The organism is uncultured Thiodictyon sp. (assembly GCF_903946935.1).
Classification (GTDB): Bacteria; Pseudomonadota; Gammaproteobacteria; order Chromatiales; family Chromatiaceae; genus Thiodictyon.
The window spans coordinates 1-53,403 of record NZ_CAJAXH010000161.1 but is presented as its reverse complement, the minus strand read 5'-3'; the positions used below and the strand labels follow the sequence as shown (position 1 = coordinate 53,403).

The following is a 53,403-nucleotide window of genomic DNA, read 5'->3' as shown; positions in this document are numbered from 1 at the left end:
GTTGACGCTCGCGATCGGTTACGAGGACAGGCGCAGGACGAAGCAAGGGCATCGAAAAAACCAGAGTAGATCACGAAGTTTGCATCTTACAACGCGCTCTTCAGAAACGGTATTAGGATTTTCATCCTGCGGTACTAGACTCGTATCACAGATTCCAACGAGCCACAAGAGGAGCACACGACCATGGCACTGATGACCCGTCTGGCGCGACTGGTGCGCGCCGATCTCAACGCGGTACTCGACCGGCTGGAGGCGCCCGAGCTGGTACTCGCCCAGTCGGTACGGGAGATGGAACAGGCGCTGGACCAGGGCCGCCAGGCACTGACCCGGCTGGATCGCGAACTGGCGCGGCTGGCGCTGCGCGAGACCGCGCTGGCGCAGGAGGAGGCGCGCACCGCGGACGCCCTGGCTGAAGGGCTCACCGAGGGGCGCGAGGCCCTAGCCCGGCCGCTGATCCGCCGCCGCCTGGAGACCGCCGGGAACCGGGTCCGGCTCCAGACCCGGCGCGCCGAGTTGACGCAGGAGCGCGGGCGACTGGCAGCACGCGTTGAGTCCCAAGCGGCCCGGCTCGACGAACTGCGCTCACGCGCGGCGCTCTATACACCGGACGCGCCGCCGTCGGCCGACGACGACCGCGGTCCGCTGGACCCTGCCTGGTCCGCCCCGGACACGGGGATCTCGGACGCGGAGGTGGAACTGGAACTGCTGCGGCTGCGCCGCCAGGGGGCCTCAACATGAACCGCCCGACCTTTCTGGAGGGTGTCCTGGTCGCACTGGTCGCCGCCGTCGGGGCCGAGGTGCTCGACACCGGGTTGCGCCTGGCCCTGTGGCCAGGTCCGGCCCTAAGACTCACGACGGCCGCGCTGGGGCTGGGCTACATCCTTTATCTGGTGAGCCGCAGCGACGAACGCGCCGGACGGGTGCTGCTGGTGCTCGCCTGGATGCCGGTAACCGGCACCGCACTCGCCCTGGTCCCCGGGGTCTGGTCCCAGGTCTTGGTGCAACTCGCCCTGGTGTGGCTGGCACGGGTCTGGTGCTTCCACGCCACCCCGAGCGCCGCCCTGCTCGACCTGGGCCTGGTCCTCGCCGGGGCCGCCACCGCAGTGTGGGCCGGCGTGCATAGCGGCAGTCTGTTCCTGGCCCTCTGGTGCCTGTTCCTGGTCCAGGCGCTGTTCGGCGCCATCCCGGCCCGGCCCGGGCACCGCACCGACCGCACCATGGCATCGGACATCCCGGCCGATCCCTTCGACCTGGCCTGCCGGGCGGCCGAAGGGGCACTACACCGCATCGAAGGCCGCCGCATCGAAGATCATCGCTGAAATCAAACCAAAGAGAGAATTTCCATGAACACCAAGCTCATCGGTCTCGGCCTGTTCGGACTCACCGCCGCCGCGGTGGCCTATTACCCCATGATGACCGCATCCGCACCGGCGCCCCTGCCGACCCAGACCCCGGGACAGGGGGTCGCGATCGCCGTCCCGCAACCCCCGGCCGGTCAACGTCCGGTGGTCGAGGCAGTCTTCGTGCTGGATACCACCGGCAGCATGGGCGGTCTGATCCAGACGGCCAAGGATAAGATCTGGTCGATCGCCTCGACCCTCGCCGCCGCCCAGCCCGCGCCGATCATCCGCATGGGCCTGGTCGCCTACCGCGACCGCGGGGATGACTATATCACCCGGGTGGTCGACCTCTCGGGCGACCTGGACAAGCTCCAGGCGGAGCTCTTCCAGCTCCAGGCGCAGGGCGGCGGTGACGGGCCCGAGAGTGTCAATCAGGCGCTGCATGAGGCCATTACCCGCATCGGCTGGAGCCAGGACCCGACGGCCTACCGGGTGGTCTTTCTGGTGGGCGACGCCCCGCCCCACATGGACTATGCCAACGATGTCCCCTACCGCCAGTCACTGGCGGAGGCGGGCCGCCGGGGCATCCGGGTCAACGCCATCCAGTGCGGGGCGCAGGCGGACACCCGCGGCGAGTGGCAACGCATCGCTCAACTCGGCAACGGTGCCTATCTCCAGGTCGGGCAGGCGGGCAGCGCGGTCGCCATCAGCACCCCATACGATGCCAAGCTCGCCAAGCTCTCCGCCGAGTTGGACGACACCCGTCTCTTCTACGGCAGCGCCGATGAGCGCGGCAAGCGCGAGGGCGAGGTCGCGAAGGCCAAGGTCGCCAAGGCCGCGGCGGCCCCGGCCGCGCTCGCCCGCCGCGCGGAGTTCGTCGCCTCCCCCAGCGGCGCGGCGAGCCTCAGCGCGGACCAGGAACTGGTGGACGCGGTGCAAAACGGCCGGGTCGACCTGGGCACGCTCCCGGCCGAATCCTTGCCGGCACCGCTGGCCAAGCTCCCTGAGTCCGAGCGGGCAGGATTCGTCGCCGCCACCGCCGCCCGGCGCGAGAACCTGCGCCAGGAGGCCCAAGCGCTCTCCGCCCAGCGGGCAGACTATCTCAAGGAACGGGTCGAGGCCGCCGGCGGGGCCAAGGACTCGCTCGACCACCAGCTCTGGAGCACGGTGCGCAAACAGGGCGCGGACGCGGGTCTGAGCTATGGTAAGGCGGGTCCGCGGTATTGATCCGCAACGCTGGGCGAGGCGCCGCCCACCCGCCAGAAGCCCGAACCCTACCCCCAAAAAAAGGTCCTATACTCACCGTCCGTCGCTATCTATACTCGGCTTGACATTTGTCAATTGGCTGCCGCGGGGCGCCCCCGTGGCAGCCAGGCCAAGCACACTCGATCTGTTCATCCTACGCGTCCGAGGTGAGCATCGTGCCGGAAAAGTCAGTCGTTTCATCCAACCCGATTTCCCTTGCCGGCAGCGATGGGAAACACCTCATGATTCCTTTGGGCGCCCTGTATTTCGACGCGACCGGTCAACTCAAGGCCGACCGCTGGCCCCTTTATGGGGACTACAAGGCCTTGGTGGACCCCTTCCTGCAACGGTTGCTCGCCGCCCAGGCGCTACAGCCGGGTCCCGTACCGACGGCCAAGCCCGCGCTCAATGTGACCGCGGTGACGAAGGGGGCCATGGGCATCTCAATCGAGCTTGAATTCTCCAACGTGGTGGCCATCCCCGCCGCGCCCCAGACAAGCACCCTGGATGCCAAGGTCACCGAAACGCAGACCTACACCGGCCTCACCCCAGACACACTGGCCACCACCCTCGGGGTCGTCGCCAACGGCGGTACCAGACCGGGCTTGGCGTTCCTCGTCCCCGGCGACGCACCCGCGCTCCCCAAGGCGGGCCAATATCCGCTTGCGGTCGGCGACGTGGGAACCGCGGCAACGGTGGATGTCACCAAAGACGGCGCCGTCGCCGCTACCGCCTTCACCCTTCAGGCGCGCAGCGCCGACCCCGCCGGGGCCGCCATCGAGGTCGAGGTCAAGAACGTCGACGCACTCACCCAGACGTTCGACTTGATCGTCTCTTGGACCGACAGCGTGGTCGCCAAGGCCGTCAACTCCATCGCGGCCGATTTCGCCTTGGTCGTCACCATCACGCCGCCCGACGACGGTTACCGTGCGCCGGCCCCGGGCAAGATCGCCCTCACCGGCGGCGCCGACGCACTGGCGTTCCCCGCACGGCCAGGCTCGACCACGGTCCTATCCAGCCACTAAACCCACCCGCTCCCCGTTGAGGAGAAATCGCCATGCCGGTCTCCGTCAGTTACCCGGGACTCTACATCGAAGAGCTTCCCTCCAGTGCCCGCAGCATCGCTGCCGCCCCCACCTCAATTGCGGTCTTCGTGGGCTATACCCACCCCTTCAAGACCAGCACCCCCGGACAGCCGGTCCGAATCTTCAGCTTTTCGGACTTCGAGCGGGAATTCGGCGGACTCTTCGTGAGCGCCAGCATCGACGCCTCGCTGCCACACGCCGTGAACCAATTTTTCCTGAACGGCGGCTCCGATGCCTATGTGGTCGGCCTGGTGCCCCGTTATCAGATCAACGACGGGACCAGCCAGGCCATCGCCGCGGCTACCGCGACCCTGGTGACGACAGGCGGCTCAGCGATGTTCACGGCCTTGGAGCCGACCGACCATCCGCAGTTCCAACCGGTCGTGACCCTGGGCAATGTGCGCGCAAGCAGCGCCGGGGGCGTCCTGGACACGGCCGACTTCACCATCGCCTATGGCACCCGGGTGGAGACCTATCGCGGGGTGCTGTTGAGCCAGGCCGCCTTGGACGCCGGCATCAACAGGAGCTCTTCACTGGTGCGGATCGCGCCCCCACCCGGCGGCGGTACGCTCGGCACGGCCTTCGCGTCGACCAGCATCCCCCCCTTGACCCTCACCTCGACGCTGCCGGCCAACCTCGTCGGCACCTTCAGCAGCCTGGATTTCACCGGGGTGTTTCAGGCCAACCAGCCGCTCGACAAGGTTGATATTTTCAATCTGCTGGTGACGCCTGGGATCAGCGACAACGGCGTACTGAGCGCGGCCCTGGCCTTCGCCGAACGCAAGCAGGCCTTCGCGATCATGGACCCGCCGCGCAACGCCGGCGCCGATTCCGCCGCGCCGCCGGTCATGGTCGAGCTGTTCAAGAGCGGCACGATTCCGCTCAGTACCAATGGGGCCATCTATTTCCCCTACCTGAAATCGACCAATCCGCTCACCGGGGACGCCATCGAATTGCCGCCCAGCGGCTTCGTGGCCGGCATCTATGCCCGCACCGACGCCCGCCGCGGGGTCTGGAAGGCACCGGCCGGGCTGGAGGCCGTAGTCAACAACACGACTGGCGTAGTGGCTTCAGGACGCATGAACGACCAGGCCCAGGGGGTCTACAACCTCGCGGGGGTGAACTGTCTGCGAACCTTTCCCGGGAGCGGCACCGTCGTCTTCGGCGCCCGCACCCTGGTGTCGGCCAATCCGTCCTTCCAGCAGAATCAGTACGTCCCGGTGCGGCGGATGACCCTGTTCATCGAGCAGACCCTGCTGCAGAATCTCCGTTGGGTGATCTTCGAGCCCAACGACGAGCCGCTGTGGCTGGCCATCCGCACCACGGTCGAAAACTTCATGCTGTCGCTGTTCAATCAGCACGCACTGCAAGGCACCAAACCAAGCGATGCCTTTCAGGTCAAGTGCGACCGCACGACGACCACCCAGGACGACATCAACCTCGGCCGGGTCAATATCGTCGTCGCCTTTGCCCCACTCAAACCGGCTGAGTTCGTCATCATCAAGATCGCCCATCTGGCCGGGCAGAGCCAGTAATCCCAACGCGCGCCGTTCAACGCCCCTGGAGACCGGATTATGGGTAAGCCGTTTACCGTCAACATCAACCGTTTCGACCCCTACAAGGCCTTCCGTTTCCACGTCTATTTCGGCACCTCGACCACCCCGGTGGCCGGTGTCAGCAAGGTCACCGGACTCAAGCGTTCATCCGACGTGATCGAATACAAACAGGGCGGCGACGCCATCACCCGCAAGGGCCTGGGCCGCACCAAGTACGAACCGGTCACCCTGGATCGCGGCCTGACCCACGACCCGGATTTCGAGGAATGGGCGAACGCCGCCCAGGTCCTCGACAAGGGTTCGCCCGCCACGTCGCTCAAGAACCTGCGGCGCCAGGTGCGCATCGAATTGCTCAATGAGGCCGGTCAGCCGGCCCACCGCTATATCTTGCACCGGTGCTGGGTCTCGGAATTCCAGGCCCTCCCCGACTTGGATGCTGGCGGGAACGCCATTGCCATCGAGCATATCAAGCTGGAAAACGAGGGCTGGGAGCACGACCTCTCCTTGGGCGAGCCGCAGGAGGCTTGAGCGCCATGACCGTGCGACTGCCGGTGAGCGCCGAGCAGGTGACGCTGCGCGAGCCTGGCGGGCGGGACGAACTCCTGCTGGCCGCCGGGTCCGGCGGCTTTGCCTTACGGCTCGAGGCCGTCCGTCGTCTGGCGCCGCCCCTCGACCCGGCAATTGACTGGGACCAATTGCCGCTGGCGGACCTGGACGCGGCGCTGCTCGCCGTGCGCCGTCGCCTCATCGGCGAGCGACTGATGGCCGAGGTCCGGTGCGCGGGGTGCGGCACCCTGGGCGATGTCGGCTTCACCGTCAGCGACTACCTCGCGGCCCATGCGCCCAACCCGCCACGGGGCCTGGAGCGGGATGACCAGGGCTGGTATGTGCTGGGACAAACGCGGTTGCGGATTCCGACCGTGGCCGCCTACCGCGCGGCAGCGCAGACGGCGCGCTCGATGGCTGACCTGGCGGCGCGCCTGGAAGATCACTGCATCGGTGGACTCACCGGCGCCGACCGGCGCCGCGCCCTGCGGACACTGGAGCGGGTGGCGCCGCTCTTGGGCGGGGAGATCGCCGGCCAGTGTCCCGCGTGCGAAGCCCCCGTGTACGCATGGTTCGAGCCGGGCGATTTCGTCTTGAGCGAACTACGCCAGCGCGCCGCGGGGCTCTACGAGGAGGTCCACCTCCTGGCCAGCGTCTATCACTGGTCCGAGCAGGCCATTCTCGCGCTACCCGCGAGCCGCCGCTCCCGGTATGCGCAATTGTCTGCGGCCCGTGGCGCCGCGCCCGGGATCGCGGCCTGAGCGGAGCCGATACCCATGCGCCCATCCTATTTTCAGCGACTCGCGGCGGGGCAATCCGGGGCGGGCGGCACCGGCGGCCGACCCTTGGTCCAGCCGCCGCGCGCGCTCTTCGGCCCCACCGCCTGGCCGGCGCGGGACGCGGGGCCTCAACCGGTGCCCGCAACGGCGGCCGCGCGGCGTCGCGCCACCGCGCCCGAGCGTGCGCCGTCGCACCCGAGCGGGCCGGTCACGCCGGACGCCCTCAATCTGCCGACCCGGTTCGCCACACCCGATCCCCTTGCGGTGTCGGCGCAGACGCCCGCCACCCCGGATCGGCCCCCTGGCCTGAGCGCAGCCGACCCGCCGACCGTGCCGACCCAGCCGTTGCCGCGACCGGTACCGTCGGCGCAGACCGGCAACGCCGCGGGTAACCGCCCCGCGGAGGCCGCCGACGCGGCCGCGATTGCAGCGCCGCCACCCTCCGCCCAGCCCGCACCGCCGGACCGCCAATCCGTCGTCGACGCCGCGGTCGTCGGGCCGGCTGTGCGCGCCACCCCCGGCCCGACACCCGGCCCCGCCCCCTGGCTATCCCCGGCGGTTGAGGCACTGCGACACGCCGCGGGCATCTCGCGGACATCGACGACCACGCAAGTGCAGCCCCAACTGGCGCCCCGACCGGACTCGGCCCCCCCGCCCCAGGAGCGGACGCGCGTCGCCGCGCCCGCCGACTCCGTCGCATCGCCATCCCCGCCCCGCGACCAGGGCGCCGAGCCACCGCGCCAGGGCGCACCGGCACCGGCTACCCAGACCCTGCCGGCCAAACCGCGATCCCACACACCGCTCTTGCAGCCGCCGCGAGCCCCCGCCATCAGCGCCCCCGCGGAGCACCCCGCACCGGCCCAGCCCCGCATCGAGATCGGCACGGTCGAGGTCCGTTTGCCGGCGCCGGCACCACGACCGGTTCGGGCCCCGGCCCCGCCGGCGGCGGGACCCCTGCCGCGCCGCGGCACCTATCCCTTCGGGCTGTCACAGGGATAAGGCATCATGATCGGCACCCTGGACCTGTCCGCCATCACCGACCGCCTGATCGACCTGCTCCAGGCCGCCATCGACAGTTCGCCGTTGTGGACGGGCAACGGCGGCAGTATCGACAAATTCGCCATCGCGCTGTCCGGCACCATGCCCGAAGGCGTCAGGAATCAGGGCAACTGTCAGTTGACGGTCTACCTGTTCCACCTCAACCCCGAGCCGCAGACCCGCAACCTCCCCGGCAATGGGGCGGCGGCGTCCAATACCTATCAGCCGCTCGGCCTCGCGCTCTATTTTCTGGTGTCGGCCTACGCCAAGGATCACCCGGAGCAGGAGCAGCAGGCGATGAGCATCGCCATCAAGGCCCTGCACGAACGTGCGACCTATGTCGATCCGGTCACCGGCTTGCGCTTTACCATCAGCCTGGAAGCGGAGAAGTCCGACGACGCCATCCGGCGCTGGCAATCGTTCTCGACCCCCTACCGCCTCTCCGCCGTGTACCGGGTCGGCGTGGTCTTCATGACCCCCAAGTCCAGCCCACCCGCGCCGGCCAGCCCGCCCCACCAGCTGGGACTGAACGTCGCGCCGACGGCCCTGCCCTTCGCGGCCGCCGGCGCCCTCAGCGGCACGGCGGCACGGGCCGATTTCAAGCCGCTGTCGGCCCAACCCGGCGACCCCATCGCCGTCGACCTGGCCCCGGCCATCGCCGCGCCCGGCGGCTCATTCGCACTCTTCGGCAGCCAGCTCGGACAGCCGGCGACCCAGCGCCTTTACCTGGTCGAGCCGGATGGGACCGAGCGCGAGGTCACGGCCTGGATGGCGCCGGACGCACTGAACACCGCGGCGCGGCTGACCGTCCAACTGCCCGTCGCCGTCGGTGTCCCACCCGCGGCCAGCCCCCCGCCGGGCGTCTACCTGCTGCGGGTGGGCAGCGCACTGGCCGCCGGCGATAGCGCCGATTACCGCTCCAATGCCGTGCCGATCACAATCTGTTCGGCGGTGGCCCCGGTCCCCCTGCCCTGGCAGCCCACCGCTGGCCTCTTTTCATTCAGCGGGGCCGGCTTCGTCGTCGGCACGACTGAACTGCTGCTGGACACCGTCGCACTGCACGCCGCCGCCCCCGGCAACCCGCCCGACCCAGGTGAATTCGCCGTCACCGGCGGTGGGACCGGGATCGATTGGCGCCCGCCCGCCGCCCTGCCTGCCGGTATCTATACCGTGCGCCTGCGCGTCAAGGGCATTGAGGGGCCGCCCGTCGGGACCGTCACCCTGCTATGAACGCACCAGCGACCCAGTTCCCGATGGTCGCCGAGCACCCGCTGGTGTCCTCGCTGCGCCTGCGTGCGATGCGTAGGGTCCTGTGGATGCGCCGACTCTGGGCGGCCGAACCCCCAGACGCCCATCCGGCTGCCATCCAGCACGAGGAGGTCGATCGCATCCTGACCGACCCGGCGGCCCTGGCGGCGGCCGAGGCCGCCTTCTACGAGGATGATCCGCAAGCCTGTCGCCTGGGCGAGGCACTCGCCACCGCAGCGAGGGCACTGGCGGCCGCCGGCGACTGGCAACGGCTCGGCCAGCGCCTGGAGTTGAGCGAGGCCGAGCGGCAGCTATTGGCCACCGCGCTCGCCCTGGCCCTGGAACCCCAACTCGGGCGGGTCTATGCCTATCTGCACGACCAACCGGAAATGGATTACGCCACGCCCTGGCTCGCGGCGGCCTTGCACGGACCCGGCGCCGCACCGGCGTCCCTGGGCTGGGGCAACCGGCTCGCCCGCTGGGGGCTGCTGGTCGCGCTGCCCAGCGCCCACGCCGGCTCCGAACTGCTCAACGGCTGGGGCGCGGACCCCGGCATCGCGAACTGGCTCGCCCATGGCGGCACCGCCGACCTGCCGCCGGGCGCTGAACTGATCGAGCCGGATGGCCCCCAATGGCCGGTGCTCTATCCGCAAACGCTCCAGTCGATGCGCGAATTCGCCACCACGCTCCAGGCGGCCGGCGCGGCGACGATCGAGATCGAACTCGCCGCCCCCCCGGGCAGCGGCCGCCGCACCCTGGCAGCCCAATTTGCCGCCGCGCGGCGGCAACCCCTGCTGATCGTGGGCGCGGCCGAACTGTTGGCCGAGGTCCCGGAGGCGGCGGTCGCCGCGCGCGTCCTGGCGGCGGCGCGGGCCGCCCGGCTGCGCGACGCTGCGATCTATTGGCACGACGAGGGCGATACGCATCCGGGCGCATTGGATCGCCTGCGGCCCCTGAACCAGCACTTGGTGGTCGGCCGCTCGGGACCGTCGCAGGAGGCCGTGCGCGACCAGGTGGCGTGGCGCAGCTACGAACTGCCGTCGCTGGACCTGGCCGCACGGCTCGCGCTGTGGGAGGCGCTCGGCGCCGGCGCGCCGCCGCCGCAGGTCCGCGAATGGCTGCTCACCCCGGCGGAGTTGGTCGCCATCCGCCGGGTCGCCGGGGCGGGCGCGACGGCCATCGCCCAGGCCTGTCGACGGCCCACCCAGAGCGCCGGCCTGCTGGCCCGCCTGCCCCTGCCCTTCAGCAAGGCGGACTTGATCTTGCCCGAGGGTGTGCAACGCCAGCTCGAGGACCTGGAACAACAGATCCGGCACCGCTGGGAAGTGTACGAGGAATGGGGTTTCGACCGGCTCTGTCCCAACGGGCGCGGCATCGTCGCGCTGTTCGCTGGCCCCAGCGGGACCGGCAAGACCATGGCGGCACAGGTCCTGGCGCGCGCGCTCGGACTCGAACTCTACCGACTCGATCCCGCCAATGTGGTGAACAAATACATCGGCGAGACCGAAAAGCGCCTCAAGCTCATCTTCGACGAATGCGACCGGGCCAATTTCCTGCTGCTGATCGACGAGTGCGAGGGCCTGTTCGGCCAGCGCTTCAGCTCCAAGGACGCCCATGACCGCTATGCCAATCTCGAGATCGACTACCTGCTGCAACGCCTCGAACGCTTCCAGGGCGTCGCCATTCTGGCCAGCAACCGCAAGAATGACCTGGACCCGGCCTTCCTGCGCCGTATCCGGGCGATCGTCGATTTCCTGCCGCCGGGACCGCCGGAGCGGGCCACCCTGTGGCGGGCCGCCTTCGACGCCGACCGCGCCTCCGGCCAACGCTGGCTGGACGGCATCGAGTGGGAGGCACTGACCGAGCGCCTCAACCTCACCGGGGCCGAGATCAATCTGGCGGCCCTGAACGCTGCCTTCCTGGCCCGCGCCCAGGGTGAGAAGATCGGCATGAAACAGATACTCACGGCGGTGCGCCGGGAGCTCGCCAAGAAGGGCCAAACCTTGCGGGGGTTCGAATGACACAGGCAACCGGCATCCATATCGGGCGTCTGGTGATCGACGGCCGCGAACTCACCGCCGAACAGGCGCGGGAGTTGGCGCAGCGCATCGCCATCGAGCTGGGACGGGATTGGCCGGTGGGCGCCCCGGGGGTGTCGCGCGTCAACCTCCAGGTGACCGCCGCGGCGACCGGCGACCTGGCGCTACCCGCGCTGGCCCGGACGGTGGCCCGGGCACTGCAACGCGAACTGCTCTAGGAGTCCAGCATGGCCGGAAAATTCCTGCGCGGCGCCTTCGTTCAGTTCATGGAGACCTTCCTGATCCCCCTGCCGAACGCGATCCTCTTTCAGTTCAATCCGGAGAGCATCGTGCATGCCTGGTCGCCCGCGGCGGCGCCGTCCCAAGGCGGCAACGACAACCCGCTGGCGGTCAGCGGCCTGCCCGGCGAGAAATTCGATTTTACGCTGCACGTGGACGCCGCAGACATGATCGCCGACGGCAGTCCAGTGGCCGAGGGTCTCGCCACCGTCTCCGGGGTCTACACCAGGCTGGCCGCGCTGGAGATGCTGATGCATCCCACCGGCAGCAGCGCCGATACGCTGCTGGGTGCAGTCTCGGTCTCGGTCGGTGCCGGGGGCGTCTCCGCCGGTGCCGACGGCACGGCGGGGAGCGCGCGCCCGGTGCCGGCCGCCCAATTGCCGACGGTCCTGTTCGTCTGGGGACCGGGACGCGTCCTGCCGGTCAAGGTGACCAGCCTCTCGATTACCGAGACCCGCTACGACGCCACCCTGCTGAACCCGACCCACGCCGAGGCACGCGTCGGCCTCGCAGTCCTGACGCCCAAGGAGCTGCAATACGTCGCGGGCCCCCTGGCCGACATCGCCCGCGGGGCCTACGTCTATTCGCAGGGGCTGCGCGAGGCCCTGGCCATCGCCAACCTGGCCAACTCGGCCGAGTCGATCATCGGTATGTTACCGCTCTAGCAGGCTGTCGGACTTAGTGATGCAACCGATTGAATGCAAAGAGTTTCCTCTTTTGCGCCAAAAAGTCGTTTTCCTGTTTAATCAATCGGTTACGCCATCAAGTCCGACAGGCTGCTAGGAGGACACCATGTTTACGCCCCGCAGCCGTTATTGGCAGGTCCCCATCGACGCGGTCACGACCCCCGATGGCCGCACCGTGCGGGTGGTACGTTTTGCGGTGCGGGCAGAACCGCCGCTCGCGGGCTACCACCGCCGCCTGGACGGCCAGCGGTTGGACCACATCGCGGCCCATTATCTGAAGGACCCGACCGGGTTCTGGCGGCTATGCGATGCCAACGCGACCGTCTGCCCGGGCGCGCTCGCCGCCCGCGACCTGATCGCGGTCCCGGCAACCGGGGGTTGAGCCTTGACGAGCAGCTTCGAACTCTGGCTCCAGGGTACCCCGGTGGACGCGGCCTTTTATGACCTGATCACCAACCTGGAGATCGAGGAACACGCCGATCTGCCCGGGGTGCTGCACCTGCGCCTGGGGCTGGCCCGGAGCGCCGACGGCGAGTTGACCGCCATCAACGACCCAGGGCTGCAACCCATGGCGACCATCGCGGTGGTTGCGACGGTCGCGGACACGGCACCGCAATGCATCTTCGACGGCTACATCCTCTCGCACAAACTACACCTGGAGACCGGCGTCACCGCCTCGCACCTCGAAGTCCAGGCCCAGGACGCCAGTTGGCCGATGAGCCTGGAGGAAAAGACCCGCGAATGGGCCGAGGTCACCGACGGGGCCGTCGCCAATACCGTCTTCGGGGAGTACGGCATGACGCCGGGGCCCGACAATCTCACCGACGACTCGCCGGCCCACACCGAGGATGGCCACACCCTGATGCAGCGCGACAGCGATTGGCAATTCTTACGCCGTCTGGCGCGCCGCACCGGCCGGCTGTGCCGGGTGGCCGGCGGTGCCGCGCCGCAGCAGCGGCTCGGTATCTTCGCCGCGCCGCTGCTCGCCGCCGAACCCGCGTTCGTTTTGAAACCCAACGATCTCGCGGCACCCAACATCGGCGCGCTGGATATCGAATGGGACATCGCCCGACCGGCCAAGGCGATTGCACGCCAGGCCCGGTTGACCGAGGACTCGACCGCCAGCGGCGACACGCAGGAGAGCGGTCTGGCGCCCATGGATGCGCGCGCCCTGGCAACCTTCGCGGGCCAGACCATGACGACCATCCTGACCAGCCCGGCCGACGATGACGAGGCACTGCGGGCGCGGGCCGCGGCGCTCCTGCGCGAAGCGGGCTGGTTCGTGCGGCTTACCGGCGAGGTCGATGCGGCGGCCCTGCACGGGGTCCTGCGGGTCGGCGGTACGGTCGGCCTGGCCGGGGTGGGCAGCGTACACTCGGGCAACTACCTGGTCTGGAGCGTCCACCATCGGCTCGATGACCAATCGCACAAGATGAAGTTCGTCCTGGTCCGCAACGCGGTCGGCCCGGCCCCCGCCGCGGTGACCGGCGGGCCGCCGGGGGGCGGTTTGTCATGAACGAAGAACAGTTGCTGTTCGACCTGGCCGACCGGGTACGTAGCCGCTTCTATGGCAAGTACCGCGGGACCGTCACCCAGGTGCAGGCCGACACCTGGCGTCTGAAGGCCATGGTTCCGGCGGTCCTGGGCGATCAGGAATGCGGCTGGGCCATGGCCTGCGTCCCCTATGCCGGCCCCCAGGTTGGAATGGCCTTCCTGCCCGAGGCTGGCGCCGGGGTCTGGATCGAATTCGAGGGTGGGGACCCGTCCTATCCCATCTGGAGCGGTTGCTACTGGCGTGCCGGGGAGCTTCCACCCGCGGCCAAGGCGACCGTGAAATGCCTGGTCACCCCGGGCGGTTTCCAATGGACGATCGACGACGACCAGGCCCAGGTGGTGCTGCGTGACGGCCATGAAAACACCGTGACGTTGCGCGCGGACGGCATCGTCCTGGAGCGCGGCGGCCAGAAGATCACGATCGCCGCGGGGACGGTTTCGATCAACGACGGCGCGCTGGAAGTCCAATAGGGGCCGGGGATGGGCAGGTTACTGACCACCGCCGACGCGCTCATGTGCCCCCACGGGGGCAGCGTGAGCAGCGTCTGCGGCAACGCCCGGGTGCGCGCCGGCGGGGGCTTCGTCCTGCGCCCCACGGATCGGTTCATGATCGCCGGCTGTCCCTTCAATCTCTCAGGCAGCCCGCATCCCTGTGTCAGCGTGGCCTGGCAAGCCCCGGCCGGACGCACCTGCGCGGCCGGCGACCGGTGCCTTACGACCGACAGCATCGGCCTGTGCCAGGCGGCCGACCAGGCCCCACAAGGCCAAGTCATGATCCTGTGTACTCAAACCAAGGCCAGCGCGCAATGAACCAGGAACTCGGCCCGCTCCGCTTCGATTACGGCTTCCCCCTGCGCCTGGGTGCGCTGCATCGACAGGCAGAGCGGGTGTCCTATCCCACCCATGTCGCCCAAATGATCCGGCAGGTGCTGCTCACCTCGCCCGGGGAGCGGGTCGCTCTGCCGGAATTCGGCTGCGGCCTGCGGCAACTGCTGTTTGCGGCCAAGACCGCAGGACTGGCGACGACCACCGAACTCATGGTGCGTCGGTCGCTGGAAAAATTCCTCGCCGGCCATATCCGTGTGACCGCCGTGCGGGTTGCCGACGCGCCGCTCTATGGCGACGGCGCACTGGCGATCACGGTGGAATACACCCTGATCGAGACCCAGACCGCGGCGAGCCTCAGCCTGGAGGTACGTTGAGTGGAACCGCCCCGCAACCGCCTGCTGGACCTGCTCAATTGCGCCACGCGCAACGGCATCGACTATGTCGAGGTGCGCGAGGCCGAGCCGGAGCGTCTCTATGTCCATTTCATCAATACGGTACCGGTCGCCGAGGCCGGGCTCAAGGCCAGCATCGTCGGCGGCGACCGCCTGCCGAGCGTAGCGGTCGCGCCGCTGACGGCCGGGGACTGGTCCAGCGACGCCGAGGGGCGTCCCATCCTCGCCCTGCGGGTCGCCGGCCGCGGCGATTTTTCAACCTATACACTCAACCTCGACGGCGGCAACCGCCTGGATGACTATTTCCGGCAGGTCCGGTTCTCCTTCTATGCCTTCTGCCCGTCGCAGGTCGATTGCCAACAGCCGCCCGACGACTGCCCCGCCCCCACCGGCAGCTATCCGCCGATCGACTATCTCGCCAAGGACTACGACTCGTTCCGATTGGCGCTGTCGGAGTTTTCCGCCCAACGCTTCCCCGAGTGGCGGGAGCGCGCCGAGGCCGATCTCGGGATGGTGTTGCTGGAGGCCCTGAGCGCGATCGGCGACGACCTGAGCTATCTGCAGGACCGCGTCCACCGGGAGGCTACCCTGGAGACAGCGACCGAGCTGCGCTCGCTGGTGCGTCTCGCGCGACTGGTCGAATACGAGCCGCGCCCACAGACCAGTGCCGGCGCCCTGCTGCGCTGCGAGGTTGCGGCCGGCACCACCGAACTGCCGGCCGGCATCCTGGTCACCGCGCTGGCCCCCGACGGCTCCGTGGTACCCTTTGAAACCGGCACCGGCCTGCGCGACACGACGAAGTATCCGGTCGCTGACGCCTGGAACGCCATGAAACCCTATTGGTGGGATGACGGCGAGCGCTGCCTGAACCCAGGTGCGACCTCACTCGACCTGCGCCGGCAGGGTCTGGATTTGCTCCCTGGCCTGCCGCTCTTGATCGAAACGGCCGCGGCCAGCCCCGCCGAGCCGCCGCTGTGCGTAAAGATCACCCTGGTCATGGTCGCGGAGCTGACCGATCCGCTCTATGGCGAGCCGCTCACCCGGATTACCTGGCGCCCGCAGGAGGCGCTCACCCAATTCCACGACCTGACCCGGACCCTGGTACGGGGCAATCTGGTGCCGGCCACCCAGGGCCGCCGCCAGATAGAGCGGTTCGCCATCCACCGCGCGCCGCCGGATCAGCCGGACCTGACGCTGGCGATCGAGCGCCAAGGCCCCAACAGCACCGCCGCGGTGCCGCGCTGGCAGGCGCTCTATCCGTTGCGTGGCCACCCCCTGGCCTATCTCGGGCAGGCCAGGAGCGCCGACCCTGAGCCTGAGCTCGTACTGCGCCAGACCAACGACCCGCCGCTGGAATGGCACTGGGTGAAGCGCCTGCTCGAGGCCGATGCCTTCGAGCAAAAGTTCACCCTGGAGCCCGCGGCCTGGCGGCCGGTGCTGCGCACCGCGGCCGGCACCTCCTACGAGTACGATGGCGCAGAGGGCACCACGATCCGCTTCGGCAACGGCGATTTCGGCGCCCTGCCCGACGACGGGGACTGCTTCGAGGTCCACTACCGGGTCGGGCGCGGGGCGGTGGGCAACGTCGCCGCGGACACCATCACCGGCGTGGACCCGAGCTGGGGCTCCGCGGTACTGCGTGTGACCAATCCCTTCCCGGCCACCGGCGGTGCCGCCGCCGAGTCAGTGGAGCAGGTCCGTCGGCGCGCCCCGTTCGCCTTCCGCAACATGACCTACCGGGCGGTGCGACCGGAGGACTATAGCGCCGCCGCGACCCGTTTGGACTGGGTGCAGGGCCTCGGCGCCCGCTTCCGCTGGACCGGCAGTTGGCCGACCCTGTTCGCGACCGCCGATCCCAAGAACAGCGCCGACCTGGACCGCGACCGGCAGGTCGAACTGCTGCAACTGCTCAACCGCCACCGCCTGGCCGGCTACGAATGCTATGTGCCGGCCGCGCGTTATGTCTCATTCGACCTGAGCATCACGGTGTGCGCCTTGCCCACCGCCTACCGGGGCGATGTCCAGGCCGGGCTGCGCCGCGCCCTGGACCCGGTCCGCTATCCCGATGGCAGTCTGGGGTTCTTCCATGTCGACAACTTCACCCTGGGGACAGCCTTCGAGCGCAGTCGGCTGGAGGCCGCCATCCAGGGCGTATCGGGGGTGGCCGGCGTGCATTCGATCCTGTACCGGCGGCGCGGATACCTCAACACCTTCGCCGACCTGCCCCCGCGCAGTCTGCTCGCGCCCGGGGAGATCTTCCGGTTGGACAATAATTTGAGCCGCCCGGAGCGGGGCTCCTACCGACTGCAAGTGGAAGGTGGAAAATGAGCGAAACCGCCCCGCCCTGTCCGTGTCAGACGGCCCTCGGCCCGCAGACCCCCGTCAATCCGGCGGGGCTCGCCCACCTGAGCTACCGTGTCGGCGATTTCCTGTCGTTCCGCCGCGCCCTGCTCACCCCCCTGGACGGGGAACGGGCGCTGGCATCCTGGCGCCCCAACAGCCAGGGCGATCTGCTGTTACAGACCCTGGAATGGTGGGCCTATATCGCCGACGTGCTCACCTTCTACACCGAGCACAGCCGCAACGAGACCCTGCTCGGCACCGCACAACTGGAGGAGAGCGTGCAGCGGCTGGTGCGCATCCTCGGCTACCGACCGCGCCCGGGCCTGGGCGCGACCGCCGCGGTCGCCGCCCTCCTGAAGGGCGCCCAAACGGTGTTGCCGGCCGGCTTCGCGCTCGACAGCAAACCGCCCCCGGGACAGGCATCGCAGACCTTCGAGACGGACACCACGCTCACCCTGATGCAGCCCGACGCGGTCGACGCCGCGCCGCCCCGGCGTCTGATCGGATCCTACGACCAGCTCTACCTGCAAGGGTCCATCACCGACCTGGCCATCGACGAGCACTTGATCCTCCTGCCCGCCGGGGCGACCCCGACGGCCGGCACCCTGCTCACGGTCGACGCCACCCGCCTCGGCCGCGATCCGACTGGCCGCGCCTATACGGCCATCACCGTCGTGAGCCCGAGCGGGGCGGATTTGTCTGCACTGACGATGCAGGACCCGCGGGACTACCGGCTACTGCGCAGCCGCCGCTCGCTCGGCCTCTGGAAATACCCGACCACCGTCAATCTGGTCAGCGATGCCTTGGCGCTCGAGGGGCTGGAGCGTGCGACCCAGGCCGGCGACCCCATGGTGCTCAAGGCGCCACTCGACACCGGCCTGGCGCCGCGACTGCTGGTCGCCACCGGCAACAGCGAGGTGTTCTGGTACACCATCGTGACCGCTTCACCGCTGTTGGACAAGCCGGCCCTGCCCATCCCGATACCGCACTCACAACTCAGTTATCTACCCGCCATCGCCGCCGCGGACGCCTGGGATGCCATCCGGGAGCGGGTCAGGGTGCTCCTCGACTGGCGGCCCGCCGGGGTCCTGCGCGATGCACCGAGCGAGTGCTGGGACGGCACGCCGACGACCCTGGTCGCCGCCGACGGCCAGGCGTTCCGGGTCGGCAACGAACAGACCGTCCTCATCGAGGACGCGACCGGCCAGGGCGTGAAGGCGCGGGTCTACGTGTCTGCGGACCAGCCGACACGCCTGGAGGTCCTGTCCTTCGCCAGCCCGCCGCCACCGCTCACCCTGCCGCTGCGGGTGCTGCACAACGTCGTGCCACTCACCCGCGGCAAGGGCGTCCACGCCGAGGCCCTGGGCAGCGGCAACGCGCTGGCCATCTTCCAGGAGTTTGTGCTCGCCAAGTCACCCTTGACCTACCTGCCGGTCGGCGACGGCTACCGCAGTACTCTAAAGATTTATGTGGACGGCCTCGCCTGGACCGAGGTGCCGAGCTTCTACGCGCAACCCCCGGACGCGCGGGTCTTCGTCACCCGCGAGGACGCGCAGGCGCGCACCCATGTCCTGTTCGGGGACGGCGTAAACGGTGCCCGTCTGCCCACCGGCCACGACAACCTGAGCGCCGATTACCGCTACGGCAGCGGCGCCGCGGCCCCCGCCGCCGGGACCCTGACCGTGGTCGCCCGACCGCCGCCGGGCCTCGCCCGGCTGCGCCAACCCACCGCCGCGGGCGGCGGCGCCGATCCCGACACACCGGATCGGATCCGCCGCTACGCGCCCCGGTCGGTCCTCACCTTTGGACGCGCCATAGCCGGCGACGACTATGAGGCCATCGCCGCCCAGGCACCCGGGGTCGCCAGGGTGAAGGCGGTCTACGACTGGAATGCGGCGGAGAACCGCGCCACGGTCTCGCTCTATGTCGGCGACACGGCCGCCGCGGTGCAATCGGCACGCCGGGCCCTGGGGGCAGCCGGCGATCCCAACCGGCCGGTCAGCGTGGTGGCGGCTACACCCGTCGCCGCGACGCTCAGTCTCATGCTGTGGGTCGCGGCGGGGCGTCGGCCTGAGCAGGTCGCGGCCCTGGTGTCCACGGCACTCACCGACCCCGATCAGGGACCGTTTGGCGCGCGGCGAGTACGCATCGGCGAGGGTCTCTACTTCAGCCGGATCGCCCAGTGCTGCCTGGGGGTGGCGGGGGTCGTCGCCGTGACAGACCTATGCACCACCTTGAACCGCCCCGACCCGGCGACCGGGCTGTCGCTACTGACACCGCAGGACGCGCCGCGCATCGGCGTCGCCGCGGGCGAATTCCTGCTGGTACCGGAGGGCGGCATCGCCATCGCGGCGGAGGTTCAAGACCATGCTTGAAGACCGTGATCGCTATGCCGCCTATTACACTGAGCGCTTATGGGGCCTCCTGCCGGCCGTCTACCGTGCCGCCGACCCGGACGATGACGGGACCCCCGGGCCCTTGCGCGAACTGGTGGGGCGTCTGGGTGCGCAGATTGCCGTGGTGCGTCGCGGCATCGACCGCAGCCTCGAGGATCAATCCATCGAGACCTGCGACGACTGGCTGATCCCCTATCTGGGTGAACTGCTCGCCACCAATCTGGTCGACGGCCTGGGTGCCCGGGGACAGCGGCTGGATGTCGCCAATACGATCTATTACCGACGGCGCAAAGGGACCGTCGCCCTCCTGGAGGAGCTGGCCGCCGACATCGCGGGCTGGAACGCCCGGGTGGTCGAATGCTTCCGACGGCTCGCGCGCACCCGCCACCAGTTCGACCCACCCCTGGGGGAGGACCGCGAGCAGGCCCTGATCGCCGGCCTCATCGGCGCCAGGAGTCTCACCCCGGCGGGGGGCTTCGCCGATCTGCGCGACGCCGCGGCGGCGGCCGCTACGCACGGCGCCTTCGATGAGTTTCTCCATACCGCCGATTGCCGCCGCGGCCGCGCCCACCAGGGCTGGTACAACATTCCGAAGCTCGCGGTGTTCCTCTGGCGCCTGAAGAGCTACGGCTGCCGGGCCTCGACCCCGGTACCATACGCACTGTGTCCGCAGCGCTACACCTTCGATCCGACCGGCCGCGAGACGCCCTTGTTCGCCCGCAACGTGCGCGATCAGGCCCAGTACGGCGACACCTGGGTCACCCCCGACGCCTGGATGCTGCCCGGCCCGCTCGACGCCACCCTCTGGCGGCGCGAGGCGGCCCACCTCTACCCCGACTCGCTCGCGGTCCTGCGCCTTGCCGGGTCCGACAGCGAGGTGCTGGACGCCGCCGCGGTGCAGATCGAGCCGGCGCAGGGCCGGTTCCGCCTGGCCGCCCCGCCGCCGGCCGGGGTCGCGGTCCAGACCGCATACCACTACGGATTTTCGTCTGAGCTCGGTGCCGGCCCCTATGATCGCCGAGTGCTCGGCGACCCGCTGCCGGCCCAACCGCAGCCCCTCGCACTGGCGATCGCGGGCGGGGGGGATGCCCTGGTCGGCGCACTCGCCGCGTTGGGCGCGACCGGCACCCTCGCCATCGCCGATTCACTCACCTATGACGCGGTCGCCGACCGCGACGGCATTGCGGACCTGCTGATCCGCGGCGCGGACAACGAACGCCCAGTGGTGCGGCTGGCCGGCACGGCGTGGCGGCTCACCGGCGTCGGCCCCAAGTCCCGGCTGACCTTGGAGGGACTCCTGGTGAGCGGGGCCGATCTGGTGCTGTGCGGCGAGTTCGAGCAGGTCACCCTGTTTTGCAGCACGCTGGACCCGGGCGAGGAGGCCGATGCCGTCGGGGCCTTGCCGCTCACCGTCGACGGGCGCACGCTGCGCCCCACCACGCTGTGGATCGAGGGCACGGTCGCCAAGCTGACCGTCGAGCGCTCCATCGTCGGCCCCATCCGCACCCGCGGCACCGGGACACTCGCCCGGCTGGACCTGGTGGATTCGATTGCGCAGGGGGTACGGACCAGCGGAACCGGACCCTTCGCGGCCGCGGACCTCCTCGACCCCTGGCGACTGGCGGCCCGGTGGCAGAGTGCGCAGGACCCGTTGACGGCCTTCATTCGCCAAGGCGCCCTGGCCGCCGCGCTCGCCGCTTATGACCCGGCCGCGCCGCCCACGGCGGCCCTGTCGGCATTGATACTCGCGACCCTTAACGCACTGGTCGGCGGCGGACCGCTCTATGAGCCCGCTCGGTTCGCCGCGGTCGCCCTGCCGCCCGGCCTGCTCCACGACGCCTTGGCGGTCACGGCGGGTGCGGACCTGGTGCGGATCAACCGGCTGCTGCTGGAGACCGCCTATCTCCCGGAGCTCGCCCCGGCGAGCGTGGCCAGCCGGGAGGTTGAGGTCAGTCTCCAGCGCAGCACCTGCCTGGGCGCGCTCTATGCCCACCGCATCGACGCCAGCGAATCGGTGCTGGCCGGCTTCGCCCGCGCCGCCGATACGCAATCCGGCTGTGTCCGCTGCTGCGCCTACAGCGAGGGTAGCCCGCTGCACCAGCCCTACGAGAGCGTCGCCATCCGTGAACCCTGCGCCATCTTCGCGAGTCGGCGCTTCGGCGATCCCGACTATGCCCAACTCGGCCCCTGGGCCGACCGCGAAATCCTCGCCGGGGCGCCGGGCGCGACCCTGCTGGCCGGGGCCCGCAACGGCGCCGAGATGGGCGCCTTCGCCCGCGAGGGCAATCCCATCAAAGAACGCGCACTGCGGATCAAGCTTGGCGAATTCATGCCGATCGGCCTGACGCCGGTCCTGATCTATATGACCTAAGAGGATTTCAGCATGGGCTCCGATCGCGCAAGAATCTCTTACAATCCCGCACGGCAGTATCGCGAGGTGGTCAGTCAGCAGGGCCGCGTCACGCTCGAGGCGGATGTCAACGAGGCCCAGCGCCTGGGCAGCGAAGCGCTACGTCGACAGACGCTCGATGTGGTCGGCACCTGCGGCACGCCGGACGACGGCTACGCGGTGGTGCTCGCCGGCGGCGCCGATTTCGGCATCGGCCCCGGCACCCTGTACCTGGGCGGCTGGCGGCTGTGCCTCGGGCAGCCCATCGCCTACCTGAGCCAGCCCGACTGGTTGGATTGGTCCACCGACCCGCACTGGGCCGACCCCGCCGCCTGGACCGGCAACGCCGCCGTCCTGCTGCTGTGTCGCGAGCAGGAGGTCACGGCGGTCGAGGACCCGGCGCTGCGCGAGGTGGCACTGGGCGGCCCCGACACGGCCGCCCGTACCCGGCTCCTGCAGCGCGTGATCCTGGCACCGACCAAGAGCGCACACTGTGCCAATGCCGTCGCCGACATAGACAGCTTCTGGAAGGGCCAGGGGCTCAGTTGCGATCCGGCCACCGGCGAGCTGTGCTCCGCGTCGCGGCTCAAAGTCACGGTGTTGAGCACCGCGCCCGCCGACTCGCCCTGCGACCCGCCCGCGCAGTCCGGTTATCTGGGCGCGGACAACCAGTTGATCCGGGTGCAGATCACGGCATTCGATTCGGCCACCGGGCAGGGTCGGCTGCTGTGGGGCTTCAATAACGCCGCCACCATCTTTCCGTGTACCACACCGGACCCGAGCACCCTGCGGCTGACTGCGCGGCCGCTCGGTACCGATCAGACCCCGCGGACGGGGCAGGCGGTACAAGTGCTGCGCGCCGCGGCCGACCTGGGCGAAGGCGCCGTGGCGGCGGGGCTGTGCGGCGTGGTGGCCACCCTGGAGGCCCCCTACCAACCCGAGAGCCAACGGGTCGCCCTGCCCAGTGGCCTGCCGGACGACTATGCCGCGACCCCCGGCAGCGCCCCACTGTTCCTGCGCCTGTGGGAGGCCGAGTTAGCGTTCAAACTCGACGATCCCGTCGAATTGGCCGGTACCGGGCTGGCCGTCACCCTCAGCGCGGCCGGCGGCACCGCCCTGCACATCGGCGATTTCTGGTGTGTTGCGGCCCGTCCGCTGACCCCAAATGCCGTGTATCCGCAGCGCCTGCTGAGTGAGCCTCAGCCGCCCGACGGTCCCCGTCAGTGGGCCTGCCCGCTGGCGATCCTCGGCAAGGCGGGCACGGACTGGACCAAACTCGCGGACTGCCGACTGCCGTTTGAGAACCTGGTCGCCCTCACGGCCCACACGCGGCACGACCCGTCCGTCTACTACAAAGACGATGCGGGGACCGAGCAGCCGTTGCACGCCGGCGACAGTCTGTCCATCACGACCCTGGCGCGGGGACTGCGCCTCGCGCTGCCGCAACCGGTCGTGGCGGCCAGCGTCAACGACGCCGCATTGTTCGTCACCGCCGAGGTGCCGGTACTGGCGCGGGCCCTGTTCGAGGAGCGCGAGATCTCCGATCTCCTATACTCCGGCAACCTGAGCTACGAGGTCCCGCGCACCGACCTGCGCGCGACGATGCTGGTGGGGTATCAGCCGGTGGTGATGGCGGCCACCGTCGGCACCAATGCGCAAGGCGATCCCACCTGGCAACCGGTCACCGAGACCCTGATCGCCTTCAAGCACCTGGTGACCCGCAGCTTCCGCAACGTCGACACCGAGACCTTCAATAGCTCCTTCGATACCTTCCCCGATCAATCCGGCAACGGCGACTGGCGCGTCAACGGCGATGGCGTGGTCATCCAGCTCGACCAGTACCAGGGCGTGGGCCGCACGAGCGCGTTGCACCGAAAACCCATCGCCGCGGGTCTGATGACGCTCCGGGCCTCGATGCGTCCGCACCTGCGCGGCGATTTCAGCGATATCGGCGTCGTCTTCAACTACAACTCCGACGCCGATTACTATTTCATCGCGCCGACCTACGACCTCCTGCACGGGCAAATCACCGTCTATTATGGCACCCCGCAAAGCTATATGTCCGGCAGCGTATTAAATCCGAATCCCGCGCGCACGCTTTCTCACATGGCACTCGCGGTCAAGCAGGTGATGGTAGGGACCCGCCAACAGCTCGTCGTCAGCTATCTCTTCGGGTTCAGCGACGGCACTGACATCCGCCAGACCGTGCCCTCCACCGCCCTTGCGAACCTGCCGGCCCGCTTCGCGGAGGGCACCCGGATCGGCATCGCCTCGCGCTACTCGGCGCAGTATGAGCATCTGGAACTGGTCTATCCGCAGGGGTCAACGCCCCTGATCCCGCTGGCGCCGCCCCGTATCCTCACCCGCCTGGCGCTCAAGCGCGCCTTACTCAAGCCCCAGGCACCGAACCCTGCCGGCCATGGGTTCGATGACACGGCGTTCGACACCTGGTTCTGGTTGCTGCCGGGACACGACCGGTTCGGCTATGAACCGGCCTATTATTATGAATACGATCCCTGGTTCTCAGGCATCGGCAGCAACCTGCTTTAGGCGCCGCCATGAAAGCCGTCTGGTCATTATGGACCCAACCGCTGCGCGCGAGCAGCCATCCCGGCTGGCTCTGCGAACGCCATCACGCCCTGTCCTGGATCCTGTCGTGGGAGACCGCGCGCCGCCATTATCCCGACACCTGCCTAATCACCGACACCCCTGGCGCCGCCTGGTTGGTCGACCAATTGGGCCTGCGGTTTGCCGAGGTCCGGGTGGACCTGGACGACCTGACGGAGCAGCAATCGGACTGGTGGGCGATGGGTAAGCTCTGCGCCTATGCGCAGCAGACCACGCCCTTCGTGCATATCGACAGCGATGTCTACCTCTGGAAGCCGCTGCCCGAGCGCTTGGAGCAGGCCGCGCTCTTTGCCCAAAACCCGGAATGGCACACCTCTGGGCGGTCCTTCTATCGCCCCGAATGGTTTGAGCACTGGGTGGGGAGCCGCGGTGGCTGGCTCCCGGAGGAGCTGACCCACTACGTCCACCCCCAGGGCGTCCTGCGGGCGGAGAACTGCGGCATCTTGGGCGGTACCCGGGTGGATTTCATCACCCATTATGCCCGGCAGGCCCTGGACATCATCCGCCATCCCAGCAACCGACCGCTGTGGCCGGCACTGGAGCATAAGGATGCCCATTTCGTCCTGATCGAGCAGTATTTTCTGGCGGCCTGCGTCGAGTTCTATCGCGACCGCCCGGGCTCGGAACTCGCCGGGGTCGCGATCGACTATCTATTTCCGTCCCAACAGGCCGCCCTGCGGGATGCCGAACAGGCGGGCTTCACCCACCTGATCGCCGGTGCCAAGCGTCATGCGGACACCCTCCAGCGGCTGGAGCGCCATGTGTGCAAGCATTATCCGCAGGCGTATCGGCGCTGCCTGGAGGTGACGGATGGCCCGGTCCCGCCAGCCGCTTAACACCGGTACAACAGGAGTCGTTCGATGGGCTCGACTACCACCAAATCCGCGCCGGTTCCGGGCCTCGCCCTGAAGGCCCCGGTGCCGTCGACACCGGCCAAGACCCGGCTCCACCCGAAGGGAAACCGGGCACTCTTGCGCGCGCAGCGTCAGCCCGCCGATGGTGAGCGCGGCGCCGCGACCCTGCGGCTCGGCCAGCCCGGCGACCGCTTTGAACAGCAGGCCGAGCGGATCGCCGAACGGGTCCTGGGCGCCCCCGTCGGCATGGCGCCGGGGCCGGTCATCCCCCATGGCGGCACCCGCCGAGTCGAGCCGCTGCCGCGCTCCCAGGGACCGGGCTGGGCGACCGGGCAAGCGGTGCCCGCCCAGGTCCACGAGGTTCTGCGCTCCCCCGGTCAACCCTTAGAAGCGGCGACGCGCCAGCGGATGGAGGCTGGCTTTCGGCAGGTCACCCAGACCGATCCGACCGGCCACGATTGCGATTTCCACCAGGTCCGCATCCATACCGGAGCACGGGCGGCGGAGTCGGCACAGGCGGTCGCGGCCCGGGCCTATACCGTCGGGCGGGACATCGTCTTCAGTGCCGGACAATACGACCCTGGTACCCGCGACGGGCAGCGGTTGCTGGCGCATGAGTTGACCCACGTCACCCAGGGCCGGCCCCAGGCCGCGGCACCGACGACGCTGTTTCGCCAACCGGCGGCGCCCGCCGCCGGTCCGACCGCCACACCCGCCCCCCAGCCCACGGACAAACCGACCAAGACAGACAGCGTGCCCGCCCAATGGACCTGGAAGGATCTCGCGATGTATCCGCTGCTCGTGGACGTGTTCAAGGACCTGGTCCTGAAACAATTGACCCCAGGCGACCGCAAGCTGCTGGCCCTCAACGGGAGCGAGGGCGCCGTGCTCTATGCCTGGACCATGGCGGTCGGCCTGGCCCCCGCGGCGCTGGCGGGGGGCGACAAACCAAAGGATTTCAGCGATTTCCTCAAGGCCACGGGCAGCTATGCGGATGCGCTGACCGGGCTGACGCCGGCCAAGGACTCGGTAATGGACCTGATCAGCCGGATCGTCGGACTGCGTTTCGATGACTATCTCGCCTCCGACCTCTTCCTGTCGCGCCTGAAGACGCACACGGCAAGCGTCGTGGCACTGGCCACGCTGGTGCAGGGCGTCTTTTCCATCGTTCAGGCGGCCAAGAACAAGAACGATGACCCGTCCAAGCTGGAGGGCGACCCGTGGACGCAGCAGACCCTGATGGTCAAGTCGCTGCTGGGTGCGATCTTCAAAGAACAACTGAAGGCCCCGACCTTCTTCGACGTGGGTCCGCTGCAACTGGCCACCCATCCGGCCTTCTCCGCCGCCCCCTTTGCGGGCGGCGGGGCCCCGTCCGGGGTCACGTTCGAGCGCAACCAGGACGTCGACGGCAAGGTCCGCGAGCAGAAATACGGGCTGACAGTCAATCTGCCCAAGCTGATCAAGCCCGGGGATGCGTCGGTGTCCGATATTGGGGACCCGGCCAAGTATCGCGGCTGGCAGGGGAGCGCCTGGTTTAGCTACGACTCGACCGATCCGCTCAAGCCTAGCGCAACCGTCCAACCCGGCTACAAGTTTAAGGCCGGGACCATCTTCGGGGGCGGCGGGCACCTCGCCGAACTGGAGGCCGGCGCCCAGTATGGGGGTGACACGGGCAAGGAACTCACGGCCTGGTTCGCCCGCGGCGGTTATGGCTATACCGCCGATCAGAAGGACAGCTCCCCGGTGAAAAAGATCGGTTTCACCGCCACCTTCATCGACTGGAAGGATGCCTTCATCCTGGCGCCCAAAGACGACACCGGGGCCGCGGCCGGCGGCTGGGGCCTGAAGACGACACCGTTTGTCAGCACCCAATTCAAGGCCGGCGATAAGAGGACCATCGACGCCAGCGCCGCCGTCTCCTTCGTCGTCGGCAAGACGGGTGATGCCAAGACCAGTTTCAGCGTGTCCGATGTCTCGGTCGGTGTGGCCTACACCTATATGGGGGGCGCGGCACCGGGCCAGCTCCCGGCCTTCAAGTTCGATCTCGCCGGCTCCATGAGCCGACTGGATTGGTGGAATCCCAATTCACCCCTGCTGTGGGGCCTGCAGGCCAGAGGCAACGTCGGTCCCGCCTTCGCCGGTGTCAAGGTTATGACGGGCGCGGGACCCCAGCCGGCGAACGGCGGGGGCGGCATTCCCGAGCCGCGCCTGGATGCGATGGGCCCGACGGTCAAGACCATGGTCCCGACCGCCGTCCTCTTTACCGGCGGCTATTCGTTCTAGCACGCGGTCATGGCGCGGGCCGCGCCCGGGTCATGAATCTGCCAGGCAGAGGAGATATCCCCATGGGCTCGACGACCAGCAAATCGGCACCGCTCACCGGCATCGCCCTGAAGGCCCCCGAGCAGACGACGCCGACGCAGACCCGGCCACGCCCGACCGGGAACCAGGCACTCCTGCGCACACAGCGGCGACACGCCGACGGCGAGCGGACCGGCAACGCTCCCGAGCCCGGCGCGACGCTGCGGATCGGCCAGCCCGCGGACCCTCTTGAACGGGCGGCCGACCGAATCGCCGACTTGGTGGGGCGCGTCGGCGCAGGCGGCGCGCCAGCGCGCCAGCCGGCCATCCCGTTGGGTGACGGGACCCGGCGGCAACCCCAACCGCTGCCGATCGCCCCGGCAACGGGGGACAGGGGCGGGCAACCGGTACCATCACTGGTTCAGGACGTCCTGCGCATGCCGGGGCAGCCCTTGGAACCGGCCCCGCAGCGCCTGATGGAGACGCGCTTACAGCAGGTCACGCAACCCACTGGGGCAAACCCGGCTGGCGATTTCAGCCAGGTCCGCATCCATACCGGGACGCCGGCGGCGCAGTCGGCACAGGCGGTCGCGGCCCGGGCCTACACGGTTGGCCGTGACATCGTGTTCGGCGCCGGTCAATACGACCCGGGAAGCCGCGACGGGCAGCGACTCCTGGCGCATGAACTCACCCATGTCATCCAGGGTCGGTCCCAGGCGGCGGTGCCAACAACCCTGTGGCGTGCGCCGGCCGGTCCGGCCCCAGCCCCTGCACCTGAACCGGTCACCAAGGACCCGGTTGCCAAACCCGAGGCCGATCCCAAACCGGCGGACCCGCCGCCCAGCGCCGAGACGGTCCCCATGCAATGGACGGCGCAGGAACTCCCCATCGATCTGTGGGAGGCCAAGCTCATCGCCGAGACCGCCGAGCCCACCACGCCCATGAGCGCGGCCGAGATCGAGCAGGTCCAGCAAGCCGTCCTGAAGCAGCTGCAGACGCTGAAGGATCGGGATCAGCGGATCCGGAACCTGGCCGTCGCCAAGGCCCAATCCCTGCTCGGTGCGGACTGGCACGCGCGTGCGGGCTCTGAGGCCAAGAAGCAGGCCGACTCACTGTATTCCGGAGACCCCGCGCAACAACGGGTGGAGGCACTCAATACCGCGATGAAGGCAACCCGGTCCATGCGCGCTGCCATTCAAATGAAGATGGACGCGGCCACCGCCACCCTGAGGTCGAAGAAGCCGGGCAAGGCCGACGCCGCCAAGGTGCTGGCGGCGGGCACCGAACTGCTCGCCGGGCTCGACGCCACCCCGACCCCAGGCGCGGAAGAACAGAACGTCTCCGGCGGGGCGTCCGAGATGGCGTGGCGTTACCTGGGCTCCGAAAAGACCAAGAAGAGCCTTGAAACCCTGGGGATCAGTATTCCCTGGTTCACGACCTGTGTGACGGTCCCGCCGGCGGTAGCCAAGGCGGCCGGCGTCGACCTGAAAAAATGGGGACCGCTCGACGTGCTCGACAAGACCAAGGCGGCGCGCTTCAAGCAACTCGACGGTCAGAACGCGTGGATCCCCGCGGAGCACAAACAACGCCCCGAGCCGGGCGACATCCTGGTGATGGTGAGCTACCCGATGGTTAAAGGTGAACCACAGAAGGACATCAGTAAGGCGACCTTCCAACACATCGCCGTACTGCTCGAACCGGTCACGGAGAACGCCGACGGCACTGAGAACTGGATAACGGCGGATGGCGGGAAAGGCGCCTCGCACAAAGGCGAGGACAAGACCGGAATGACCAACCGACGCTACGATCCGGCCACGCAACAGTTCGTCCGCCAGGCCTCGACCAAGACCTATGAGGCGTCCGAAGGCGGCCGTTTCCTGCTCGGTTTCTGGAGCCTGCCGCGCCTGCCGCAGGTACCGGAGAAGCCGCCGACACCGGACAAGTCGCCGGGGAAGACCGGCACGCCCTGAGCGAACCAGCGGAAGATCCATTAGGACACCGCCGCGCACGACCCGTCGCCGCAGGCGGGGCCGATGGTGTAGATTAGGCAGCCTTTGCGCCACCGCATCCTGCTGCTGTCGGCAGGGCGCGATCCGACCGGGGTCCACCTGCCGGCTGCTCACCCTTTGGAGCCACCCGCGTGCCGTCCATCACCCGCCATCTTGGTCGCTATCTGGTGCTCCTCTCGGCCCTGCTGGTCGGCGTCGCCGGGCTCTCCTACTGGCACAGCCTGGAGACCCTCGCCGTCCACCATCAGCAACTCGCCCGCGAGATGGGCCGGTCCTTTTTCAAGGAATTGCTGATTACCCGCCGCTGGAACGCCCAACAGGGCGGGGTCTATGTGCCGATCACCGACGAATTGCAGCCCAATCCCTATCTGAAAGACCCCGAGCGCGATGTGACGACCACCGCCGGGGTGCGTCTGACCAAGGTCAATCCGGCGTTCATGACCCGCCTGCTGTCGGCGATGACCGAGCAAAGCGACGGGGTCCGCATCCACATGACCAGTCTGAAACCGATCAATCCGATCAACGCCCCCGCCGACGACTGGGAACGCCAGGCACTCGTGCGGTTCGAGGCCGGTGCCACCGAGCAGGCCGGTTTGGTCACGGAGCCGACCGGCCCGGCCTTTCGTTTCATGGGCCGCCTGAGCGTCGAGCGGGCCTGTCTTAAATGCCATGAACAACAAAACTATAAGGAGGGCGAGGTGCGGGGCGGCATCCGCGTGTCGCTGCCCTGGGCACCCTTCCAAGAAACCCAGGATGCCGCCTGGCGTCAGTTGACCCTCCTGCATACCGCCGCCTTAGCCGGGCTGTTGACCCTGCTGTGGGGCGGCGCTCTGGTGGTGCTGCGCACCGCGCGCGAGGTGGAACAGCTCAACCGACACATGAAGACGCTCAACGAGCGACTGGAGGTCTCCGCGCTCACCGATTCGCTGACCGGGGTCTCCAACCGTCTGTATTTCGATCGGATGCTGCACACCTCGATCAGCCAGGCGCAGCGCTACGGGGACGCGCTCTCGCTGATCATGCTCGATCTGGACCATTTCAAACGGGTCAACGATACCCACGGGCATGGCGTGGGCGACCAGGTGCTCCAGGCCTTTACGGGGGTGGCCCAAACCCAGTTACGGGCGACCGACCTGCTGGCGCGCTGGGGTGGCGAGGAGTTTGTGGTCGCCGCCCCGCGCACCGACCTGGAATCGGCCCTGCGCCTGGCCGAGCGGTTGCGGGCCGCGGTCCAGGCCCACGACTTCCCGGTCATCGGCCCCCTCACCGTCAGCCTGGGCGTCGCCGAATACGCGAGCGACGACACCCCACTGACCCTGCTGGAGCGCGCCGACACCGCGCTGTATCAGGCCAAGGCGCTGGGACGCAATCGGGTCGCGGCGGCGCAGCGGCCTTAGCGGCGAACGACACGCGCGCCGACCAACCCGCGGGGCGGCGCACCCGCGCCCGTCCGCCGGTTGCCGAAGCCGCTGGCGGGCCGCACAATGGCCGGCTTGCGCGTGCCGCGCAAGCCCCCCGTGAGAACCCCACCATGTCGGACGATCTGAGACAGGACGCACTGGCGTACCACCTCTACCCTAAACCCGGAAAGCTCGAGATCAAGGCCACCAAGCCGCTCGCCAATCAACGCGACCTGGCCCTGGCCTACTCGCCCGGGGTGGCGGCGGCCTGCGAGGAGATCGTCCGCGACCCGCATACCGCGGCACTCTATACCGCGCGCTCCAACCTGGTGGGGGTGATCACCAACGGCACCGCGGTACTCGGCCTGGGCGCCATCGGCAGCCTGGCCAGCAAGCCGGTCATGGAAGGCAAAGCGGTGCTGTTCAAGAAGTTTGCCGACATCGACGTGTTCGACATCGAGATCGACGAGCGCGACCCGGAGCGCTTCATCGAGACCGTCGCCCGCCTGGAGCCCACCTTCGGCGCCATCAATCTAGAGGACATCAAGGCCCCGGACTGTTTCATCATCGAGCGGGCGCTCCAGGAGCGCATGGGCATCCCGGTCTTCCACGACGACCAGCACGGCACCGCCATCGTGGTCAGCGCGGCGATCATCAGCGGCCTGCGGGTGGTGGGCAAGGACATCGGCGCCGTGCGACTCGTCACCGCCGGGGCGGGCGCGGCCGCCTTGGCCTGTCTGGGGCTGCTGGTCGAACTGGGGCTCAAGCCCGAGAACATCATGGTCACCGATATCGCCGGGGTGGTCTACCGCGGGCGAACCGAGGAGATGGACCCCTACAAGGGCCGTTACGCGGTAGAGACCGAATTGCGCACCCTGGAGCAGGCGATCGTCGGCGCCGACCTGTTCCTCGGGCTGTCCGCCGCCGGGGTGCTCAAACCCGAGTGGCTGACCCGGATGGCCGAGCGCCCAATCATCATGGCGCTCGCCAACCCCAACCCCGAGATCATGCCCGATCTGGCCCGCGCCGCCCGCCCGGATGCCATCATCGCCACCGGCCGCTCGGACTTCCCCAATCAGGTCAACAATGTCCTGTGCTTCCCGTTCATCTTCCGCGGGGCCTTAGACTGCGGTGCGACCCAGATCAACAAGGCGATGGAGATCGCCTGCGTCCATGCCATCGCGGATCTCGCGATGGCCGAGCCCTCCGACATCGTGCGCGCGGCCTATGGCGGTCAGGGCCTGAGCTTCGGCCCCGAGTATCTGATCCCCCGCCCCTTCGATCCGCGGCTGATGGCCCACCTGGCCCCAGCGGTGGCGCAGGCGGCCATGGAGTCGGGGGTGGCGAGCCGCCCCATCGCGGACCTGGACGCCTATCGCGACACCCTGACGCTGCGTGCCTTCCGCAGCGGCATGACCATGAAACCGGTCTTCGACCACGCGCGCGAGGCCCCGCGGCGGCGCGTCGTGTTCGCCGAGGGCGAGCAGGAGCGGGTGCTGCAAGTCGCCCAACAGGCGGTGAGCGAGGGCATCGCCCGCCCCGTGCTGATCGGCCGGCCGGCGGAGATCGCCCAAGGCCTGCGCGAGCTCGGACTGACGATCCGCCCGGGGCACGACTTCGACCTGATCGTCCCCTCGGAAAACCCGCGCTTCGACCTCCATTGCGAGGCCGTCTACGAGCGAGTCAAGCGGCGCGGCTACACCCTCACCGAAGTCCAGGAGTATGTCCGCAAGTCGCCCACCGTGCTCGCCGCCGCCCTGGTGCGCGCGGGCGACGCGGACGCCATGATCTGCGGCGTGATTGGGCGTTACCTGCGCCACCTCGAACACGTCCAGGCGATCATCGGTTGCGCGCCTGGGGTCCACCGGCTCACCGCCATGAATGCGGTCATCCTGCCCCAGGGACCGCTCTTCCTCGCCGATACCTATGTGCAGGAGGACCCCAGCGCGGAGGAACTGGCGGAGATCGCACGGCTGTGCGCCGCCCAGGTCGCCTGCTTCGGGCTCGAGCCGAAGATCGCGCTCTGCTCACACTCCAATTTCGGCACCCGTAACACCCCCTCGGCCAACAAGATGCACCAGGCCCTGCGCCTGCTCCAAGAGAGCAACCCGGAGCTGGAGGTGGAGGGCGAGATGCAGCCCAACCTGGCCTTGGACCCCGAACGGCGCGCGGTGCGCTTTCCCGGCTCCCGGCTCACCGGGCGCGCCAACCTGCTCATCATGCCCAACCAGGCCGCCGCCAATATCGCGCTCAACTTGATCCGCTCCTTGGACGGCACCGGCGGCGGCATCAACGTCGGCCCCATGCTGCTCGGGGCCGACCGCCCGGCGCACATCGTCAGCACCAGCACCTCGGTGCGCGGGCTGCTCAACATGACCGCCCTGGCGGCGGTGCAGGCGGGGTGAAGGCCCGCTTCTCGTCACACCGTTGCGCGGCCTGACGTCTGCGCCGGGCGCTCTGCGCCCGGCTGCTGCCCTGCCGGTCGCGGCCCCGCGCATGACGCCGTGCGTCAGCCGGCAACCCACCAGGTCGCGGCAACCGCGCCCACCGGACCAAATCGTGTCACCTGTTGACGACACTCTTGGTCACTCACCCCCTGACTCAAGCGCAAGCCACTGTTTTTCTGTCTCCCAGCAATTGGCACGAAGGGTGCTTTAACTGTAGCGAGAGTGAAAAAAGGCAAGACCGAAGGACGCACACCAAAATCGGGCCGCAGAGCCCCACGCGCACACAACGAAGGCACAGCCGGGGTCGGCACGCACGATAAAGAACTGATCGCCAAAGCGACACACACGCACAGCATCGCCGAAGGACGCAAGCCAGGGCAGATAGCATAAATGGAGTGGCCCAACCGGACACACTCCAAACATCGCAGGGGCCGCAGTACCAGCCAAGGGCATCGACCTAAGAGCGCCGTCGAAGCGACACAGTATTCGCGGCCGAGAGACGGCGGAACACCGCCGCAGACACACAGCATCAGGGTCTCCGCAACCACCGGGCCAGGGACGTCGGCGGAGAGTCGGTAGGATCGGCAGGGCGCTGGCTTGTTCCATTGAGGATACAAGTCAGCGCCCTCTTTGCGTACGCCCTTTTCGCCGCCGGGATCGGTAGTTTCCGATCGGCGCCGAAGACGGCGATGGGGCTTCTCTGGTAGGCTGATCGGCTTATCACCAGCGACCGGGCAGCGCCGCGGCCGTTGCGGTTATGCCTCGCCCCGGGGACCCTCATGCAGAACACCAAACCGACCGCCGCCACCCGCTTCCAGGTAGAACTGATCAAGCCGTCGCATTACGACGACGACGGCTATGTCATCCAGTGGGTTAAGGCATGGATCCCGTCCAACTCCCTGGCGACCCTGTGCGGCCTCACCCGCCACGCCAACGCGACCCGGGTCTTGGGACCCGCGGTGGAGATCGCCAACGCGGTCTATGACGAGACCAACACGGTGGTGCCGGTGGCGCGGATCATCCGGCGCATCCGGCGCAACGGCGGGCACGGCCTGGTCTGTCTGGTGGGGGTGCAGTCCAACCAGTTCCCCCGCGCACTGGACCTTGCGCGGCGCTTCCGCCAGGGCGGGGTACAGGTCGTGATCGGCGGCTTTCATGTCAGCGGCTCGCTCGCCATGCTCTCGGACCTGCCCCCGGACCTGCCCCCGGAGCTGCGCGAGGCACAAGCGCTCGGCATCACGCTATTCGCGGGCGAGGCGGAGGAGCACTTCGCCGACCTGCTGCGCGCGGCCTATGCGCACAGGCTGGAGCCGCTCTACAACTTCATGAGCCAACTCCCTGACCTGCAAGGGCAGACGATGCCCTATCTGCCGCCGGAGGTGGCACGCCGCTATGCGCCCATGCCCGGGACCTTCGATGCCGGCCGCGGCTGCCCCTTCCTATGCAGCTTCTGTACCATTATCAATGTCCAGGGGCGCAAGTCCCGCTTCCGTGACCCGGACGACATCGAGCGGCTGCTGCGCGCCAACCTGGACGCCGGCATCCGGCACTATTTCATCACCGACGACAACTTTGCCCGCAACCGCAACTGGGAGGCCATCTTCGACCGCATCGCCGCGGTCCGCCGCGAGCTGGGGGTCAAGTTCAACTTCACCATCCAGGTGGACACGATGTGTCACACACTGCCGGGCTTCGTGGCGAAGGCACGGGCGGCGGGTGTCTCCCGGGTCTTCCTCGGGCTGGAGAATGTCAATCCGGCCAACCTGAAGTCCGCCAACAAAAAACAGAACAAGATCGCCAATTACCGTACCATGCTGCTGGCCTGGCAGTACCAACGGATAACGACCTATTGCGGCTACATCCTGGGCTTTCCCGACGACACGCCCGAGGGCATCCTGGCCGACATCGAGACCATCAAGCGGGAGCTGCCGCTCGATATCCTGGAGTTCTTCTGTCTGACCCCCCTGCCCGGCTCAGTCGACCATCAGACGATACACGCGCAGCACGGACCGCTGGACCCGGACCTGAACATCTACGATCTGGAGCATGTCTGCACCACCCACCCGCGGATGACCAAGGCGCAGTGGCAAGGAGTCTATCGCGCGGCCTGGGACAGCTATTACTCCCTGGCGCACCTGGAGACGCTGATGCGCCGCGCCGCCGCCTTCGACCGCAACCCGAAGCGGATCATGGAGATCGCACTGGAGTTCTACGGCTGCTTCAAGTTCGAGCGGGTCCACCCGCTCCAAGGCGGGTTTCTGCGCCGCAAGGTCCGCACCGAGCGCCGGCCCGGGCTACCCATCGAGCGCCCCTGGGTCTTCTACCCGCGCCGCGTCCGTGAGGTCTGGACCACCTACAGCGGGCTCATTGCCTATGCCTGGCAGGTGTGGCGACTCTACCAGCGGGTGAAGAAGGACACCGAGCGGCCAGACTATCGCTATTTCGATCAGGCCATGGAACCCGTCACCGGACCGCCGGAGGCCGCGGGCGGCTGACCCTTGAAGAATGAGTGTCCGCAAATGAACGCGAATGAACGCAAATAAGACATTGGCTTGGCTGGCAGCAGCGCGTTGACGCAAGCCCTCGCGTACCTAGGGTGCGCAGGGTGAGCATCGACAGCACCGCACTCAACCGTCGGAAATGGCGGCGAGCCGCCAGGCCCACATCGGTTCTTCTTAATTTGCGTTCATTTGCGGACGAATAACCCCCCTTGACCCGGAGCCACCCATGACCCAAGCCCTTAATCTGGAGCTTTCTCCGCTGACTGCCGTGTCCCCGGTGGACGGGCGCTATGGCTCCAAGACCGCGGACCTGCGCGCAATCTTCAGCGAGTACGGGCTGATCCGCCATCGGGTGCTGGTGGAGGTCCGTTGGCTCCAGGCCCTGGCCAGTGAGCCGCAGATCGCGGAGGTGCCGGAGCTGTCCGGACACGCGGTCAACCTGCTGGACGGCATCGCGCAGCACTTCCAGTTAGAGGACGCCCAGCGGGTCAAGAATATCGAGTACACCACCAATCACGACGTGAAGGCGGTGGAATATTTCCTCAAAGAGCGGATCGCGGGGAATCCAGAGTTGGCGGCGGTCAGCGAGTTCATCCATTTCGCCTGCACCTCCGAGGACATCAACAACCTGGCCCACGCGCTGATGATCCGCGAGGGGCGCGGTCAGGTCCTGCTGCCCCAGATGGACGAGTTGATCGGGGCCGTGCGCGACTTGGCGCTGCGCTACGCCGACCTGCCGATGCTCGCCCGCACCCATGGCCAGCCGGCCACCCCCACCACCCTGGGCAAGGAGATGGCAAACGTCTGTCATCGGCTGCACACCCAGCGCGAACGGGTGGCGGCAGTGGACCTCTTGGGGAAGATCAACGGGGCCGTGGGTAACTACAACGCGCACCTGGTCGCCTACCCGGAACTGGACTGGCAGGCGTTCGCGCAGGCGTTCGTGCAATCGCTGGGGCTCACCTGGAACCCCTACACCACCCAGATCGAACCACACGACTATATGGCTGAACTGTTCGACGCGACGGTTCGCTTCAACGTCGTGGTCCTGGATTTCTGCCGCGATCTTTGGGGCTATATCTCGCTCGGTTATTTCAAGCAGCGCACCCTGGCGGGCGAGGTCGGCTCGTCCACCATGCCCCACAAGGTCAACCCCATCGACTTCGAAAACGCCGAGGGCAACCTGGGGATCGCCAACGCCATCCTCGAGCACCTGGCCGGTAAGCTGCCGATCTCCCGTTGGCAGCGCGATCTGACCGACTCTACGGTCCTGCGCAACCTTGGGGTCGGCCTGGCACACACCAGCATCGCGCTGCAATCGGCGCTCAAGGGGATCGGCAAGCTGGACGCCGACCCGGCGCGCCTGGCCGCGGACCTGGATGCCAATTGGGAGGTCCTGGCCGAGCCGATCCAGACCGTCATGCGCCGCTACGGTGTCGATCAGCCCTATGAGCGACTCAAGGAGCTGACCCGTGGCCGGCGCATCGGCGCCGATGCGCTGGCGACCTTCATCGACGGCCTGGAGATCCCGGCCGCGGCCAAGGCCGCGTTGCGGACCCTGACCCCCGCCACCTATATCGGCAACGCGGTCGCACAGGCGCGGGCCATCGCGGGCAAGGGTGGGGACTAAGACACCCTTGATCCCGCAGGAGGCGGCCCGCCGCTTGGACGCCGACCTCGCCGGACACTGTGCCGGCGAGGACCTGGCCGAGCGTCTCTCATCCTATCTCCTGTTCCAGGACCCGGCCATGGCGCAGGCCTTGGCGGACCTCCCGCGCTTTGCCCGCAGCAGCGAGCCGGTGCTGATCCAGGGGCGCACCGGGACCGGCAAGGAGTTGGTCGCCCGGGCCCTGCACGGCCTGGGACCGCGCGCCCAGGGGCCCTTCGTGGCGCTCAACTGCGGGGCCATCCCGGAAACCATGCTGGAGGCCGAGCTCTTCGGCTACGAGAAGGGCGCCTTCACCGGTGCTGCACGCCGATACCGGGGACGCTTCGAACAGGCCCATGAAGGCACCCTGTTCCTGGATGAGATCGGGGAGATGGCGGCGCCCGCCCAGGTCAGTCTGCTGCGGGTCCTGGAGACGGGGAGCGTGCAACGCCTGGGCGGTGAAGGGGAGAGCGCGGTCGATGTGCGGGTGGTGGCGGCCACCCACAGGTCAATGGAGGAACGGATGGCATCCGGGCTCTTCCGCCAGGACCTGCTGTACCGCCTGAACGTCCTGCCGCTCGTCCTGCCGATCCTGGCCGAACGACCCCGGGATATCCCATTGCTGGCCCAGCGTTTCATCGCCAACAGCCTGCGCGACATGGATTGGGCGGGCCCGGCGCCGTCGCTGGACCCCCAGGCCGTGGCCCTACTCCAGGCCCAGCCCTGGCCCGGGAATGTCCGCGAATTGCGCAACCTCATGGCGCGCCTGGCCGTACACCTGCCGGCCGGGGTGCGCGAGATCGGCCCCCAGCTGATCGCCCCCCTGCTGCGACCCGCGGTCGCGGACCAGCGTCCGCCCAGCGCCGGCGTACTCATCCCCCCCGGCACCACCCTGGCCGACGCCGAGTGGCTGCTGATCGACGCGGCGTTGAAGGACAGCGGCTACAACCGCGCCCGGGCCGCCCGGATGCTCGGCATCGGCGAGCGCACCCTACGCCGCAAACTCAACGAATCCTGACGCGACCAGGTCTGAGCCCCGCCCCAGACCATCCGGCCAGATCGGCCGCACCGCCCCCCCGGCACCGGCCACAGTGACCGCCTCGCGGCCAATGAGAGACGACATCGCTCTGATCGATTGGCTCTTTCAACTCTGGCATCCACTTTGCTTATGGACAAGCGAACGGTGGGGAGAGGACCCGGCACAAGAGCCCGCGCGCCACCCCATCGACACCTGGTCATCCACGAGGAGGTGCATCATGTGGGGTTATCTGAGCGGCTTCGATAACGATCTGTTCGGTCAGTTCGACCGTATGCGCCGGGAGATGGACACGCTCTTCGGCGCCCTATCCGGCTCGGCCGGCATCCGTTCGACGACGATCGGGACCTACCCGGCCATCAATATCGGCGCCTCGGCCAAGCAGGTCGACGTCTATGTCTTCGCGCCCGGTCTGGACCCGGCCAAGCTGGATATCTCGCTCCAGCAGAACCTGCTCTGCATCGCCGGTCAGCGCCATGAGTCGCTGCCGGACGGGGTGCAACTGTATCGGCGCGAACGTTTCAACGGGGACTTCCGGCGGGTGCTGACCCTGCCCGAGGACGTGGACCCCGAGAAGGTAGAGGCGAGCTACCGGGACGGCGTCCTGCACCTGAGCGTCGCGCGCCGCGAAGAGGTCAAGCCACGCCGGATCGAGGTCAAATAGAGCGCGGCACGCCCTGCAGATCCTTCACCCAACCCATTGAATAAGGAGTCGAGCCATGAGCGAAAACACGGTAATGCAAACCCGGGAGGCGAGCGCGCTCGCCGCCGACCGGGCCGCCACGCCGGCCATGCTGCCGCCGGTGGATATCTTCGAGGACCCCGCGGGGCTGACCCTCAAGGCCGATCTGCCCGGGGTGTCCAAGGAGCGCCTCTCGGTGGCGGTGGATCAGAACACCCTGACCATCGAGGGCGAGGCCGAGATTCCGATGCCCGAGGGCATGGAGGCGCTCTACGCGGACCTGCGCAGCACGGTGTTCCGGCGCAGCTTCACCCTGAGTCGCGAACTTCAGGCCGACCGGATCGACGCCCAGATCCAGGATGGCGTGCTGACCCTCAAGGTCCCGACCCGCGAGGAGAGTCGGCCGCGCAAGATTGAGATCAAGGTGGGCTGAGTCAACCGCAGCCCGCGGGCCATCGGGCGCGACCCGGCACCTTCGGGCCGCGCTGCCATGCGGGTCGACCTGAGATCATGGACCAGTCCGCCGCCCCCCAACTATTGACGATCCTCGCGGCCAGCGCCCTGGGCGTGGCCCTGTGTCTGCGGCTGCGCCTGCCGCCCATCCTCGGCTACTGCGCGGCGGGGGTGCTGCTCGGCCCCGCCACCCTGGGGTGGGTCCCGGATGGACCGACCACCCGCTTCCTGGCCGGGCTCGGCGTCGTGCTCCTGATGTTCGGCCTTGGGCTGGAATTTTCTCTGCCGAGATTACGCGCGGCCAAGCGCCTAGTGTTCGGCTGGGGCGCCGCGCAGTTGGCGCTGACCGCACCCGTCCTCGCCCTGGGCGCCGGGTGGCTTGGCGTGGCGCCGATACCCGCCTGGATCCTGGGTGCGGCCCTGGCCTTGTCATCCACCGCCATCGCCTTGAAGCAACTCGGCGAGCAGATGGAATTGCCCACCGCCCACGGGCGCACCGTGGTCGGGGTCCTGCTGTTCCAGGACCTGGCCGCGGTCGGCCTGCTGGTCGGCCTGCCGCTCCTGGCCGGCGCCCCGGTCGCAGCGCCCGACTGGCTGGTGGGCACTCAGGGCGCGGCAGGACACCAGGCGCTGCGGGTCATGGCGGCCCTGACCCTCGCGGCGGCCCTGCTCGGCGCGCTCCTCATGCTCGGCCGGCGGCTCTTGCCGCCCCTGTTGCACTGGGTCGCGGGGACCCGCTCCCTGGAGTTGTTCATGCTCCTGTCCCTGGTCCTGGCCTTCGCCGCCGCCGGGGCCGCGGGGCTGGTCGGGCTCGCGCCCACCCTGGGCGCCTTCACGGCGGGCCTGCTGCTCGGGGAAACCGCCTTTCGTCACCAGATCGAGGAGGACCTGCGACCCTTCCGGGACCTGATGCTCGGGGTCTTTTTCGTCAGCCTAGGGCTACAGCTCGATCCCGCCGGACTCGCGGCCGCCCCGGGTCTGGTGCTGGCCACCTTGGTCGCCGCGGTGCTGGTCAAGGCGGCCATCATGGCTGGCCTCATGCGCGCCCTCGGTCAGGGCGCGCAAGACGCCTGGCGCACGGCCTTGAGTCTGGCCCAGGGCAGCGAACTGGGGCTCTTGGTCGTGGCCAACGCGCAGGGCCTGGGGCTGCTGGGACCGGCGCTGGCCCAGCCGGTGTTGGGTGGACTGGTCTTGAGCATGCTGGCGGGGACCCTGTTGTTGCGGTTCAACGCCCAGCTGGCCTGCCTGCTGACCCAGGGGCCGAGGCTCGCCGGTGAGACGGACGCGCTGGAGGCGCGCATCGATGCGGCCAGCAACGGCTTCACGGACCACGTCATCCTCTGCGGCTACGGGCGCATGGGACAGAACCTGCTGGCGATCCTGGCGCAGGAAGGCGTGACGGCCCTCGCGCTGGACCTGGACCCGGAGCGTGTCCGGCAGGGGGCGGCGACGGGCGCGGTCGTGCTCTACGGCAATGCCGCGCGGCCCGGCATCCTGCGCGCGGCCGGCATCGCGCGAGCCCGGGCGGTGGCCGTCACTGTGGATGACGCTGGGCTGGCCCTGCGCATCGTCGGGCACCTGCGCGCCCTCTGGCCGCACCTGCCGGTCCTGGTACGCAGCGTGCGCGGGCGCAACGACGCGGCCCTGATCGCCGCCGGTGCCGAGGTCTTCCCGGAGGGCCTCGAGGCGAGTCTGTCGCTCGCCGGACAGTTGCTCGTCCTGTTGGGGGTCGCACCCTCGCGGATCGAGGCCAGACTCAATGCCATCCGCGCCGCGGACTACCAGTCCTTGCGCGCCTTCATCCACGACTCGGCCGAAACCCCCGCCGACGCCTGCGATTACCCGGAGCAGGTACGCGCCCTGGCGATCGGCGAGGGCCGCGCCGCGGCTGGCCAGCGGCCCGGGGACCTGGGCCTGATGGGGGCCACCTTGGTGGATGTACGCCGCGGCGCGATCCGGCTGCCCGCCGACCTGCCAGATACCCGACTGCGGGCCGGCGATGTGCTGATCGTCAAGGGGACTCGGGAGGCCATCGAACGAGCGGCGGCACGACTGAGCGAAGGCGGGTGAACCCGCTCCCAGGCCCCAATTGCACCCTTCACTGAACGACGGAGGTGACACCATGTCGACATTGCAACAGATTCGCCAAGACCTCACCCAGGTCTGGGACCACTTGCGCGACGGCTGGCAGCGGCTCGCCGATCAGGCCGCCGGCGCCGTCACGCGCTTCACCCAGGGTGGCCGCGACGCCGCCGCCGGGCCGCCCGCGGCCCGCAGCAACATCTGGGCCATCCCCGGTCGCGGCACCCTGGGCACGGGCGAGGGCTGGGGTATCCTGGCCGCGGAGGTCATCGACGAGGACGACCGGGTGCTGGTCCGGCTGGAGGCCCCAGGGATGGATAAGGACGACTTCGCGCTTGAGGTCCGTGACGGCCACCTGGTCGTGCGCGGCGAGAAACAGATCCGGCGCAAGCACAAAGCGGGCCGCTATCAGGTGACCGAATGCGCCTATGGCCATTTCGAGCGTGCCATCCCACTGCCCGACGCCGTGCGCAGCGACCAGTCCAGCGCCAGTTACAAACGCGGCGTGCTGCGGGTGGAACTCCCCAAGGACCCGGCGCGGCAGCGGCGACGCATCCAGGTCCAGGTGCGCTGATATCCGCTCCACGACGGCGAGCGATCGGCTCCGCAACCCAGGGCCCGGCCCACGGCCGGCCCGCCGGCATGCCGGCGACCGGGAACATCCGTTGCGGCCCCTTGGATTGGCCCGGATGCGGCGCATATCCCCAGTTCTTGCGCAGTCCAGCACCGCCGTCTCGGCCACAATGCGCAATCAGGCGGCCCGCCTGCGCCGGCGGGCCTGGATCGGCGTGCGAGCCTCTCAGTGCAACCATGAAACACAGTAGCAAGACCATCGGCCGGCGCCGGGCGGCGCTGCACCTCGCCCTCGCGCTCGGCCTCGCCGGGTTGCCGGCGGCGCCCGGGCGCGCCGGACAGTTCAATCTCCCCGACATGGGCAACTCATCGGACACGGTGATGAGCAGCGGCGCCGAGATTCGCCTGGGCAAGGCCTTCATGCGTCAGGTGCAAGCGACCCTGCCGGTAATGTCTGACCCGCTGGTGACCGCCTATGTGGAGTCCCTCGGCAATGAGCTGGTGGCCGCGGACAAGAGCGCCAAGGGCTACAGCTTCGATTTCTTCGTGATCGACCAACCGGTGGTCAACGCCTTCGCCGGCCCGGGCGGGCATGTCGGGGTCTATGCGGGACTGATCCTGACCGCCCAGGGCGAAAACGAATTGGCCGCCGTCATGGCCCACGAGATCGCCCATGTCACCCAACGCCACCTGATGCGCGGCTATGAGGACCAGAGCAGACTCAGCATCCCGACCATCGCACTGATGGTCGCGGCCGCCATCCTCGCCGCCCAGGCCGGCTCCGGACAAGCGGGGATGGCGGCCCTCACCGGCATCCAGGCGGCGTCGGTGCAGCGCCAGATCAATGTCATCCGCGAGGATGAGAAGGAGGCGGATCGTATCGGCATCGCCACCCTGGCCGCCGCCGGGCGCGACCCTTACGCCATGGCCGGCTTCTTTGAGCGCCTGTCCAAGACCAGCCGGCTCTACGAAAACAATGCCCCGGAGTTCCTGCGCACCCACCCGGTCGACACCAACCGCATCGGCGATGCGCTGGGGCGGGCGGCCGAGTACCACAATCGTCAGCGCCCCGACAGCATGGGCTTTCTACTCACCCGCGCACGCCTGCGCGAGGCGTCGTATAACCGGCCGGAAAAGTCGCTGGCGGCCTTCAAGGCGTCCTTACGGGAGGGCCGCTACAGCAACGAGACCGCGGAGCGCTATGGCTACGCCCTGGCCCTGCTGCGGGCGGATCAGCTCGCTGAGGCCAAGTCCGAGGCGACCCGGCTATTGGCCGCCCAACCCAGTCGGGCCGAATTCATCGTGCTCGACGCCCGCATCGACTTAAAGCAGGGTCACGCGGACGCGGCCCTGGATCACCTCAAGCAGGCGATCGGCCTGTCCCCCGGAAACTGGGCCATGCGCATGGCCTATGCCGAGGCGCTGGCCACCGCCGGCCAACCGCGCAAGGCCATGGAGCAGCTCCAAGCCGTGGAGCGGGTGCGACCCGGCAATCCGGCGCTCTATGAACTATTGAGTCAGGCGGCCATCCGCTCAGGGGACAAGGGCGCCAGCTTCCGCTATCACGCCCAGCAACTCTACGCCGAGGGCGACCTGGAGCCGGCGATCAAACAACTGGACTTTGCGCTGCGTCAGCGTGACATCGACAACTACGAGGCGGCGCAGATCCAGGCGCTGCGCGACTCCTGGAAGGAAGAGCAACGGGCGCAGAAGAAACGCGGTCGCGACGCCTTCGAGTTCAGCGCGGTGAGCGCGACACCAGGCGGCGGTTGAGCAAAAAAATCATTGAGCCGCAAATAAACGCAAATAACCGCAAAATCGAATCGTGGGCAACCGGGAGCTTGCCGAGCCGGGGCAGCGCACGCACCGGATGCACTGGCTGGGTCGGCCAACAATAATAACCTATTGTATTTATTTTCGTTCGTTTGCTGCCAACCAGGCTTTCTCGGATAATGGCGGCTCAATTCCGTAGCGAGCCTCGCCGACCGATGACCCCTCTGAACCGCTGGATCCCCGCCCTCGCCCTGTTACCGACCGCCCTCTTCGGCACCGCGGCCGCGGCGCAACCGGTGGCGGTGACCCCCGCGGCCCCCGCCGCCGCCGACTTGCACACCCTCTTCGATCAGGCCTTCGTACTCAAACTGGGCTTTTCATTCGTGGTCGGCCTGGCGGTGGGCAAGGCGCTCAAGATGGCCTTCAAGCTCGCCCTGCTCCTGATCGGCATCGTCCTGCTCGGCATCTTCGGGCTCCAGTATGCCGGGCTTGCTGAAATCCATTGGTCCGGCGTAGAAAGTCACTACGATACCTGGGCCAGTTGGTTATCGGTCAACGGCGGCGCCTTCCTCGACTATATGGGCAAGAACCTCTCCAGCGCCGCCGGCTTCGTCGCCGGATTGGCCGTGGGGCTCAAGATTTAAGGATGCGCTTGCATACCGGTAAGCACCTCGACCAGTGCCTGGTCGAAGGCGTCGACCCGGATGATCCCCAGTCGCGGGAATTCGATATCGAGGATCATATAGAGAGCCAACGCCGTGACCAAGGCAAACCCAACCTCATGGAGCCAACTGCGGGTGCGCGCACCCGCCATTCCGTAGCCGGCAAAGAGCGCACTGGCGAGCGCCAGTACCACGAGCATGACGTAAATGAGCGGTGGCGGGTGCAGCCGTGCCGCCATGGTGCGGGTGCTCGTGATATCGATCATGGCATTGAGCGCCGGCAGGAGCAATTTAGCGGCGTCGGGGGAGGCGCCTTCGGCCCGGGAGGCGGCGACCGCTTGGTCCCAGATCCGGCCCTGCAAGGCGACCGAGCGGGCCAGTTCGGCAAAGGCCGCGTCGATATCCGGCATCTTGCGATAGGCCTCGATGCGACTCTCCAAATAGCGGCGGAACTCATCGCGTAGCGCCGGCTGGGCGGCGGTCGGCAGCAGGTCCAGCCGCAGCCAGGCGGTGCCTATATCATTGGCCTCCTCCACCACCAACGCACGCCGCTGGTCGAAACGCGACGCCGCCCCGGAGAAGGTAAAGGCGATCAGCAGCCCGAGCAAGGCAAAGACCGCACCGTCGACGGCCCCGATCCCCAGGCTTGCCCCATCGGGGTCCAAGGCCAGTCGGCGCCTGCCGATCCGCCGGCCGACCTGCAGCAGGATCAACATACCGCCGAACAGTCCGATGGCGGTCAGGATGGCAATGGTTATCTGGTTCATCATCGATTCGTCTGGGGCCCTACCGTGAAAATCGCGCCGGGAGCGCGCGCCAAGTCCGGCTCTCCCTCTGCATGAGGGCGGGGTGAGGGAACGGCTATGGCGACCGCAACGTTCATCTTTTGGGGTGGCGCTGGCACCATGGCCCTTAATCCGCGCCATCATACCCGAGGCTGTCGCGTGCGAGCCAGTCGCCGACGCGACGGCCTTGGTCATCACCCCGGCCGCCGTCGCAGGGCCGCTCCGACGACAGTAGGAGCGGCCCCCAGGCCGCGACGAACCACGCGGGATGCCAGGAATAAGCCGCCCCCGCTCCCCCGTTCAAAAGATCGCCGCCGCCATGGCCGCCGCGCGGCCGACCAGCGTCACTACCTTCTCCAGGGCATCCGAACTCTTACCGGCGTCCTGGATCAGTTCCATGGCGCTCTTGATGCGGGACTTGATCAACCCGCGCTTGGGCTCGGGCTTGGCCGCCTGCTCCTCCACGATGCGGAAATCGCCCTCGATCGCCTGGGCCGATACCGGGTCCAGGCCCGCCTGCGGCAGCAGCGCGCGGACCTCGGCCAGGAGTTTCACCAGGTCGGCGGCGGACGCCCCCTCCTGGGTCTGATAGAGGGTCTTGACCTGGTCGCGGCCGACGAAGTCGCCGCCGCCCGTGGTCACGCTGCCGCCGATGTAGGCCCCGCCGTCGGTGTGCACCGCGGACGGGTCTGGCTGTGTCGTCGTCATATCATCTCCTGCAATTGCAACTGGCTCCCACGCTCCTGCGTGGGAGCAAGAGCGGGCGCTCCGCGTCCGGGGCGAGACCGGACGCGGAGCGCCCGCACGGCATTCCCACGCGGGAGCGTGGGAACGAGAAAGATCAGAAAACAGGCCGGATCAGAAACCAGAAGTCCAGTATCCAGAATCCGCCAGGGACAACACCAACCGGAAACCAACATTCCTAAAGAAGTCCACGGGGACGTACCGGAAGCGGGACGCCGAGCGCGCGAGCCTCGAAGGATTGATCCAGGACCCGCCGCGCACCACGCGGTGCCCCTCGGCCACCGGATCGTCGCGCCCATCGCCGGGTCGGATCGGATAATCGCGATAGAGGCTCGCGCACCACTCCCAGCCGTTGCCCGCGAGGTCCTGGACTCCGGCGGCGCTCGCCCCCTGCGGATAGGCGCCCACTGGGGTGGTACGCAGCACCTGCCCCTCAGTGGTATTGGCCAGCTCGGGGTCCCAGCGGTTGCCCCAGGGGAAGCGGCGGCTGGAACCCAGGCGCGCGGCGCGTTCCCACTCGGCCTCGGTCGGCAGCCGCACCAAGACGCCCGCGGGCAGCACGGACTGATCCCCCGCGGCACGCCAGCGCTCGGTGAGCCAGCGGCAGTAGGCGCGCGCCTCGAACCAGGTGACACCCACCACCGGCTGTGCCGGGTTGGCAAAGCGCTCGTCCGTCCAGTACGCGGGGCGATCCATGGGCCGCTCGGCGCCTTCATTCTCAAGGATAGCGCGAAGATCGGCCTCTTCCAGCGTCAAGGTCGGTGTCCATAGGGCGATGTTGTACTCGCTCCAACCCCACCGCTTCATCAGGCCCGGATCGGCCTTGACCGCCCGCCAGGTCCCGAGCCATTCGTCCACCACCTCCGACTTGAGCTCCCCCCGCCGCCAGGCCAGCGCCTGCTGGGTATCCCACCAACGCTCATCCGCATAGCCACCGTCGGCCATGAAGCAACCATACTCGGCATTCGTGACCGGAAAGCGCCCGATGGCAAAGGCTGGCAAGGATACCCGGTGCCGGGGGCGCTCGTCCCCGCCCCGAAGGCCACTGCGGGCCAGCCGCCGGACCTCCCACCAGGATGACCCCATCCGCACCACCCCCGCCGGGACCTCGACCAGGGGCGGCAGCAGCACCCGGGCACCCGCCACCGTGATCGCCGCAAAGCGCGGATCGCCCAGCCGCCCGAGCGCCTCCCCGGCCGCAATCCGGGCGCGCACATGGATGCGCGGGTTGCCGAGGTCCGCCAGCAGCGCCGCCTGGGTGGGCGCCACCTCGCCCGGGGCCGGAGCGACCCCCGGCTCCGCCAGACAGCGCGCGGCCAGCACCGGGTTGCACGCCCGCACCGCCGCAATCAGTGCCGCCGGGTCCCGGGCGAGACCGGCGGCCAGCAGGGTCGGTTCCTCCCAGCCGGTGGTGGGCGGCGGCGGCAGTGGCTCGTCGTCGCCCAGCCGCCCCGGGTCCGGCATCGCGGACTTCAGACGCGGGGAGCGCCAGCGGTCGCCGAGATCCGTGGCGCTGCGCTGCGCCTCCAGCAAGGCAGCCGCAGCAAAGAACTCCTGGATCTGGTGGTGATAGAAGCGCACCAGCCCGCCCGGCGCGCCCGTCTGCGGGTCCGCCTCGGTGTCCAGCAGGGTGGCGGCGAGCCCCAGGCGCAGGATGGACCTGGGGTCCAGGTCCACCAGGCCATCCGGCGTCTGCACCCGCGTCGGCAGGCGTTTGAGCACCTCGGCACGCGGCAGCCGGGTGCCCTCCCCCAGGCGCTGCATCCCCTCCGCCAGGACCGCCAGCGCGGCGGTCACCGCGGGCGCGCCCGGCCAGTCCGCGTGGCTGCGCTCCGGCTCCCGCTCCAGCAAGGTCGCCACGAAGCCGTTGAACAGCGCCGCGCGCCCGCTCGGCCAGGCGGCGCCCGCGGCCACCAGGCGGCACAGGATTGTGAGATAAAAGGGGTTACGCACCAGGTCCAGCAACGGCGCGGCGGCCAGCCGGGTCCAGGACGCGGCGGCCAGCTCGGCACTGAGATAGCGCTCGAGGAAGGTGCGCACCCGCGGATCATCCAGCCGCTCGATCTCCACCTGGGGCAGACCCAAGGGCGCGCTGTAGTCGCGCCCGCGGCAGGTGAACACGATGCGGTTGCCAGGCCACTTCTCCCGGGCGAAGCGCTTCCAGGCCGCCACGCGCGCCCGGTAGTCCGCGGCATCGCGAAAGGGCATCTCGTTTAAGGCATCGACCAGCAGGAAGACCCCGCCCGCGCGCAGCCGCGCATCCAGATCAGCGGTGCCCACCCGCCGGCGCCAGCAATCGGCGACAAAGGCATGGGGCGAGGGATAGTCCCGATAATCGCCCAGGGCCAGCAGCAGCGGCACGGGGCCGGCCCCTGCCGCCAGGCGCTCGCGCGCCAGATCGATCAGCAGCCGCCGCAGGGTGGTGGTCTTACCGGAACCCGGCTCGCCGAGCAGGACCCAGGCTGGGTTGCGCTCCACCGCGGCCGTGATGTCGGGGAGCGGCACGCGCCGCACCTCACGCTGGGCACCCTCGCCGCTGGCCTCCAAGAGGGTGAGTTCAGGGGGGATGTCCTCCCAGTCGGCAGGCGTCTGGACCTCGGTGAGCACCCCGGCCAGTGGCACATAACGCCGCGCCCACGGCGTGTGAGCGGGGTGCTTCAGGAGGGCCGCCAGATAGTCGGCCGGGTCGGCCCGGGGGGGTCGGGTCGCCGACAAAGGTCAGGTTGTACTGGTCACGGCCGACGACATCGCGACCGGACGACACATTGCCGCCGATGTGCGCCCCGCCGCCGGTGTCCACGCTGTTCGTCATGCCTGAGTCTCTATCTGGGCTGCCGATAAGAATCCCTGCCAAGTGTACCTGATCGCGGCCTCGCCGGCGGTGCCCGTGGCGACGGGTTGCCCTGCGGGAAGATTCGTAATAGCCTCTTGCCCATGGAAAACCTAGCCACACCCCATGACGCCTTTTTCCGTGAGGGGTTCGGTCGCCGGGAGGTTGCAGAGGACTTTCTTCGCAACCAACTGCCGGCCGACCTCCTCGCCGAGATCGACCTCGGGACCTTGGAAATCTGCAAAGACACCTATGTCTCCAAGGACCTGCGCTCGGCATACTCGGATCTGGTGTACCGCGTGCAGTATCGCGGCGCGGACTTGGTCATCTATCTGCTGTTCGAGCACAAGAGCAGCCCCGAGCATTGGACCCTGCTGCAATTGCTGCGTTATATCGTCGCCGAGGGCGATCAGTATCGCAAGCAGCACCCCGCGGCCCGACAACTCCCTCCGATCTTCCCCCTGGTGATTTACCACGGCGAACGGCAGTGGCACGCGCCTTTGAACTTCCACGATCTGGTCGCACCGCTACCCCCGGCACTGGCGCCCTTCGTTCCCCAATTCACCTATGCCCTGCACGACCTGTCCGAGCGTACCGACGCGCAGATCAAGGGCGAGGTGTTGACCCGACTCGTCCAATTGGCGCTACGCTGGGTCTTCAGCGACCGGCCGATCGAGCGGCTGCGGGAACTGCTGACCTTGATCGAGCAGGTACAGGACAAGACCACCGCGCTCACCATCCTGGAATCCCTGCTTCGCTACTATGTCCAAGGCACCCAGACCCTCGGCGAAGGCGACGTGCGGACGCTGCTGCAACAGACTTCTACCGGAGACCCAATCATGCAGACCTTCATCGACCGCTATATCGAACAGGGCAAACAGCAAGGCGAGGTCGCCATGCTGTTACGGCTGATCGAACGCAAGTTCGGCCCGCCGGACGAGTCCATCCGTCGGCGGGTCGCCGGGGCGGATCCCGAGACGCTCCTGGGCTGGTCCGAACGCGTCCTCACGGCCGATAGCCTGGAGGCGGTGCTGCATTGAATCGATGGGCCTTGATCCGCGGTCATCGCCTGGAGTCCAAGGCTTCAGCCTTGGTCCTGTCCATCCAAGGCTGAAGCCTTGGACTCCAGCCACTCGCCCCAGGGATCAGCCGGAATTCCCCATTCTCTGCGTCTCCGCGTCTCTGCGTGAGACAGTATTGACTCACGCAGAGACGCGGAGACGCAGAGGAAGATGAGTGTGGGGCCGCTGGTCGGAATGATGGCGCCTGTAGGGTGCCGGTGAGGAACGAACCGCACCGGCCGGTTTGGCCTATGCGCCAGCCGGGTCGTTGGGCGCGGAGCGCCAGATACAGGCGTAACACCGCGCAGCGGTGTTACGAGATAGGGGATCAGGATCCAGAATCCGCCAGGGACAACACCAAACGGAAACCCAGATCGGTGTAGAAGTTATCGACACCGAATCGGGAGCGGCGCGCACAGCGCGCTTGCCACGGCAGGGCGAGCCACGACCCGCCGCGCACCACCCGAGCGTCGGGTCCGGCAAGGGACTCCCGGCCGTCGTCCGGGACATAGGGGTAACCGAAGGCAGCCCGGTCGATGTCGCCACCCCACCGTGAGCGCGTCCACTCCAGGACATTTCCGATCAAGTCGAGTGCGCCGCAGGGACTGGCCCCGGCTGGGAAGCAGCCGACCGGGCTCGAGGTCTGGAGGCCCGCCCCCTCGGTGTTGGCGCGATCATCCAACCAACCGTCGCCCCAGGACCAGCGGCGGGCCTCGGTACCACGGGCGGCCTTTTCCCATTCAGCCTCGGAGGGCAATCGTACCCGCACCCCCGCCTGCTCAGCCTGGAACTGCGACTCGAGCCAGCGGGAGTAGGCCAGCGCCTCGTGCCAGGAGATGCCGACGACCGGGCGGTTAGCCCCGTTCCAGGGAGACTCGCTCCACCAGTAGGGTCGATCGCGGCGTCCCTTCGGACGCCCCGCCAGCCAATCCGCGTATTGCCTTCTTAGGTCCGCCTCCTTGATTGCCGGAAGGTCCGATGTGGCACCCTGGCGCCAGGCCCAGCCCTCGGACGTCCACCAGCGCTCCTGATCGTATCCGCCTGCCTCCAAGAAGGGCCGGAATTGGCGATTGGTAACCGGATAGCGGGCGATGAGAAAAGCGGGCAGGTATAGCGGATGGGCCGGGCGCTCGGCATCAGCGGCGTCGGTGTCCCCCGCCTCGCTGCCGATGGTAAAGGGGCCGACCGGCACATTGCACCAGTCGATATCGGGCAGGGTTGCACCCTGGGCCGTAATGTGGACGCCGACGCCGGGCCTGGGATCGCCGAGCAACCCGAGCAGGTCGCCAGCCTCCAGTCGCTCCTTGGGCGGCAGGGCGCCGCGACCGAGCAGGTCCACCAGCCAGCGGCGGACGCGCCGCAGCGGGGCCTCAAAGTGTTCCTGACCGGCGGCCGTGCCGGGAAAGCCCAGGTCCAGCAGCGCCTTGGCCCCGAGTACCGCGGCCTGCCAGTGGCGCTCGCCGATCCCCTCGGTGTCGGCAGGGCTCGCGGGGACCAGGGTGTTGACCAGGTTCACGGCGTCCGCCAGCCCGCCCTGGCGCTTCTTACCGACACCGAGCAGGAAGACCTCGCGCCACCAGGTGGGGTCGGCCCAGACCCGGCGGCGCAGCTCGGCACCGAAATCGGGGGCGGTATTGGCCAGGTGACAGGCGGCGAGATATTCCTGAAAGGAGCGGTGCGGGAAGGCATAGACGCCCTCCCGGCGGGCGATCAGCAGCCCGGCGCGGGTTTCCAGATACTCCAGCAATACACAGGGGTTGAGGTCCTGTGGGCAGAGGCGCTCGAAGGTGGCGATGACCTGGCCGCGGTCGATGTCGGCCGGGGCCTCGTCGCGCCCCGGGAGCGCCGCCTGGCCCTCGTGCGTCGCGAAGGCCAGCCGGTCGAGTGCCTGGCGCAGGGTCTGTTCGCCCAGACCCAGGGCGCGGGCGATGCCTGGCTCGCGCAGGATGGTCCCGTCCGGCCCCGCGACCTCGCGCCCGGTCTGCCAGCGGGTCAGCAGCAGCTTGACCGATTCCTCGTAGAGGTCGGCGCGGTCGCGCGGGAGTTGGCCCCAACTGCTGTGCAGGGTGGCCATGAGGGTCAGCAGCAGCGGGCGGGAGGCCAGATCACCGAGGTAGGCGCGCTGCGCAATGGCATCGCGTAGCGCCCGGCCCCGCTGCTCGGCCGTGGCCGCGTCCCAGCCCATGACCGGGCAGACCGCCTGGTACCAGTGGCCGATGAAGCCGGCCACCTGCTCGGCGTCGAAGGGGGCCAGGGCCAGCTCATTGAAGCCGGCGAGGTGCCAGCGCGGGTCGGCGTAGGCATAGGGCCGGGCAGTCAGCAGCACCCGGCTGCCCGCGGGCAGGGCGGCGGCGAGTCGCTGCACCGACTCCAGCAGGTGGGCGCGGCGGGCGCCGGACTCCGGCACCTCATCCAGGCCGTCGAGCAGGATCAGTGCGCCCTGGTGGAGCAGTCGCCCCTGGAGGTAGGGAAACAGGCGCGCGGCGGCGCTCTGGCCCAGGCGCTGGACGCAGTCGGCCTCCAGCGCCCGCCACAGGGTATCCCCCGCTGCGCCGTTTTCCGGGATGGCGGCGGCGGCCCGGCGCAGCACCAGACGCACGGGCAGCAGGGTGCGCAGCGCGGGCGGCAATGCGGCCTGGGTGCCGGCGACGACCGCGCTGGCCAGCCGCCAGGTCAGGTAGTCGACGAAGGTGCTCTTGCCGGAGCCGGCATCGCCGACCAGCACCAGGCGCCCGCCCTGCTCGCCGGTGACTGCATCGAGTAGCGCCGTGCGCTCGCCCATCTCGGCGCGGGCCAGGCGTAGGCCGTAGCGGCGCTCGTCCTCGCCCTCCTCGCGCGGGACCACAACCACATGGAGATCGGTATAGACGCTCGGTAGGTCGACCTCGGTGCGGGCGCCCGGCTGGGCAAAGCGCGGGTCCACCACCCCGAGCGGCAGGCGGCTGCACTCGGCGGCCAGGTCGCGGTAATAGGCGGAGAGGAGTTGCTCGGGCCGATCATCGGGCGCGGCAAACTGATTGATGATCTGGTCGCGGCCGACGGAGTCGCCCGCCGGGCCTTGATCATCGTTCCGGCCACCCCCGGTTACGCCGCCACCAGCAGGAGCGCGGACGACTTGGGCGGACGGGGCCGTCGGCGCGCTGGTGACGGAGGCAACGGCATGCGCTGGAGCACCTGCGCGAACAGCGTTT

Annotated in this window: 40 protein-coding genes; 36 read left to right on the top strand and 4 right to left on the bottom strand. The window is 68.6% G+C overall.

From position 1 onward, the window contains the following. The first annotated feature begins 183 nt into the window (after positions 1 to 183). The 35 genes from QZX93_RS14720 (at position 184) to QZX93_RS14550 (ending at position 44,774) form a co-directional block, all read left to right on the top strand. Positions 184 to 738: a PspA/IM30 family protein gene (locus tag QZX93_RS14720; protein WP_295387008.1), complete on the top strand. Its 555-nt coding sequence runs from the start codon at positions 184 to 186 to the stop codon at positions 736 to 738. After that, positions 735 to 1,319, top strand: coding sequence for a hypothetical protein (locus tag QZX93_RS14715; RefSeq protein ID WP_295387005.1), 585 nt, complete (start codon positions 735 to 737; stop codon positions 1,317 to 1,319). The genes QZX93_RS14720 and QZX93_RS14715 overlap by 4 nt, the downstream gene beginning before the upstream one ends. A gap of 24 nt (positions 1,320 to 1,343) precedes the next feature. Continuing rightward, a complete protein-coding gene (locus tag QZX93_RS14710) occupies positions 1,344 to 2,567 on the top strand; it encodes a vWA domain-containing protein (RefSeq protein WP_295387002.1) in 1,224 nt (407 codons plus the stop codon). Positions 2,568 to 2,827: 260 nt separating this feature from the next. Further along, complete coding sequence (locus QZX93_RS14705) at positions 2,828 to 3,610, top strand: hypothetical protein (RefSeq protein ID WP_295387000.1); 783 nt, start codon at positions 2,828 to 2,830, stop codon at positions 3,608 to 3,610. A gap of 32 nt (positions 3,611 to 3,642) precedes the next feature. Beyond that, positions 3,643 to 5,205, top strand: coding sequence for a phage tail sheath subtilisin-like domain-containing protein (locus QZX93_RS14700; RefSeq protein ID WP_295386997.1), 1,563 nt, complete (start codon positions 3,643 to 3,645; stop codon positions 5,203 to 5,205). Positions 5,206 to 5,244: 39 nt separating this feature from the next. Further along, complete coding sequence (locus QZX93_RS14695) at positions 5,245 to 5,754, top strand: phage tail protein (protein ID WP_295386994.1); 510 nt, start codon at positions 5,245 to 5,247, stop codon at positions 5,752 to 5,754. Positions 5,755 to 5,759: 5 nt separating this feature from the next. Next, complete coding sequence (locus tag QZX93_RS14690; protein WP_295386991.1) at positions 5,760 to 6,533, top strand: hypothetical protein; 774 nt, start codon at positions 5,760 to 5,762, stop codon at positions 6,531 to 6,533. Between the two features lie 15 nt (positions 6,534 to 6,548). Next, on the top strand, positions 6,549 to 7,550 hold the full coding sequence (locus QZX93_RS14685) for a hypothetical protein (protein WP_295386988.1): 1,002 nt from the start codon (positions 6,549 to 6,551) through the stop codon (positions 7,548 to 7,550). Positions 7,551 to 7,556: 6 nt separating this feature from the next. Next, the gene (locus QZX93_RS14680; RefSeq protein WP_295386984.1) at positions 7,557 to 8,819 is read left to right on the top strand and encodes a Pvc16 family protein; all 1,263 of its coding nucleotides are present in this window, start codon (positions 7,557 to 7,559) and stop codon (positions 8,817 to 8,819) included. Continuing rightward, positions 8,816 to 10,858 carry an AAA family ATPase gene (locus QZX93_RS14675; RefSeq protein WP_295386981.1) on the top strand — a complete coding sequence of 681 codons (2,043 nt, stop codon included), beginning with the start codon at positions 8,816 to 8,818 and terminating at the stop codon, positions 10,856 to 10,858. The genes QZX93_RS14680 and QZX93_RS14675 overlap by 4 nt, the downstream gene beginning before the upstream one ends. Further along, positions 10,855 to 11,094, top strand: a complete 240-nt coding sequence (locus tag QZX93_RS14670; RefSeq protein ID WP_295386978.1) for a hypothetical protein — start codon at positions 10,855 to 10,857, stop codon at positions 11,092 to 11,094. Before QZX93_RS14675 ends, QZX93_RS14670 begins: the two co-directional genes overlap by 4 nt. Positions 11,095 to 11,103: 9 nt before the next feature. Beyond that, entirely contained in the window at positions 11,104 to 11,820 is a 717-nt protein-coding gene (locus QZX93_RS14665; protein WP_295386975.1) for a hypothetical protein, read from the top strand. 127 nt (positions 11,821 to 11,947) lie between these two features. After that, a complete protein-coding gene (locus QZX93_RS14660; RefSeq protein ID WP_295386973.1) occupies positions 11,948 to 12,223 on the top strand; it encodes a hypothetical protein in 276 nt (91 codons plus the stop codon). A 3-nt stretch (positions 12,224 to 12,226) separates the two neighbouring features. Next, positions 12,227 to 13,357 carry a contractile injection system protein, VgrG/Pvc8 family gene (locus QZX93_RS14655; RefSeq protein WP_295386970.1) on the top strand — a complete coding sequence of 377 codons (1,131 nt, stop codon included), beginning with the start codon at positions 12,227 to 12,229 and terminating at the stop codon, positions 13,355 to 13,357. After that, positions 13,354 to 13,866 (top strand): phage baseplate assembly protein V, encoded by a 513-nt coding sequence (locus QZX93_RS14650; protein WP_295386967.1) that lies wholly within the window; start codon positions 13,354 to 13,356, stop codon positions 13,864 to 13,866. The genes QZX93_RS14655 and QZX93_RS14650 overlap by 4 nt, the downstream gene beginning before the upstream one ends. A 9-nt stretch (positions 13,867 to 13,875) precedes the next feature. After that, positions 13,876 to 14,205 (top strand): hypothetical protein, encoded by a 330-nt coding sequence (locus QZX93_RS14645; protein WP_295386964.1) that lies wholly within the window; start codon positions 13,876 to 13,878, stop codon positions 14,203 to 14,205. After that, positions 14,202 to 14,597: a GPW/gp25 family protein gene (locus QZX93_RS14640; protein ID WP_295386961.1), complete on the top strand. Its 396-nt coding sequence runs from the start codon at positions 14,202 to 14,204 to the stop codon at positions 14,595 to 14,597. The genes QZX93_RS14645 and QZX93_RS14640 overlap by 4 nt, the downstream gene beginning before the upstream one ends. Further along, positions 14,598 to 16,943, top strand: coding sequence for a hypothetical protein (locus QZX93_RS14635; RefSeq protein WP_295386958.1), 2,346 nt, complete (start codon positions 14,598 to 14,600; stop codon positions 16,941 to 16,943). Next, positions 16,940 to 19,333 (top strand): baseplate J/gp47 family protein, encoded by a 2,394-nt coding sequence (locus QZX93_RS14630; protein WP_295386955.1) that lies wholly within the window; start codon positions 16,940 to 16,942, stop codon positions 19,331 to 19,333. Before QZX93_RS14635 ends, QZX93_RS14630 begins: the two co-directional genes overlap by 4 nt. Further along, positions 19,326 to 21,725 (top strand): hypothetical protein, encoded by a 2,400-nt coding sequence (locus QZX93_RS14625; protein WP_295386952.1) that lies wholly within the window; start codon positions 19,326 to 19,328, stop codon positions 21,723 to 21,725. The genes QZX93_RS14630 and QZX93_RS14625 overlap by 8 nt, the downstream gene beginning before the upstream one ends. Positions 21,726 to 21,737: 12 nt before the next feature. Then, complete coding sequence (locus tag QZX93_RS14620; RefSeq protein ID WP_295386949.1) at positions 21,738 to 24,293, top strand: DUF6519 domain-containing protein; 2,556 nt, start codon at positions 21,738 to 21,740, stop codon at positions 24,291 to 24,293. Positions 24,294 to 24,301: 8 nt separating this feature from the next. Further along, positions 24,302 to 25,207, top strand: coding sequence for a DUF6734 family protein (locus QZX93_RS14615; RefSeq protein ID WP_295386946.1), 906 nt, complete (start codon positions 24,302 to 24,304; stop codon positions 25,205 to 25,207). A gap of 24 nt (positions 25,208 to 25,231) precedes the next feature. Then, on the top strand, positions 25,232 to 27,508 hold the full coding sequence (locus QZX93_RS14610) for a DUF4157 domain-containing protein (RefSeq protein WP_295386943.1): 2,277 nt from the start codon (positions 25,232 to 25,234) through the stop codon (positions 27,506 to 27,508). 62 nt (positions 27,509 to 27,570) lie between these two features. Beyond that, positions 27,571 to 29,496 carry a DUF4157 domain-containing protein gene (locus QZX93_RS14605; RefSeq protein ID WP_295386940.1) on the top strand — a complete coding sequence of 642 codons (1,926 nt, stop codon included), beginning with the start codon at positions 27,571 to 27,573 and terminating at the stop codon, positions 29,494 to 29,496. A gap of 170 nt (positions 29,497 to 29,666) precedes the next feature. Then, a complete protein-coding gene (locus QZX93_RS14600) occupies positions 29,667 to 30,932 on the top strand; it encodes a diguanylate cyclase (RefSeq protein WP_295386937.1) in 1,266 nt (421 codons plus the stop codon). A gap of 134 nt (positions 30,933 to 31,066) precedes the next feature. Continuing rightward, on the top strand, positions 31,067 to 33,340 hold the full coding sequence (locus tag QZX93_RS14595; protein ID WP_295386935.1) for an NADP-dependent malic enzyme: 2,274 nt from the start codon (positions 31,067 to 31,069) through the stop codon (positions 33,338 to 33,340). Positions 33,341 to 34,161: 821 nt separating this feature from the next. Further along, positions 34,162 to 35,877: a radical SAM protein gene (locus tag QZX93_RS14590; RefSeq protein WP_295386932.1), complete on the top strand. Its 1,716-nt coding sequence runs from the start codon at positions 34,162 to 34,164 to the stop codon at positions 35,875 to 35,877. Positions 35,878 to 36,109: 232 nt separating this feature from the next. Next, on the top strand, positions 36,110 to 37,513 hold the full coding sequence (purB, locus tag QZX93_RS14585) for an adenylosuccinate lyase (protein WP_295386929.1): 1,404 nt from the start codon (positions 36,110 to 36,112) through the stop codon (positions 37,511 to 37,513). Positions 37,514 to 37,520: 7 nt separating this feature from the next. Beyond that, entirely contained in the window at positions 37,521 to 38,549 is a 1,029-nt protein-coding gene (locus QZX93_RS14580) for a sigma-54 dependent transcriptional regulator (RefSeq protein ID WP_295394704.1), read from the top strand. 238 nt (positions 38,550 to 38,787) lie between these two features. Further along, on the top strand, positions 38,788 to 39,231 hold the full coding sequence (locus QZX93_RS14575; protein ID WP_295386924.1) for an Hsp20/alpha crystallin family protein: 444 nt from the start codon (positions 38,788 to 38,790) through the stop codon (positions 39,229 to 39,231). A gap of 55 nt (positions 39,232 to 39,286) precedes the next feature. Further along, positions 39,287 to 39,682 carry an Hsp20/alpha crystallin family protein gene (locus tag QZX93_RS14570; protein ID WP_295386921.1) on the top strand — a complete coding sequence of 132 codons (396 nt, stop codon included), beginning with the start codon at positions 39,287 to 39,289 and terminating at the stop codon, positions 39,680 to 39,682. A 77-nt stretch (positions 39,683 to 39,759) separates the two neighbouring features. After that, positions 39,760 to 41,772: a cation:proton antiporter gene (locus tag QZX93_RS14565; protein WP_295386919.1), complete on the top strand. Its 2,013-nt coding sequence runs from the start codon at positions 39,760 to 39,762 to the stop codon at positions 41,770 to 41,772. A 52-nt stretch (positions 41,773 to 41,824) separates the two neighbouring features. Further along, complete coding sequence (locus QZX93_RS14560) at positions 41,825 to 42,358, top strand: Hsp20/alpha crystallin family protein (RefSeq protein ID WP_295386913.1); 534 nt, start codon at positions 41,825 to 41,827, stop codon at positions 42,356 to 42,358. 236 nt (positions 42,359 to 42,594) lie between these two features. Then, positions 42,595 to 44,130: a M48 family metalloprotease gene (locus QZX93_RS14555; RefSeq protein WP_295386910.1), complete on the top strand. Its 1,536-nt coding sequence runs from the start codon at positions 42,595 to 42,597 to the stop codon at positions 44,128 to 44,130. 215 nt (positions 44,131 to 44,345) lie between these two features. After that, positions 44,346 to 44,774 carry an FUN14 domain-containing protein gene (locus tag QZX93_RS14550; protein WP_295386905.1) on the top strand — a complete coding sequence of 143 codons (429 nt, stop codon included), beginning with the start codon at positions 44,346 to 44,348 and terminating at the stop codon, positions 44,772 to 44,774. Here QZX93_RS14550 and QZX93_RS14545 read toward each other — a convergent pair. From QZX93_RS14545 to QZX93_RS14535, 3 genes are all read right to left on the bottom strand, one after another. After that, positions 44,771 to 45,562, bottom strand: a complete 792-nt coding sequence (locus QZX93_RS14545) for a DUF4239 domain-containing protein (protein ID WP_295386900.1) — start codon at positions 45,560 to 45,562, stop codon at positions 44,771 to 44,773. The genes QZX93_RS14550 and QZX93_RS14545 overlap by 4 nt on opposite strands. Positions 45,563 to 45,877: 315 nt before the next feature. Continuing rightward, complete coding sequence (locus tag QZX93_RS14540; protein ID WP_295386895.1) at positions 45,878 to 46,285, bottom strand: hypothetical protein; 408 nt, start codon at positions 46,283 to 46,285, stop codon at positions 45,878 to 45,880. A gap of 150 nt (positions 46,286 to 46,435) precedes the next feature. After that, positions 46,436 to 49,036 (bottom strand): SUMF1/EgtB/PvdO family nonheme iron enzyme, encoded by a 2,601-nt coding sequence (locus QZX93_RS14535; protein WP_295394700.1) that lies wholly within the window; start codon positions 49,034 to 49,036, stop codon positions 46,436 to 46,438. Between the two features lie 219 nt (positions 49,037 to 49,255). Here QZX93_RS14535 and QZX93_RS14530 point away from each other — a divergent pair, with 219 nt between their 5' ends. Continuing rightward, on the top strand, positions 49,256 to 50,191 hold the full coding sequence (locus QZX93_RS14530; protein WP_295387895.1) for an Rpn family recombination-promoting nuclease/putative transposase: 936 nt from the start codon (positions 49,256 to 49,258) through the stop codon (positions 50,189 to 50,191). 349 nt (positions 50,192 to 50,540) lie between these two features. Here the strand turns inward: QZX93_RS14530 and QZX93_RS14525 are convergent. Next, positions 50,541 to 53,403 (bottom strand): SUMF1/EgtB/PvdO family nonheme iron enzyme (locus QZX93_RS14525; RefSeq protein ID WP_295387892.1); only part of this gene is annotated, 2,863 nt, incomplete at its 5' end.

Coding starts and splice junctions, on each gene's coding strand:
- QZX93_RS14720 (WP_295387008.1), top strand. CDS start 184: ATGGCACTGATGACCCGTCTGGCGCGACTGGTGCGCGCCGATCTCAAC.
- QZX93_RS14715 (WP_295387005.1), top strand. CDS start 735: ATGAACCGCCCGACCTTTCTGGAGGGTGTCCTGGTCGCACTGGTCGCC.
- QZX93_RS14710 (WP_295387002.1), top strand. CDS start 1,344: ATGAACACCAAGCTCATCGGTCTCGGCCTGTTCGGACTCACCGCCGCC.
- QZX93_RS14705 (WP_295387000.1), top strand. CDS start 2,828: ATGATTCCTTTGGGCGCCCTGTATTTCGACGCGACCGGTCAACTCAAG.
- QZX93_RS14700 (WP_295386997.1), top strand. CDS start 3,643: ATGCCGGTCTCCGTCAGTTACCCGGGACTCTACATCGAAGAGCTTCCC.
- QZX93_RS14695 (WP_295386994.1), top strand. CDS start 5,245: ATGGGTAAGCCGTTTACCGTCAACATCAACCGTTTCGACCCCTACAAG.
- QZX93_RS14690 (WP_295386991.1), top strand. CDS start 5,760: ATGACCGTGCGACTGCCGGTGAGCGCCGAGCAGGTGACGCTGCGCGAG.
- QZX93_RS14685 (WP_295386988.1), top strand. CDS start 6,549: ATGCGCCCATCCTATTTTCAGCGACTCGCGGCGGGGCAATCCGGGGCG.
- QZX93_RS14680 (WP_295386984.1), top strand. CDS start 7,557: ATGATCGGCACCCTGGACCTGTCCGCCATCACCGACCGCCTGATCGAC.
- QZX93_RS14675 (WP_295386981.1), top strand. CDS start 8,816: ATGAACGCACCAGCGACCCAGTTCCCGATGGTCGCCGAGCACCCGCTG.
- QZX93_RS14670 (WP_295386978.1), top strand. CDS start 10,855: ATGACACAGGCAACCGGCATCCATATCGGGCGTCTGGTGATCGACGGC.
- QZX93_RS14665 (WP_295386975.1), top strand. CDS start 11,104: ATGGCCGGAAAATTCCTGCGCGGCGCCTTCGTTCAGTTCATGGAGACC.
- QZX93_RS14660 (WP_295386973.1), top strand. CDS start 11,948: ATGTTTACGCCCCGCAGCCGTTATTGGCAGGTCCCCATCGACGCGGTC.
- QZX93_RS14650 (WP_295386967.1), top strand. CDS start 13,354: ATGAACGAAGAACAGTTGCTGTTCGACCTGGCCGACCGGGTACGTAGC.
- QZX93_RS14645 (WP_295386964.1), top strand. CDS start 13,876: ATGGGCAGGTTACTGACCACCGCCGACGCGCTCATGTGCCCCCACGGG.
- QZX93_RS14640 (WP_295386961.1), top strand. CDS start 14,202: ATGAACCAGGAACTCGGCCCGCTCCGCTTCGATTACGGCTTCCCCCTG.
- QZX93_RS14630 (WP_295386955.1), top strand. CDS start 16,940: ATGAGCGAAACCGCCCCGCCCTGTCCGTGTCAGACGGCCCTCGGCCCG.
- QZX93_RS14625 (WP_295386952.1), top strand. CDS start 19,326: ATGCTTGAAGACCGTGATCGCTATGCCGCCTATTACACTGAGCGCTTA.
- QZX93_RS14620 (WP_295386949.1), top strand. CDS start 21,738: ATGGGCTCCGATCGCGCAAGAATCTCTTACAATCCCGCACGGCAGTAT.
- QZX93_RS14615 (WP_295386946.1), top strand. CDS start 24,302: ATGAAAGCCGTCTGGTCATTATGGACCCAACCGCTGCGCGCGAGCAGC.
- QZX93_RS14610 (WP_295386943.1), top strand. CDS start 25,232: ATGGGCTCGACTACCACCAAATCCGCGCCGGTTCCGGGCCTCGCCCTG.
- QZX93_RS14605 (WP_295386940.1), top strand. CDS start 27,571: ATGGGCTCGACGACCAGCAAATCGGCACCGCTCACCGGCATCGCCCTG.
- QZX93_RS14595 (WP_295386935.1), top strand. CDS start 31,067: ATGTCGGACGATCTGAGACAGGACGCACTGGCGTACCACCTCTACCCT.
- QZX93_RS14590 (WP_295386932.1), top strand. CDS start 34,162: ATGCAGAACACCAAACCGACCGCCGCCACCCGCTTCCAGGTAGAACTG.
- purB (WP_295386929.1), top strand. CDS start 36,110: ATGACCCAAGCCCTTAATCTGGAGCTTTCTCCGCTGACTGCCGTGTCC.
- QZX93_RS14575 (WP_295386924.1), top strand. CDS start 38,788: ATGTGGGGTTATCTGAGCGGCTTCGATAACGATCTGTTCGGTCAGTTC.
- QZX93_RS14570 (WP_295386921.1), top strand. CDS start 39,287: ATGAGCGAAAACACGGTAATGCAAACCCGGGAGGCGAGCGCGCTCGCC.
- QZX93_RS14565 (WP_295386919.1), top strand. CDS start 39,760: ATGGACCAGTCCGCCGCCCCCCAACTATTGACGATCCTCGCGGCCAGC.
- QZX93_RS14560 (WP_295386913.1), top strand. CDS start 41,825: ATGTCGACATTGCAACAGATTCGCCAAGACCTCACCCAGGTCTGGGAC.
- QZX93_RS14555 (WP_295386910.1), top strand. CDS start 42,595: ATGAAACACAGTAGCAAGACCATCGGCCGGCGCCGGGCGGCGCTGCAC.
- QZX93_RS14550 (WP_295386905.1), top strand. CDS start 44,346: ATGACCCCTCTGAACCGCTGGATCCCCGCCCTCGCCCTGTTACCGACC.
- QZX93_RS14545 (WP_295386900.1), bottom strand. CDS start 45,562: ATGATGAACCAGATAACCATTGCCATCCTGACCGCCATCGGACTGTTC.
- QZX93_RS14540 (WP_295386895.1), bottom strand. CDS start 46,285: ATGACGACGACACAGCCAGACCCGTCCGCGGTGCACACCGACGGCGGG.
- QZX93_RS14530 (WP_295387895.1), top strand. CDS start 49,256: ATGGAAAACCTAGCCACACCCCATGACGCCTTTTTCCGTGAGGGGTTC.